Annotated in this window: 49 protein-coding genes (2 of these 49 running past the window's edge); 27 read left to right on the top strand and 22 right to left on the bottom strand. The window is 71.9% G+C overall.

Annotated features, from left to right (window positions below):
• Positions 1-241, top strand: partial view of a hypothetical protein gene (locus ACFY12_RS18730; protein WP_390716916.1) — the end only. Its footprint begins 404 nt before the window's first position; 241 of the gene's 645 nt are visible here — the last part of the coding sequence; the start codon falls outside the window, past its left edge; the stop codon is at positions 239-241.
• 117 nt (positions 242-358) lie between these two features.
• Positions 359-892 (top strand): NUDIX domain-containing protein, encoded by a 534-nt coding sequence (locus tag ACFY12_RS18725; protein WP_390716915.1) that lies wholly within the window; start codon positions 359-361, stop codon positions 890-892.
• Positions 893-968: 76 nt separating this feature from the next.
• Here ACFY12_RS18725 and ACFY12_RS18720 read toward each other — a convergent pair whose 3' ends face one another.
• The gene (locus ACFY12_RS18720) at positions 969-1,511 is read right to left on the bottom strand and encodes a hypothetical protein (protein ID WP_390716914.1); all 543 of its coding nucleotides are present in this window, start codon (positions 1,509-1,511) and stop codon (positions 969-971) included.
• 427 nt (positions 1,512-1,938) lie between these two features.
• Here ACFY12_RS18720 and ACFY12_RS18715 point away from each other — a divergent pair, with 427 nt between their 5' ends.
• Positions 1,939-2,016, top strand: coding sequence for a 50S ribosomal protein bL37 (locus ACFY12_RS18715; protein WP_370594982.1), 78 nt, complete (start codon positions 1,939-1,941; stop codon positions 2,014-2,016).
• Positions 2,017-2,179: 163 nt separating this feature from the next.
• Positions 2,180-2,503, top strand: a complete 324-nt coding sequence (locus ACFY12_RS18710) for a putative quinol monooxygenase (RefSeq protein WP_390716913.1) — start codon at positions 2,180-2,182, stop codon at positions 2,501-2,503.
• A 137-nt stretch (positions 2,504-2,640) separates the two neighbouring features.
• Here the strand turns inward: ACFY12_RS18710 and ACFY12_RS18705 are convergent, their stop codons facing one another.
• Complete coding sequence (locus ACFY12_RS18705; protein WP_390716912.1) at positions 2,641-4,023, bottom strand: phosphoribosyltransferase family protein; 1,383 nt, start codon at positions 4,021-4,023, stop codon at positions 2,641-2,643.
• 158 nt (positions 4,024-4,181) lie between these two features.
• Here ACFY12_RS18705 and ACFY12_RS18700 point away from each other — a divergent pair, with 158 nt between their 5' ends.
• On the top strand, positions 4,182-5,036 hold the full coding sequence (locus tag ACFY12_RS18700) for an HAD-IIA family hydrolase (RefSeq protein ID WP_390716911.1): 855 nt from the start codon (positions 4,182-4,184) through the stop codon (positions 5,034-5,036).
• An 89-nt stretch (positions 5,037-5,125) separates the two neighbouring features.
• Here ACFY12_RS18700 and ACFY12_RS18695 read toward each other — a convergent pair whose 3' ends face one another.
• Positions 5,126-5,845, bottom strand: a complete 720-nt coding sequence (locus ACFY12_RS18695; protein ID WP_390716910.1) for a histone deacetylase — start codon at positions 5,843-5,845, stop codon at positions 5,126-5,128.
• Between the two features lie 184 nt (positions 5,846-6,029).
• Here ACFY12_RS18695 and ACFY12_RS18690 point away from each other — a divergent pair, with 184 nt between their 5' ends.
• The 3 genes from ACFY12_RS18690 (at position 6,030) to ACFY12_RS18680 (ending at position 8,715) form a co-directional block, all read left to right on the top strand.
• Entirely contained in the window at positions 6,030-7,718 is a 1,689-nt protein-coding gene (locus ACFY12_RS18690) for an ATP-dependent DNA ligase (protein ID WP_390716909.1), read from the top strand.
• Positions 7,719-7,720: 2 nt separating this feature from the next.
• Positions 7,721-8,194 (top strand): NUDIX domain-containing protein, encoded by a 474-nt coding sequence (locus ACFY12_RS18685; protein ID WP_390716908.1) that lies wholly within the window; start codon positions 7,721-7,723, stop codon positions 8,192-8,194.
• A 113-nt stretch (positions 8,195-8,307) separates the two neighbouring features.
• Entirely contained in the window at positions 8,308-8,715 is a 408-nt protein-coding gene (locus ACFY12_RS18680) for an STAS domain-containing protein (protein ID WP_390716907.1), read from the top strand.
• 170 nt (positions 8,716-8,885) lie between these two features.
• On the opposite strand, the gene ACFY12_RS18675 is transcribed toward ACFY12_RS18680, so the two are convergent.
• Complete coding sequence (locus tag ACFY12_RS18675) at positions 8,886-9,638, bottom strand: hypothetical protein (RefSeq protein ID WP_390716906.1); 753 nt, start codon at positions 9,636-9,638, stop codon at positions 8,886-8,888.
• Between the two features lie 2 nt (positions 9,639-9,640).
• Positions 9,641-10,354, bottom strand: coding sequence for an RNA polymerase sigma factor (locus tag ACFY12_RS18670; protein ID WP_390716905.1), 714 nt, complete (start codon positions 10,352-10,354; stop codon positions 9,641-9,643).
• Between the two features lie 462 nt (positions 10,355-10,816).
• Between ACFY12_RS18670 and ACFY12_RS18665 the strand changes: the two genes are divergently transcribed.
• Positions 10,817-11,794, top strand: a complete 978-nt coding sequence (locus tag ACFY12_RS18665) for an SAM-dependent methyltransferase (protein ID WP_390716904.1) — start codon at positions 10,817-10,819, stop codon at positions 11,792-11,794.
• Between the two features lie 94 nt (positions 11,795-11,888).
• Here ACFY12_RS18665 and ACFY12_RS18660 read toward each other — a convergent pair whose 3' ends face one another.
• The 7 genes from ACFY12_RS18660 to ACFY12_RS18630 form a co-directional block, all read right to left on the bottom strand.
• Positions 11,889-12,305 carry a PTS-dependent dihydroxyacetone kinase phosphotransferase subunit DhaM gene (locus tag ACFY12_RS18660; protein WP_390717306.1) on the bottom strand — a complete coding sequence of 139 codons (417 nt, stop codon included), beginning with the start codon at positions 12,303-12,305 and terminating at the stop codon, positions 11,889-11,891.
• A 26-nt stretch (positions 12,306-12,331) separates the two neighbouring features.
• Positions 12,332-12,928, bottom strand: a complete 597-nt coding sequence (gene dhaL, locus ACFY12_RS18655; protein WP_390717305.1) for a dihydroxyacetone kinase subunit DhaL — start codon at positions 12,926-12,928, stop codon at positions 12,332-12,334.
• 125 nt (positions 12,929-13,053) lie between these two features.
• Positions 13,054-14,046, bottom strand: a complete 993-nt coding sequence (dhaK, locus tag ACFY12_RS18650; RefSeq protein WP_390716903.1) for a dihydroxyacetone kinase subunit DhaK — start codon at positions 14,044-14,046, stop codon at positions 13,054-13,056.
• Positions 13,973-14,338, bottom strand: a complete 366-nt coding sequence (locus ACFY12_RS18645; RefSeq protein WP_390716902.1) for a hypothetical protein — start codon at positions 14,336-14,338, stop codon at positions 13,973-13,975. Before ACFY12_RS18645 ends, dhaK begins: the two co-directional genes overlap by 74 nt.
• A 390-nt stretch (positions 14,339-14,728) precedes the next feature.
• The gene (locus ACFY12_RS18640; RefSeq protein ID WP_390716901.1) at positions 14,729-15,775 is read right to left on the bottom strand and encodes a hypothetical protein; all 1,047 of its coding nucleotides are present in this window, start codon (positions 15,773-15,775) and stop codon (positions 14,729-14,731) included.
• A 109-nt stretch (positions 15,776-15,884) separates the two neighbouring features.
• Positions 15,885-17,687 carry a M48 family metallopeptidase gene (locus ACFY12_RS18635; protein ID WP_390716900.1) on the bottom strand — a complete coding sequence of 601 codons (1,803 nt, stop codon included), beginning with the start codon at positions 17,685-17,687 and terminating at the stop codon, positions 15,885-15,887.
• Positions 17,688-17,815: 128 nt separating this feature from the next.
• Entirely contained in the window at positions 17,816-19,045 is a 1,230-nt protein-coding gene (locus ACFY12_RS18630) for an MFS transporter (protein ID WP_390716899.1), read from the bottom strand.
• A gap of 270 nt (positions 19,046-19,315) precedes the next feature.
• Between ACFY12_RS18630 and ACFY12_RS18625 the strand changes: the two genes are divergently transcribed.
• A complete protein-coding gene (locus tag ACFY12_RS18625; protein WP_390716898.1) occupies positions 19,316-20,122 on the top strand; it encodes a DeoR/GlpR family DNA-binding transcription regulator in 807 nt (268 codons plus the stop codon).
• A gap of 74 nt (positions 20,123-20,196) precedes the next feature.
• On the opposite strand, the gene ACFY12_RS18620 is transcribed toward ACFY12_RS18625, so the two are convergent.
• On the bottom strand, positions 20,197-20,421 hold the full coding sequence (locus ACFY12_RS18620) for a hypothetical protein (RefSeq protein ID WP_390716897.1): 225 nt from the start codon (positions 20,419-20,421) through the stop codon (positions 20,197-20,199).
• Positions 20,422-20,592: 171 nt separating this feature from the next.
• Here ACFY12_RS18620 and ACFY12_RS18615 point away from each other — a divergent pair, with 171 nt between their 5' ends.
• Both ACFY12_RS18615 and ACFY12_RS18610 read left to right on the top strand, forming a co-directional pair.
• Positions 20,593-20,841 carry a hypothetical protein gene (locus ACFY12_RS18615; RefSeq protein WP_390716896.1) on the top strand — a complete coding sequence of 83 codons (249 nt, stop codon included), beginning with the start codon at positions 20,593-20,595 and terminating at the stop codon, positions 20,839-20,841.
• 134 nt (positions 20,842-20,975) lie between these two features.
• Entirely contained in the window at positions 20,976-22,430 is a 1,455-nt protein-coding gene (locus ACFY12_RS18610; RefSeq protein ID WP_390716895.1) for a glyceraldehyde-3-phosphate dehydrogenase, read from the top strand.
• Positions 22,431-22,491: 61 nt separating this feature from the next.
• Here ACFY12_RS18610 and kdpB read toward each other — a convergent pair whose 3' ends face one another.
• From kdpB to ACFY12_RS18595, 3 genes are all read right to left on the bottom strand, one after another.
• Positions 22,492-24,675, bottom strand: coding sequence for a potassium-transporting ATPase subunit KdpB (gene kdpB / locus ACFY12_RS18605; RefSeq protein ID WP_390716894.1), 2,184 nt, complete (start codon positions 24,673-24,675; stop codon positions 22,492-22,494).
• A gap of 436 nt (positions 24,676-25,111) precedes the next feature.
• Positions 25,112-26,461 (bottom strand): hypothetical protein, encoded by a 1,350-nt coding sequence (locus ACFY12_RS18600; protein WP_390716893.1) that lies wholly within the window; start codon positions 26,459-26,461, stop codon positions 25,112-25,114.
• Positions 26,462-26,710: 249 nt separating this feature from the next.
• On the bottom strand, positions 26,711-28,834 hold the full coding sequence (locus ACFY12_RS18595; RefSeq protein ID WP_390716892.1) for a SpoIIE family protein phosphatase: 2,124 nt from the start codon (positions 28,832-28,834) through the stop codon (positions 26,711-26,713).
• A gap of 398 nt (positions 28,835-29,232) precedes the next feature.
• On the opposite strand from ACFY12_RS18595, the gene ACFY12_RS18590 reads away from it, so the two are divergent.
• Both ACFY12_RS18590 and ACFY12_RS18585 read left to right on the top strand, forming a co-directional pair.
• Complete coding sequence (locus ACFY12_RS18590; RefSeq protein ID WP_390716891.1) at positions 29,233-29,406, top strand: CsbD family protein; 174 nt, start codon at positions 29,233-29,235, stop codon at positions 29,404-29,406.
• Between the two features lie 292 nt (positions 29,407-29,698).
• Positions 29,699-31,303 carry an alpha/beta hydrolase gene (locus ACFY12_RS18585; protein ID WP_390716890.1) on the top strand — a complete coding sequence of 535 codons (1,605 nt, stop codon included), beginning with the start codon at positions 29,699-29,701 and terminating at the stop codon, positions 31,301-31,303.
• Positions 31,304-31,408: 105 nt separating this feature from the next.
• Here the strand turns inward: ACFY12_RS18585 and ACFY12_RS18580 are convergent, their stop codons facing one another.
• Positions 31,409-32,398, bottom strand: coding sequence for a Ku protein (locus tag ACFY12_RS18580; protein WP_390717304.1), 990 nt, complete (start codon positions 32,396-32,398; stop codon positions 31,409-31,411).
• A gap of 253 nt (positions 32,399-32,651) precedes the next feature.
• Here ACFY12_RS18580 and ACFY12_RS18575 point away from each other — a divergent pair, with 253 nt between their 5' ends.
• Complete coding sequence (locus ACFY12_RS18575; protein ID WP_390716889.1) at positions 32,652-33,320, top strand: endonuclease; 669 nt, start codon at positions 32,652-32,654, stop codon at positions 33,318-33,320.
• Positions 33,321-33,407: 87 nt separating this feature from the next.
• On the opposite strand, the gene ACFY12_RS18570 is transcribed toward ACFY12_RS18575, so the two are convergent.
• Positions 33,408-37,847, bottom strand: a complete 4,440-nt coding sequence (locus ACFY12_RS18570) for a molybdopterin-dependent oxidoreductase (RefSeq protein ID WP_390716888.1) — start codon at positions 37,845-37,847, stop codon at positions 33,408-33,410.
• 313 nt (positions 37,848-38,160) lie between these two features.
• On the opposite strand from ACFY12_RS18570, the gene ACFY12_RS18565 reads away from it, so the two are divergent.
• The 6 genes from ACFY12_RS18565 (at position 38,161) to ACFY12_RS18540 (ending at position 44,988) form a co-directional block, all read left to right on the top strand.
• Positions 38,161-39,318 carry an FAD-dependent oxidoreductase gene (locus ACFY12_RS18565; protein ID WP_390716887.1) on the top strand — a complete coding sequence of 386 codons (1,158 nt, stop codon included), beginning with the start codon at positions 38,161-38,163 and terminating at the stop codon, positions 39,316-39,318.
• Positions 39,315-39,905, top strand: a complete 591-nt coding sequence (locus tag ACFY12_RS18560; RefSeq protein ID WP_390716886.1) for a TetR/AcrR family transcriptional regulator — start codon at positions 39,315-39,317, stop codon at positions 39,903-39,905. Before ACFY12_RS18565 ends, ACFY12_RS18560 begins: the two co-directional genes overlap by 4 nt.
• A gap of 179 nt (positions 39,906-40,084) precedes the next feature.
• Complete coding sequence (locus ACFY12_RS18555; RefSeq protein ID WP_390716885.1) at positions 40,085-40,849, top strand: VOC family protein; 765 nt, start codon at positions 40,085-40,087, stop codon at positions 40,847-40,849.
• Between the two features lie 143 nt (positions 40,850-40,992).
• Complete coding sequence (locus tag ACFY12_RS18550; RefSeq protein ID WP_390716884.1) at positions 40,993-41,442, top strand: SH3 domain-containing protein; 450 nt, start codon at positions 40,993-40,995, stop codon at positions 41,440-41,442.
• A gap of 237 nt (positions 41,443-41,679) precedes the next feature.
• Entirely contained in the window at positions 41,680-42,897 is a 1,218-nt protein-coding gene (locus ACFY12_RS18545; protein ID WP_390716883.1) for an acyl-CoA dehydrogenase family protein, read from the top strand.
• Positions 42,898-43,020: 123 nt separating this feature from the next.
• Positions 43,021-44,988, top strand: a complete 1,968-nt coding sequence (locus ACFY12_RS18540) for a tetratricopeptide repeat protein (protein ID WP_390716882.1) — start codon at positions 43,021-43,023, stop codon at positions 44,986-44,988.
• Between the two features lie 86 nt (positions 44,989-45,074).
• Here ACFY12_RS18540 and ACFY12_RS18535 read toward each other — a convergent pair whose 3' ends face one another.
• Positions 45,075-46,364: a glycoside hydrolase family 27 protein gene (locus tag ACFY12_RS18535; protein ID WP_390716881.1), complete on the bottom strand. Its 1,290-nt coding sequence runs from the start codon at positions 46,362-46,364 to the stop codon at positions 45,075-45,077.
• 207 nt (positions 46,365-46,571) lie between these two features.
• On the opposite strand from ACFY12_RS18535, the gene ACFY12_RS18530 reads away from it, so the two are divergent.
• The 5 genes from ACFY12_RS18530 (at position 46,572) to ACFY12_RS18510 (ending at position 53,526) form a co-directional block, all read left to right on the top strand.
• Positions 46,572-48,143 carry a phytoene desaturase family protein gene (locus ACFY12_RS18530; protein ID WP_390716880.1) on the top strand — a complete coding sequence of 524 codons (1,572 nt, stop codon included), beginning with the start codon at positions 46,572-46,574 and terminating at the stop codon, positions 48,141-48,143.
• Positions 48,144-48,213: 70 nt separating this feature from the next.
• Positions 48,214-49,338, top strand: a complete 1,125-nt coding sequence (locus tag ACFY12_RS18525; RefSeq protein ID WP_390716879.1) for a nitronate monooxygenase — start codon at positions 48,214-48,216, stop codon at positions 49,336-49,338.
• A gap of 20 nt (positions 49,339-49,358) precedes the next feature.
• On the top strand, positions 49,359-50,909 hold the full coding sequence (locus ACFY12_RS18520) for an acyl-CoA synthetase (RefSeq protein ID WP_390717303.1): 1,551 nt from the start codon (positions 49,359-49,361) through the stop codon (positions 50,907-50,909).
• Between the two features lie 138 nt (positions 50,910-51,047).
• A complete protein-coding gene (locus tag ACFY12_RS18515; protein ID WP_390716878.1) occupies positions 51,048-52,628 on the top strand; it encodes an acyl-CoA synthetase in 1,581 nt (526 codons plus the stop codon).
• Positions 52,629-52,725: 97 nt separating this feature from the next.
• A complete protein-coding gene (locus tag ACFY12_RS18510; RefSeq protein WP_390716877.1) occupies positions 52,726-53,526 on the top strand; it encodes a VOC family protein in 801 nt (266 codons plus the stop codon).
• A 74-nt stretch (positions 53,527-53,600) separates the two neighbouring features.
• Here ACFY12_RS18510 and paaK read toward each other — a convergent pair whose 3' ends face one another.
• The 3 genes from paaK to ACFY12_RS18495 form a co-directional block, all read right to left on the bottom strand.
• On the bottom strand, positions 53,601-54,959 hold the full coding sequence (gene paaK / locus ACFY12_RS18505; RefSeq protein WP_390716876.1) for a phenylacetate--CoA ligase PaaK: 1,359 nt from the start codon (positions 54,957-54,959) through the stop codon (positions 53,601-53,603).
• A gap of 157 nt (positions 54,960-55,116) precedes the next feature.
• Positions 55,117-55,998 carry a hypothetical protein gene (locus ACFY12_RS18500; protein ID WP_390716875.1) on the bottom strand — a complete coding sequence of 294 codons (882 nt, stop codon included), beginning with the start codon at positions 55,996-55,998 and terminating at the stop codon, positions 55,117-55,119.
• A 90-nt stretch (positions 55,999-56,088) separates the two neighbouring features.
• Complete coding sequence (locus ACFY12_RS18495) at positions 56,089-56,529, bottom strand: hypothetical protein (RefSeq protein WP_390716874.1); 441 nt, start codon at positions 56,527-56,529, stop codon at positions 56,089-56,091.
• A 310-nt stretch (positions 56,530-56,839) separates the two neighbouring features.
• On the opposite strand from ACFY12_RS18495, the gene ACFY12_RS18490 reads away from it, so the two are divergent.
• Positions 56,840-56,913, top strand: partial view of a chorismate mutase gene (locus ACFY12_RS18490; RefSeq protein WP_390716873.1) — the 5' portion only. Its footprint extends 589 nt past the window's final position; 74 of the gene's 663 nt are visible here — the first part of the coding sequence; its start codon is at positions 56,840-56,842; its stop codon lies beyond the right edge, outside the window.

Raw genomic sequence — 56,913 nt, 5'->3', positions numbered from 1 at the left:
CCTGGACAACGTCATCGGCGCCGATGTCGCGCCCCAGGTCACGCCGCGCAACTGGGGCGGCTGGGGCTACCGCTGGCGCCCCGAGCAGGGCACGGCCGTGATCGTCCGGCGGGGTGAGGGCCTGGTGCTGAGGCTCGGCGACGGGCGGACGTTCACCATCACCGTCGATGACGCCGAGGGCGCCGTCCACGCCATCCGCCGCCGGCTCGCGGGGAACAAGGGGACCCCGGCGGGCGCCTGAGCGGCGGGGGCGGGCGCGGGGGTGAAACGGGGCGTGGGTGTGAATCAGGGTGCGCGCACGGGGGCGCCGTCGCACCGTTGTCCGGGGTATTTCCGGGAGGTCCCGTAGGGTCGGGGCATGGGAACCCCCGACTTCATCCGGGATCTCCGGAGCTCCATCGGCCGGCAGCTGCTGTGGCTCCCCGGGGTGACCGCGGTGGTCTTCGACGACCAGGGCCGGATCCTGCTGGGCAGGCGGACCGACACCGGTGGCTGGGCGGTGATCGGTGGGATCCCCGAGCCCGGTGAACAGCCGGCCGAGACCGCGGTCCGTGAGGTCTTCGAGGAGACCGCGGTACGGGTGGTGCCCGAGCGGGTGGTCCTCGTGGAGACCACGCCGCCCATCCACTACCCCAACGGTGATGCCTGCCAGTTCATGGATGTGACACTGCGCTGCCGGGCGGTCGGCGGCGAGGCGCGGGTCAACGATGACGAGTCCCTGGACGTGGGCTGGTTCTCCCTCGACGCGCTGCCGCAGCTGGACGAGCATGCGCTGACCCGCATCAAGCGGGCGCTGGACGCCGGGCCGACGTGGTTCCGTGGGATGGACAAGTCACCGGCCGGGGACCCCGCGGTCGCACGGCAGGGGGCAACCGAGGGGGCACCCGGCTGAGGGCTCCCAGCCAGAGCCCGTACCGCCAAAGCGCTCACAGCCCTTTGCTCACGGCCAAGCCCTCACGGCCAAGCCCTCACAGTTCCTCCGTCGACGGCTCGTCCATCGGGACGGACGGCTCGCCGGGCAGCGTCGGCAGCTGGGACCCGGGCCCGCCTGGGACGTCCGGTCCGGCCGGCTGCTCCGTGTGCATCTCGCGCCGGCCCGCGCGGCAGGCGGTGATCCAGGTCCCGGTGGGTCCGCTGTCGTACCGGCAGAGCCAGCCGCGCACGGAGAGCGCCCCCGGGGCGCCGGCGGAGTCGGGCGGCGCCCGCAGGAAGAACTCCGTCATCACCTCGCGCGCCTCCGGGCATTCGACCGTACCGTCGGCGCCCGGGTCCGCGTACAGCGAGACATCGCCGGCCGCGCCGAGTGCGCCCTTGATCTCGCCGCAGCTCACCGGCTGACCGGGGATGGCCGGTGAGCCGTCGGTTCCGGGGTCCGAGCTGTGCGGGTCCGGCACCGTACCGCTGCCGCCGGACGGCGCCCCGGAGGCCGGAGCCTCACCCTCCCCCGGCGCGCCGCACGCCGCGGAGGCCAGGCCGAGCAGCACGGTCGGCACGACGATGAGCCTGCGCATGTCGGTCTCCCTCGGGCGCTTGTGGCGGCGGCGCGCCGACGGCACGCTGCGTCGTACGACGCTAGGAGTCTCGCGGGGCGGTGGCGATCCGGGGCGGCTGTTCAGGTGAACGGACCCCGCTCCAGGTGCGGGGCGTGCCCGGCTGCGGCAACGTGGTCCCACGCCCGACCGGCGCTCGACTGGCGCCCGGTGGAGGCACGGTGGGCCCGCTTGCCCGTCTCTCAGAGCGTCGTCCACGGCCCGCCGTGCCCCCACCGGACACCAGGTTCTGCCGGACGCCCTCAAGGGGCCGGGCCTTCTCCGGACGACTACGCGGTCAGCACCGCCTCTCACCATCGCTTGTCACCACCGCCTCTTCCGGCGCTCCGCGAAGTGGTAGAACATCCGCGAACGCACCGTCGCAGCAGAGCGGAGAAGGGAGACCGCGATGTCCTCGAAGCGCCGTCGCAAGAAGAAGTCCCGTCGCAAGAACGGGGCCAACCACGGGAAGCGCCCCCAGTCCTGAGCCGAATCCGGCGACTGGTCCGGGACCGGTCCACGACCGGTTCTCCGCCGGGGTCACCTGTGGGGGTGGCCCCGGTCCGCTGAGGCCCCGGTCCGTGACGGCGACGGAAGCCGGAGAATGCCCCGCTTCACGGCAAATTTCCACGGTCAACTATCATCGACGGATGATCTTTATCGTCGTCAAGTTTCCCGTAAAGCCCGAGTACGTCGAAGAGTGGCCCCAGCACGTCGAGGCCTTCACCCAGGCCACCCGCGCCGAACCCGGCAACCTGTGGTACGAGTGGTCCCGCAGCCTTGAGGACCCCCACACCTACGTCCTCGTCGAGGCCTTCCGGGACGGCACCGGCGAGGCGCACGTCAACTCCGACCACTTCCGTGCCGGCATCGAAGCCATGCGCCCCCTGCTGCGCCGCACCCCCGAGATCGTGAGCACTACCATCGAGGGAGCGGACGGCTGGAGCGCGATGGGCGAGCTCACCATCGACTGACGAACCGGCTGATAGCCGGACGACAACCGGCGGCGCCAGGGCGCTTCTGACGGATCACAGATCACCGATCACAGATCACCGATCACGGATTACAGATCACGGATCACAGATCACGGGTCACGGATCTCCTCGGCGCCCTAGCCGACCAGATGCCCGAGGAACCAGTCCCTGGCCAGGTCGGCCACCTGGGCGAGGGCCCCGTGTTCCTCGAAGAGGTGGGTGGCGCCGGGAATGATTTCGAGCTGCGTCTCGCAGCGCAGCGCCTCCTTGGCCTCGCGGTTGAGGTCGAGGACCAAGGGGTCGTTGCCGCCGACGATGAGCAGCGTCGGCGCGCGCACACCGGGCAGCAGTGGGCCGGCGAGGTCGGGGCGGCCGCCGCGTGAGACCACGGCGCCGATGTCCGCGTTGGGCGCCGCGGCGGCCCGGAGCGCCGCCGCGGCCCCGGTGCTCGCGCCGAAGTAACCGATCGGGACGGAGACCCGGCCGCGCAACCATGTGGTGGCGTCGGTCAGCCGTCCGGCGAGCGTTTCGATGTCGAAGACGTTCGCCCGGTTGGCCTCCTCCGCCGGGGTGAGCAGATCGAAGAGCAGCGTGCCCAGCCCCGCCCGGTTCAGGGCGGCGGCCACCAGCCGGTTCCGCGGACTGCGGCGGCTGCTGCCGGAGCCGTGCGCGAACATCACCACGGCCTTGGCGCCGGACGGCAGCTCGAGGTCCCCGATGAGCCGGACCCCGGCGGCGTCGATCGCCACTTCTTCCGTCACGTCTTCCGTCATGCCTTCCGCCATGCCCTCCGTCGTGTCGGCATCGGCCGCATCCGTATGCGGAGCAGCGGGAGCAAGCGGACCCGTGAGCGTGTCCGTGTCCGTGTCCGTTCCGGTGTCCGTCCCGCTCGCGGCCCGCTCCAGCAGGGAGATGACCTCGTCGTCGGGGGTCTGGGAGAAGTCCCGGTACCACTCGCCCACGGCGGAGAACCCGAACGGCGTGGAGAGGCAGACGAATTCATCGGCCTGGGCGCGGAGCCGTTCGGCCGCATCCGGTGGCGCCACCGGCACGGCCAGCACCACTCGGGCCGCGCCCTGCGCCCGTACCACCTCGCACGCGGCGGCCGCGGTGGCGCCGGTGGCGATCCCGTCGTCCACCACGATCGCGGTCCGTCCGGTGAGGGGCAGTCGGGTCCGCCCGGCGCGGAACCGGTGGGCCTGACGGGCGAGTTCGGCCGCCTCGGCCTGCTCCACGGAGTCCAGATCGTCCTGGTCGAGTCGGCCACGACGGACGATGTCGTCGCTGATCACCCGTACGCCGCCCTCGCCGATGGCGCCGAACCCCAGCTCGCGCTGGTAGGGGACCCCCAGTTTGCGGACCACGATCACATCGAGCGGTGCGTGGAGTGCGCGGGCCACTTGGAAGGCCACCGGGACCCCGCCCCGGGGCAGGCCCAGAACGACCGGATTCTCCCCCTCCAGGTGCCGGAGCGCTTCGGCGAGGCGCTGCCCCGCATCAACGCGGTCGGTGAACAGCACAGTACGCACCCCCTACCCAGGGGAGACGGTAGCCACGTCCACACCTCACTTCGACGAAACCCCAGATGCCCACGGTCCGCAAGTCGGGCCGCGGGCGGCGGTGCCGGGGACGGGAGCGCGGATCGCACGGCCGGCGGGTCGGTGGTTACCGTCGGCGTATGGAAGGAATCGGAGCGGTGCTGATCGATATCGACGGTGTGCTCACGGTGTCCTGGAAGGCGCTGCCCGGCACGGTCGAGGCCATGCGACGGCTGCGTGCCGCGGGTCTCCCCTTGGCGCTGGTCACCAACACCACCTCGCGGACCCGCGCGGTGATCGCCGGTCGACTGGCCGGCGAGGGGTTTCCGGTCGGCCCCGACGACATTCTCACCGCCCCCGCCGTCACCGCGGCCTACCTGCGGGAACACCATCCGGACGCATGCTGTCTGCTGATCAGCAGCGGTGATGTCCGTGACGATCTGGAGGGTGTGCGGATCGTGGGCACCGCGGACGCCACCGATCCCACGGAAACCGCCGGTGCGGGGGCGGGCGGGGACGGGGGCGGGGACGGGGACGCGAAACAGGCGGCGCCGGACGTGGTGGTCCTCGGCGGCGCGGGCGAAGAGTTCGGCTACCCCGCGCTCAACGCCGCCTTCCGGCATCTGCAGCGCGGTGCCCGGCTGATCGCCATGCACCGGAACCTGTACTGGCGCACCGCGGGCGGGCTCGACCTCGACACCGGCGCGTTCCTGCTCGGGCTGGAGCGGGCGGCCCGGGTCGAGGCGGTGGTCACCGGCAAACCCGCCGCGACGTTCTTCGCCACCGCGCTGGCCCACCTCGGCGCCGATCCCTCGGAGACGCTGATGGTGGGTGACGACATCGAGTCCGACGTACTGGCGGCCCAGCGGTGCGGGATCACGGGGGTGCTCGTCAAGACCGGCAAGTATCTGCCGGAGACGCACCGGGCGGCCGACGGCACCCCGGACCACGTCCTCGACTCCTTCGCCGATCTGCCCGCCCTGCTCGCACGGTGATCCCGCACCGCGCTCACGTCCGAGGCCGAAGTCTGTATCGGGAGTGAGGCCTGTATCGGAAGTCCCGCCGTCCGCCCGGAGTGCGGTGTTCAGGCCTCACCCGCGGTACCGACCAGCGCCGCGATCCGCGCCGCCGTCCAGTGGCCACGGGCTCCCGGGCAGTCCGCCAGGTACGCGGCGGCCCGGTGCGGGCTCCATCCGTGCGCCGCGACGATGCCGGCCGCGATGTGCCGCAGGTAGGCCGCGGCGGGCGGATTGAGGCCCACGGTGCCGTCCGTGCTGCTCCAGGGGGCCGTGAAGGTCAGCACCGGGTGGCCGTCCAGCAGCCCGGTGCACACCAGGGTTTCGTAACAGCCCGGGCCGAGCCGGGCCCGGCCGTGCGCGAGGACCTCCGCGAGGTCGAGGTCCTCGCCCGGGGCGCGGTACATCTCCTGGGCCGCGATGTCGGAGAACTGAGAGAGCGTCAGGAGGTAGGCGTGGGCCGGGATTTCGCACGGCTCCGTGGCGCCGGGCCGCCCGCGGCCGGGGTCGTAGAAGGCCCGGCCGCCGGTCCAGATCTGCGACTCGGTGGCGAAGTAGAGCAGCCCGGGCAGCATGACCGGGACGGTATGGGCCGGGGGACTGGCGTCCCGGCAGCCGGGGCAGTCGCGTCGCCCGCCGCCGGGCCGCCCGCCGGCGAGGTAGCAGGCCAGCCGGTCCGGATCCATGTTGGAGCCGTACGCGGCGTACCAGAGCCGGCCGGTGCGGCCGGGCCCATGGGCGGCTTCGGGAGAGCCGGGCAGCGCTTCGAGGCGTCGGGGCCTGGTCACATGCCCACGTTACGCGGCGGGAGGCCTGGTCACATGCCCACGTTGCGCAGCAGGAGGCCCTGGTGGGTGACCCCACATGCCCACGTTGCGCAGCAGGAGGCCCTGGTGGGTGACCCCACATGCCCACGTCGCGCGGCGGCCGGGCGCGGCTGCGACGGCGCCGCCACGGGGGCACCATGGCACTGTGCTGCTGGCCGATCTCGCACACGTCTCGGGCGCGGTCGCCGCGACGCCGTCGCGTTCGCGGAAGATCGCGCTGCTGGCCGGCCTGTTCCGGGCCGCCACGCCCGAGGACGCCCCCGTGGTCATCCCGTATCTGGCCGGGCGGCTGCCCCAGGGACGGATCGGGGTCGGCTGGAGCGTGCTGCGCGAGCCGGTGCCGGCGGCGGACCGCGCCACCCTGACCGTAGGCGACGTGGATGCCGCGCTGACCGGCCTGGCGCGGGTCTCGGGGGCCGGGGCGCAGGGGGAGCGGCGTCGGCGGGTGCGGGAACTGCTGGCCGCGGCGACCGGGGAGGAGCAGCGGTTCCTGGCCGGACTGCTGACCGGTGAGGTGCGGCAGGGCGCGCTGGACGCCCTCGCCGTCGAGGGGCTCGCCGCGGCGGCCGAGGTGCCCGCCGCGGACATCCGGCGGGCGGTGATGCTGGCGGGATCGCTCCAGGACGTGGCACGGGCGCTGCTCGCCGACGGCCCGCCGGCGCTCGCGGAGTTCCGGCTCACCGTCGGCCGGCCCGTCGGGCCGATGCTGGCGCACACCGCCGCCTCGGTGGCCGAGGCCATCGACAAGCTGGGCGCGTGCGTGGTGGAGGAGAAGCTCGACGGCATCCGCATCCAGGTGCACCGCGACGGCGCGGACGTACGGATCCACACCCGGACGCTGGACGAGGTCACCAGCCGGCTCCCCGAGGTGACCGCGCTCGCCCGGGACCTGCCGGCGGCCCGCTTCATCCTGGACGGTGAGGTGATCGCCCTGGACGACGCGGGCCGGCCGGCGCCGTTCCAGCGGGTCGCGGGCCGCTTCGGCTCACGGGTCGACGTCTCCGCCGCGCGGGCCGCGCTGCCGCTGTCCCCGGTCTTCTTCGACGCGCTCTACGTCGACGGCCGCGAGCTGCTGGAACTGCCCGGTGCGGAGCGGCACTTGGAGCTGGTGCGGCTGGTCCCGGAGCATCTGCGGGTGCGCCGCTGCGTGGTCGGGGATCCGGCGGACGCCGGTGCCCGCGCGGCCGCCGAGGAGTTCTGGCAGCGGACCCTGCGCCGGGGCCACGAGGGTGTGGTGATCAAGGCACTGGACGCCCCGTACAGCGCGGGCCGCCGGGGCGCCGCATGGCTGAAGGTGAAGCCGGTGCACACGCTCGACCTGGTGGTGCTCGCGGCCGAGTGGGGGCACGGCCGGCGCACCGGGAAGCTGTCCAACCTCCACCTGGGCGCGCGGGGGCCGGACGGCGGATTCGTCATGCTGGGCAAGACCTTCAAGGGGCTCACCGACGCCACTCTCGGCTGGCAGACCGCGCGGCTCCAGCAGCTCGCGGTGGTGGACGACGGCCATGTGGTGACGGTGCGTCCGGAACTCGTCGTGGAGATCGCCTACGACGGACTGCAGACCTCGTCGCGCTATCCGGCGGGGGTGACCCTGCGCTTCGCCCGCGTGGTCCGCTACCGGGAGGACAAGACGGCGGCGGAGGCGGATTCGGTGGAGACGGTGCTTGCCGCGCACGATGTGGGCGGGGAAGCGCACGGGTCCGGGGGAGCGGCCCGGCGGACGGGTGGGGGAAAGACTGGGCGGACGGGTGGGGGAAAGACCGGGCGGACGGGTGGGGGAGAGACCGGGCGGACGGGTGGGGGAGAGACCGGGCGGACGGGTGCGGGAGCGTAGCCATGGCGGGCAGGCGCAGTGCCGGGCTGTTGCTGTACCGGCGCGGCGCGCACGGCGTCGAAGTGCTGCTTGCCCACATGGGCGGGCCGCTGTGGGCCGGGCGGGACACGGCTGCCTGGTCCGTGCCCAAGGGCGAGTACGTACCGCCGGAGGAGGCGTGGGACGCGGCGCTGCGGGAGTTCGAGGAGGAGCTGGGCCTCCCGCCGCCCGAGGGGCCGTACCTGCCCCTGGGGGAGGCCCGTCAGCCGAGCCGCAAGGTGGTGACGGTCTGGGCGGTGGAGAGCGATCTCGATCCGGAGCGGATCGTGCCCGGCGGGTTCGAGATGGAGTGGCCCCGGGGGTCGGGCGAGATCCGCAGCTTCCCCGAGGTGGACCGGGTGGCGTGGTTCTCGCCGGAGGAGGCCGGGGAGCGCCTGGTCCGGGGGCAGCGGGTCTTCCTGGAGCGGCTGGCGGACCGGCTCCCGTCCCAGGGCTGAGGCGGCGAGGCGGCGGTCATGGGCGGTTACGGACAGTTACGGGCGAGCCGTCGTCCCGCGGTGAGCGGCCGCCCTCGGTGATGCTCACAGCCGTGGCGCTTAGGCTGGACGCCATGAGCTCGGACAAGCGGTCGTTGGCCGTCACTGCGATCGCGGAGGCGGAGGAGTGCGCGGTACTGCGCGTCAGCGGGGAACTGGACCTCCGTACCGAGCAGGCCTTCCTCGCCGAGGCCCGGTCGGTGGTCTCGGCCGGCCACCGCTTCCTCGTGCTCGATCTGACCGCCCTGCGCTTCTGTGACTCCCGGGGGCTGAGCTGCCTGCTCGCCCTGGAGTGGCTGTGCCGTCGGCTGGAGGGCCGCCTGCTGCTGGCGTCGCTCGGCGTACGGATGCTGCGACTGCTCGTCGGCACCCAGTCCCTCGGCGTCTTCTCCTGCTTCCCGACGGTCGGCCATGCACTGGCCGCCGTCCCGGACGGCAGCCGCCCGGCGTGGCCGCCCACGTCAGAGGGCACGTCCGTGTGAACACGACGCCGCATCCGGCCGACGGCCGCTGACGGCTACGAGCCGGACGGCCGCCGACGGCCAGGAGGCCTATGGGGGCCACGAGAGCTACGAGAGCCGGGACGGCCGCACCTCACCGTCACCACATCCGCGACCCCCGGTACGCGCGCGTCAACGGCCCGTCGGACGCCTCAGGTGGCCCGGCCCAGGTCCTGGACGAGGGTCGGGGACGGGTGGGGGATCTCGCCGAAATCCTCGTCGTCGCCGTCCACGACGAGCTGGTTGATCACCTTCTCCAGGGCGGTCGGCAGGGTCGGCGCGAGCCCGCTGTGCCACTGGACGAGCAGATTGTGCCGGGCCGCGTCCGGCAGCAGGTGCTTGTCGTCGAAGGCCGCCGCGGCCGGGCGCTCCTCGTCGGGCGCGTGCGCGGCCTGCCGGCGCCAGTAGGCCGCGTCGCGGTACTCGCCGTCGCGGCGGTGGGAGAGGTAGAGGCAGTACGCGGCCGTACGGCTGCCCGCGCCGGCGCCGAAGTGCCACCAGAACTGTGCCGCGTCACCGCGCCCCGCGATATGCAGCAGACAGGCGAAGACCAGCGCGCCCTCGGGGTCGATGTGGTGGTCGTTGACCAGCCGCTCGAGGCTGGACGCGGCCGCCGCGGCGTTGACGACCAGCGCACAGGCCAGCTGGAGTTCGTGGGTGGCCTCGTCCCGGGCGCTGGGATAGGCGCTGGGAGCGCCGAGGCCGGCATGGGCCGGCAGCACCGCCGTCCGGGGACCGTCCCCGGCCTTCGCCCCCGGCCGGCCGGGGACGCCGAGGGCGCCGAGCGCCCCGGCGTCGTCGAGGTCACGGAAGTCGGCCAGACCGCCGATCCCGGACACCGCGGCGGCCGCGCTCAGCAGTGTCTCGACGGTCTCCCGGCGGTCGGCCGGACGGTGCTGCGACATGGTCAGTTCCCCCTGGTGTTGCCCTGATCGCCGGTGTTTCCCTGATGGACATCGCTGGCGTTTCCCTGGTCGATTCCGAGCGCCGCGGCGAGCTTGCGCTTGCCGCGGCTCGCATAGGAGCGGACGGTGACCTCGTCCACGCCGAGCAGCGCCCCGATCTGCGCGTCGCTGTAGCCGATGACATGCCGCAGCACGATCACATCGCACTGCCGCTCCGGCAGCCGGGCGATGGCCGCGTAAAGCCCCAACTGGCTCTCCAGCATGGCGAATTGCTGCTGGCACTCGCGCAGCAGGGCGTGGGTGACGACGGCGAACGCGGCGGTCTCGGTGAGCGCGGTGGGCTTCTGGTGGTCGTAGAGCCACTCGACGACACTCTCCTTGAGGACCGACCAGGCGTACGCGTCCACCGACGCCTGCCGCAGAGCATGGGACCACAGCCGGCCGAGCCGCTCGTAGGCGCCCAGCGTGACCTCACGGGCCGCGGGCTCGCTCCCCGTGTGCAGATAGGCGTACGTCAGCCACTTGCGGGCGTGGGTCGCCAGGAACGCCTCGAAGGTGAGGGACAGCTGTCGGTCGGAGGGGACCGGCGCGAGAACCGGTGGTGGGCTGGGGCCACCTCCCAGGGGCAGTGGGGGCAGGGCGAGCGCGGCTAACTCCGCGGTGCGGACGTGCGCGGGGGCGCACGCCGGTAGCAGTCGGTCGTGGTCTGCGCTCACGAGCCGTCCTCGTTCCGTTCGACGTGCACCGCTGGCGGGGCGCCGGCGCGCCGGCGGCAGCGGGAGGACGGTTTGCCCTCACTATCCAATGAACAGGAAAACGGAGCCGTATGTGGCACGGGGGGCGCAAAAATCTTTCGCTGCGTATTCATACGACTACCTGTGATAATGGCATGTGACGAACCGTGACATCTTCCCGGTCCGCTGTCACGCCCCTTGTCGGCCATGCGCCCGGCGCGATCCGAGGCCTACCGGCCAGTGGGCGAGCGGCCCGGTACCGGGAGGCGTGTGGTGGGCGCAAGGGGGCGCACGCTATTGAGGGTGCGCCCCCTTTCTTCTGCCGGATTACACCAGGGCGGGGCAGGCATGCCTTACTGGGGGAGTGGCGCGCGGTACCGGGAAGCGGAGTGCCGTACGTCCCGTACCGAGGCGTGCCGTACGTACCGGGGGAGGCAGCGGACGATGAGCGAGGACGAGCTCACGCACGAGGACGAGCTCACGCACGAGGACGAGCTCACGCACGAGGACGAGCTCACGCACGAGGACGTGCACGGGCGCGAGGACGACGTGCACAAGCGCGAGGAGGTGCACGGGCGCGACGACGGGTACCCGGGCGAGGACGGATACCCGTGTGCGCCCGTGGTGGACCTACAGCTGGACCGGGCCCACTCGTCCCGGATCTACGACTACTTCCTGGGCGGCAAGACCAACTTCCTCGCCGACCGGGTGGCCGCCGCCGGCGTGCAGCGTGTCTTCCCCGCCGCACAGGTCGCCGCCCGCATCAACCGCGCGTTCATGCACCGCGCCACCCGATTCCTCGCCGAGGCCGGCCTGCGGCAGTTCCTCGACATCGGCACCGGCATCCCCACCCAGCCGAACCTCCACGACATCGCCCAGGGCATCACCCCCGATGCCCGGGTCGTCTACACCGACAACGACCCGATCGTCCTCGCGCACGCCGCCGCCCTCCTGCGCGGCACCCCCGAGGGCCGTACCGCCTACGTCCAGGCCGACGTCACCGAACCCGAGGGCATCCTCACCGCGCCCCAGCTCCTCGACACCCTCGACCTGAGCCGTCCGGTCGCCCTCAGCCTCAACGCCCTGATGCACTTCGTCACCGACGACGGCGAGGACCGCGCCCACGCGATCGTCGAGATCCTCAAGGCCGCTCTCCCCAGTGGTTCCACCCTGGCCATGACCCATGCGACAGCGGATTTCGCCCCCGTGGCGATGCGGCAGATCAGCCGGATCTACGCCGACGCCGGTACCGTGCTCCAATTCCGCCCCCGTGCCGCGTTTCTTCGCTTCTTCGACGGCTGGGAACTGCTCGAACCCGGCGTCACCCTCTCCCACCAGTGGCGCCCCGACCGTCCCGAGGACGCCACCCACGTCGTCGACGCGGAGGCCTCCTGCTACGCGGCGGTCGCACGCAAGCCCTGAGCGGGGCCCGGCGGCCCGGGGGGAGGGCCCGCCACACCACCGGGCCACCAGGAGGTCACTCCTCGCGCCAGAGGCCGCTTCCTCCGGCGGAAGGTCACTCCTTCCGGTAGCCGTACGCCTCCCCGGCCGCCGCCGCGACCGCGTCCAGGTCCGCCCCCGCCGAGGCGGTGACCACCGCGGCCACCGCGCCCTCCACGAACGGCGCGTCCACCAGCCGTGCACCCTCGGGGAGTTCATCCCCCTCCGCGATCAGGGCCTTCACGGTCAGCACCGCGCTGCCCAGATCGACGAGGACCGCCACCCCCGCGCCCCGGTCCACGCTCCGCGCCGCCTCGATGATCAGTTCCGCGCTCGTGCCGAGCCCGCCGTCCTGCGTACCACCCGCGGCAGCCACCGGTGCCTCGGCGCCGCCCCCGGCCAGCCCGACGGCCAGCGCCGCCACGGACTCGGCGACCGGCCCGCTGTGCGACACCAGCACCACCCCCACCGGCCCTCGCTCGCTCCCCGTCATCTCCGCCCTCTCCGGCATCCCCGCACTCACGCGGCCACCTCCGCGAGCGTCGCGAACAGCAGCGCCGACGACGTCGCCCCCGGATCCTGGTGGCCGATGCTGCGCTCACCCAGGTAACTCGCCCTGCCCTTCCTGGCCTGCATCGGTACGGTCGCCAGCGCGCCCTCTCCGGCCGCCTCGGCCGCCGCCGCGAAGGACGTCTCCAGCGCCGCCACCCCCGGCACCAGCGCATCGAGCATCGTCTTGTCGCCCGGCGCCGACCCGCCGAGCTGCGCCACCGCGTCCACCCCGGCGCCCAGCCCCGTCCGCAGCTCCGCCACGGACACCTGCGGCGCTTCGCCCAGCGCCTTGCCGGCCCGGCGCAGCAGCGTCCCGTACAGCGGACCGGACGCGCCGCCCACACTGGAGATCAACTGCCGCCCCGCCGCCACCAGTACGGCACCCGGCGTGGCCGGCGGTTCCGCCTCCAGCATCTTCCGCACGGCCGTGAAACCGCGCTGCATGTTCCTGCCGTGATCGGCGTCCCCGATGGGGGAGTCCAGCTCGGTGAGCCGGTCGGCCTCCCGGTCGATGACGGTGGCGGCCGCCGCCATCCACCGCACGAAGAACGCGGCATCCAGCACTGCTTCGGACACGGACTTACTCCCCTTCAGTTCCTTCGGTGACTCGTGACGTTCGTTCGGTGACTCGTGGCGTTCGTTCGATGATTCCTGGTGTTCGTTCGGCGCCGGGTGTGCTGGTGCGCCGCTCACCGTCCCCAGCGGAGCGCCGGCGTCTGCACCGGCGCGTCCCAGAGCCGCAGCAGCTCCCCGTCGACCTGACACAGCGTCACCGAGCAGCCCGCCATGTCCAGTGACGTCACATAGTTCCCGACGAGCGTACGGGCCACGTCCACCCCGCGCTCGTCCAGCATCCGGCGCACCTCGGCGTTGAACCCGTACAGCTCCAGCAGCGGAGTGGCCCCCATACCGTTGACCAGCACCAGGACCGGCAGCTGTGGCCGCAGATCCTCCAGAATCGCGTCCACCGCGAAGTCCGCGATCTCGTGCGAGGTCATCATCGCGCGCCGCTCCCGCCCCGGCTCGCCGTGGATCCCCACACCCAACTCCAGCTCACCCGGCGGCAGATCGAACGTCGGGCTGCCCTTTGCCGGCGTGGTGCAGGCGCCCAGCGCCACCCCGAAGCTCCGCGAGGAGTCGACGACCTGCCGGGCCACCGCCGCCACCCGGTCCAGCGGCATCCCCTCCTCCGCCGCCGCCCCGGCGATCTTCTCCACGAACAGCGTCGCCCCAGTGCCGCGCCGCCCTGCCGTGAACGTCGAGTCGGTCACCGCCACATCATCATTGACCAGCACGCTGGCGACCTGCACTCCTTCGTCCTCCGCCAGCTCCGCCGCCATCTGGAAATTGAGCACGTCCCCCGTGTAGTTCTTCACCACGAACAACACGCCGCCACCGCTGTCCACGGCCGCCGCCGCCCGCACCATCTGATCCGGCACCGGCGAGGTGAACACCTCCCCGGGACACGCCGCATCCAGCATCCCCGGCCCGACGAACCCCCCGTGCAGCGGCTCATGCCCACTTCCGCCCCCGGACACCAGCGCCACCTTGTCCGCCACCGGCGCGTCCCGCCGTACGATCACCCGGTTCTCGGCATCCACCACCAACTCAGGGTGTGCCGCGGCCATCCCCCGCAGCGCGTCCCCGACGACCGTCTCGGCGACGTTGATCAGCATCTTCACGGGTACCTCCTGGGGCGGGTGAACCGGGGCTTCTTGCACCGGTCAGTTCGTCGGCCGCCAACGCCACCCACAAGGACAGGCCCGCGAGGGGAAGTTCGATGACGAAGGCGGTGATCAAGGCGACGAGAATGCCTCCGGCTTCTCCGCCGGGTGTGGTCATCACGTCGAACCAGGCGTCGACCACCAGCATGGTCGTGACCGCCACCGCCGCGAGGTTCACATGCCGGTGACGGCGGTGGGCGAGCACCGCGGTGAGGAGAATGAGCGCTGACAGGGCGATGTCGAAGCCCACCCACGGCGCGTCGTACGTAGCCAAGGTGGCTCGCCGGGGCAGCGTCACGGCTAGGTACAGAGTCCAGGGGATGAGCGCCAGGCCGAGGGCGGTGAAGAGGGGAACGACCCACCGTGGTGTGGGGCGGATCCGCCGTACCCCTCTCACCTCGGATTTCCTCACCTCGGATTTCCGAACCGCTCTCACACGCGCACCTTCGCACTTCCCTGTACCGCTGTACCCCTGTAGCGCAGTACCGCTGTACCCCTGTACCGTTTTCAGGCGCCGCCGGCAGCGGCAAACCGGTAGGAGCGTCAGGCTCGCCGGTCCGCTGCGCGTCGACGACCCTCGTCGCTGCCCCACAGCTTAGGTCTTATGACGCCTTGGGCCGATGCAAGGTTGCTGGTTCCGTCAGCCGGCGCGCAGGGCACCCTTGAGGGCGTTGTCCCGGACGTGGCAGTAGAACTTCGCCGGGTGGTTGTAGTAGCGCCACGGCACGGCATTCACCGAGCCGTCCACCTGCCGGAACTGCTCCATGGCCTCCTGGTAGCGCTCCGCCTTGGTCAGGCAGTACGCCAGCAGGTGCCTGACCTCCGGCAGCCTCGGATGGTCCGGCCGCGCCGCCGCGACATCCGCCAGCGCGGCGTCGATCAGTCCGGTCATCTCGGGCCAGCCGTACGCCGCCTCCGGCGCCTCGTCGTCGTTCTCCTCGTACCAGTTGAGCAGCGGAAACATCGTCAGCAGGTTGCCGAGCGGGGCCGTCGTCGCGGCCTGCAGGGCGAAGTCGCGGGCGAGCTCGGTGGATCCGCGCCACTTCGGCAGCCAGTACTGGAGCGCGTACCAGTGAGCCTCGTAGTGGTACGGAGCGCGGGCGGTGACCTCGGCCCACAGCTCGTGCAGCGCCTCGTGAGACGAGCCCAGGCCCATGTACAGAGGGATCTGCAGGAGGTACGGGGTCGGGTCACCCGGAAGTGCCAGGGCCTGGGCCCGGGCGAAGTCCTCCCGGGCCTCGTTCAGTACGCGGTGGAAGCCCGCGAACTGCTCGGCGGTGGTGTCCTTGGCCCAGCCCCCGCCACGGATCTCCCAGGCCAGCGATACTTTCGCGTCCGCCTGGACCACGGCCGCGTCCGGGTCGTCAGGGTGTGCGGCCTGCCAGGCGCGCAGCCAGGTGTCGTCGTCGGCCGCCCGGCTCGACACGATGCCGACGAGGTAGGAGCGGCGCTCCCAGTCCGTGCCCGCGGCGGCGAGGGCCTGTGCGGCAGGCTCCCACTCGCCTCGGGCGAGCGCCGCCGACACGGCTTCCGCCTCGGGGTCCGGGAAGGCCCGGTCCGCGTTCTGCCGCTCCGGCGGCAGCAGGTCCGCACCGGCTTCGGCGGCGAGCTTCGCCGTACGCCTTCTGGAGCGCAGCCAGAAGATGACGGTGATGGCGAGGATGGTCAGGGGGAGGATTCCGTGCACGGGTTTCTGTGATCCCATCAGGTCTGTGGGGGTTCTCGGGGTTCTCGGGGGTCTTGCGGTTCTTGGGTGTCTTGCGGTTCTCGGGATTCCTGGGCTCGGTGCCGCGGGGTCAGACGGGGTGCCGGTCCGGGAACGCGGTGGCATGGGGCGGGTGGGCGAGAAGCGTGCGGAGCGGGCCCGTGTCCGGTTCGGCCGCGGTAGTCGCCCGGACCGCCGCCGTCACCGCCTCCTCGACGTCTTCGGCCCCCGGCAGCAGCAGTCGCGCCCGCTCGGACCAGGACAGCGCCCAGCGCGCCCCGGCCCTCTCCACCAGCGCCAGCTCCGCCAGCCGGTCCATCCCCGACTCCAGCGCCGGCCGCAGGAACTCCCGGGCCGCCCGGCCGCTCGCCCGCGCCGCCTCCAGCGACTTGGGCAGATGGTCCGCGATCAGCCACAGCCGCCCCTCGTCGGCGGCGTCCAGCAGGGCCGTCAGGTCCGCCGAAGCGCTGGACGGAGCGCCGGCAGCAGCGCCGACAGCAGCGCCGGGCGAAGCGCTGGATGGCGACGCCCCTGCAGCCGTACCCGCCGGTGTCCCCGCCGGTGTCCCCGCCGGTGTCTCCGTCGGTATCCCCGCCGGAATCCGCGCCGGAATCCGCGCCGAAGTGCCTGCCGACGCCAGCGCCGTCCGCAGTGGCTCCGCGGCCGACTCCGCCAGCGCGTGCATCGCCCGGTGCGTCAGCTCCGGCCAGTCCACCCGTTCCCAGTCCCGTGCCTCCGGTGTGAGGACGGCGGCCTCCAGCTCCGTCAGCACCTGCTCGGCGTCGCACAGCAGCACCAGCGCCGGCCGCGACGAGGGCGCCGCGAGGCCGTCGTCCGGCAGTGCCTCGACCAGCCGGACCCGCTCGGCCACCGGAGGGTGCGAGTCGTACGGGGATGCCTCGCCCGGCGGCAGCTCGTCGCGCATCTCCGCCAGGCCGGAGCGCCGCTCCGGGTCGGTGAGCAGATGCCGTAGCCCGCCGAAGAGCTCGCCGCGCGGCGGGAGGAGGCCGACCTGGACGCCCAGCATGGCGTATCGGGCCAGGTAGAAGTCGTGTGCGGCGTCGAGGACCGCGGTCTCCCGCAGGGCCGAAGCGGTGGCGTCCCGGCCCGCGACGGCGGCCGCCACCCGGTCGGCGGCGAGTTCCTGCTGTCGGCCCACACTGTGCGTGGCCCGCAGATAGAACCGCGCGTACGCCTGGAACGGCTTGCCCATCACCCGGTAACCGAACCCGGCACCACGGGTGTTCACCTTCCTGCTCCTGGGCCGCTTCCCCTTGCCCACCGCCTTCGCGGCCGCCTTCTCCTGCCGGGACCGCGCCTTGTCGATCCGGTGCCGCTCCCGCTCCCGGAACGCCTCCACGGTCCGTATCACACAGTCGCGGCCGCGCAGAGTGATACCGGCGAGGCGGGTATCGGCGTTGCCGTAGTGGCCGAGCTCATGGACGATGACGGACCGCAGCTGAGGTTCGGTCAGGCCGATCAGCAGCGGCACACCGAGGTACAGGCGGCGCCTGCCGGGCAACAGGCCCAGCAGGCGGGAGTCCTCGGAAACGGCCGCGTTCACCTCGCCGATCAGGACGATCTCGTCGGGGGCCCGGGTGCCGGACCGCTCGGCCAGCGAGCGAACGGTGCGCCACAGTTCGGGCTGCTCGTCCTCGGTGACCGGTAGTCCCGCCGCCCCACCCCGCTCGGATGCGCCGAGCGTGCAGACGCCTCGCAGGAGAGGGAAGCCCAGCAGGGCGACGACCACGCTCACCTTGAGTGCGACCGCGAGCGACGCCCAGACCCAGGCCGCGACGGCAGCGCCGACAAGGACGCCGAGCACGGTGAGGACGAGCAGATAGAAGCCGGCCAGCAGGACCAGTGCGCGCAGCGCGCGCAGAGATGTGCCCACAGGGCAGAGTCCCCCCACATACAGGAAAAAATCGTGCAGGGGGATCATATGTGCGACTCGGGCGATGGTCAGGGCTATTTTCGCCGGAGGCTGAGCATGGTGAAGGGAACAGCGATCAGGTGCTCACCTCACCTCGCCTCACCGTCAGCGGACGGCGCTTCGGCCGGTGGCGACGCGGGAACGGCGGAGTCGGCATCCGAGGTACTTCTGCTGAGCCACAGGCTCAGCAGTACGCAGATCATCGCCAGGCCGAACAGCAGAAGGGGAACCGACTGGACGCCGAAGCTCTCGATGGCGGTACCGAGCGGCGGTGGGAAGGCGACCCCGCCGATCATCGAAGCGGCGATCACATAGGCACCGGCTCCCGAAAGGGTGGGGACGGCGCGGTTGAGCCACGGCAGGCAGGTGGGGAAGATCGGAGCGATGGCCAGGCCCACGCCGAGGTACGCGTACGGGGCCGCCGCCGGCACCGTGGCCAGCAGGAGGGAAGCCGCCATGCCCAGGCAGCAGACGATGACGATCGCCGGTGCCGGAAAGCGCAGGGTCAGTGGAACGGCGAGGAACCGGCCCACGGTCATCGCCAGCCAGTAGGCGGAGGTCGCGGTGGCCGCGGCCGTGGCCCCGTAGCCGAAAGTTTCCAGGTGAGTGGGTTCCCACCCGCCCACGCCGGTCTCGATCGCGACGTGGAACACGTAGATGCCGATGAACGCCGCGACGACGGGCAGGACTTGGGACCGTCCAGGAGACCGGTCCGCCTGCTTTTCGGGGCTCGGCTCCTTCTGCGCCACACCGCCCAGTGTCACCAGCAGGAGGACCGAGATGACGGCCGTGATGCCGAAGATCCAGGGGTAGTTCTCGGCACCGAGCCGGCCCGCCAGCGCGGGTCCGGCCACTGCTCCGATGCCGAAGTGAGCGTGCAACAGGTTCAGCATCGCGGTACTGCGGTGCCCGAAGCCCACGGAGAAGAGCTGGTTGAGCCCGTAGTCGATGCCTCCGAATCCGAGGCCGATGACGAACGCCGCAGCGAGGGACAGCGGCCATGCCGGCGACAGGGCGAAGCCCAGGGCGCCGAGCGCCATGAGGACGTAGGAGCCACCGAGCAACTGCCGGTTCCCCGCCGTGCCGCGTAACCGGTGGAAGAGCAGGACGCCCAGCAGTGCTCCGGCGAAGTGGGCGCTGAGCCCCAGCCCCGCCACGGCCGGGGTGATCCCGAACTCGGTACGCAGAGCCGGAATCGCCGGCCCGTACAGCGCCTGAAGAGCGCCGATCACCACGAATCCCGCGCAGGACGCGACCACGGCGGGGCGCGTGAACATCGCTGGTGTGCTGGTTTGTGGCGGGAGGGTTTTGGCGGACATGGCCATCGATGTCCTCCTGAGGAGACATGAGGGGATGGGGCATAAGGGGACGCGGGAAAAGGGGATGAGGGAGATGGGGATGAGGGAAATGGGGGGGGGAAGCAGGGGTTGGTTGACGTAGGGCGGGGGATGCGCACGGCGCGCGTGAGTCGGCGTCAGCGAGCAACCCGCCCATCGGTGAAGTGCACATCATGTGCGTGCGATTACACACTCAAGATGGGAGATTGTCTATCGGGATTGCCGAGGGGTGGCCGTGAAACCCCATGAGCCATGGAGGCGGAACTCGCAGTCGTGGTGTTTGTGTGCTACATCAGCGGGATGAACGTTGCCGAGCGTCACCGATTCATCCTGTCCCTCCTCGCGGAGCGCAACCGGGCCTCAGTGGCCGAACTCGCCCGCTCCACAAAGGCGTCGGAGATGACGATCCGTCGGGACCTGGAGCTGCTGGAGTCGAGGGGGGCGCTGCGGCGTGTGCACGGCGGGGCGGTCAGCGCGCTGCTCAGCGGTGTGGAGCCGCCGTACGCCGTGCGGGCCATGGTCGGCGGTGAGGGCAAGGCAAAGCTGGCCGACGTGGTGGTGGGGCTGCTCAGTGACGGGGAGACCGTGGCCCTGGACACGGGGACGACCGCGGTGGCCATCGCCAAGGCGATGACGGGCCGCCGGCTGACGGTCACTCCGCTGTCGCTGCACGCGACGATCCCGTTGGCCGACAGTGAAGGGATCCGACTGCTCCTCCCGGGCGGGCAAGTCCGGCCGGGCGAGCTGTCGTTCTACGGCCAGACAGCGCTCCGCACCTTCGAGGATCTGCGCTACGACACCTTCATCCTCGGGTGCTGCGGTATCGACGCGGCGAACGGGGCCACCGCGTACAACCTCGATGACGTTCATGTGAAGCGGGTGGCCGCACAGTCGGCACGTCGCATCATCCTGGTGGCGACCGCCGAGAAGCTGGGGCGGGTGGCGCTCGGCCGGATCTGTTCCGTCGACCAGCTCGACCTGGTGGTGACGGATGCGCGGCAGGGCACTCCGGCGGTCGAGGAGCTGCGCGCCGCGGGCGTGGACATCATCCATGCCTGATCATCCATGCCTGATGATCGATGACGCCCGCCTACCGCCTACGCCCTACCCCCACCGCCGGCCGCTCTTCCCCCTCACCCCTCCGGCGGTATTCGCCGTGGGTCCTCCGCATCGGGGCACTCGGTGTTCGGGCAGTGGCCGGCGATGATCACCATGGGTGTCGTGCCGGTGCCCGGGCGTTCCCGTCCGGTGAACAACAGGGGCGTACCGCAGCGATCACAGGTGACGGGCTTGCCGTCGCGCCGCTTGGTCGCAGCCGTGAGGATCCGGTTGACGTGATCACCGTCATGACTGCTCATGTGCTCACCGTAGCCGGGTTCGGGTGACGGCGGGGCCTCCTTGGCCCGTCAGCGGCGGGCGAAGGAGGCCTGGGATCCAGGGTGGTGCGGGCGCGGACCGCCCAACTCCAGGTCGGCGCGCGCACTGTGGAGATCGCGCGCACCATGGAGGGGAGGGGAGGGAGAGCCGAGATGAGTGCCGAGCCGATCCCCGACGTGTCGATCCCCGACGTGTCGATCCCCGATGCGTCGATCCCCGACGGGCCGGGGCACGTACCCAGCGAGCCGGAACCCGTGCCGCGCGATCCCGGTCCGATCGTGCCGGCCCCGGAGGAGCCCGGGCCGCTGGAGCCACCGGGGCCGGCGGAACCCCCGGGACCCCGGGAGCCGCCGGATACGGAGCCGGAAGAGCCCCCGGTGCCGGAGGAGCCACCTGACTGACCTCCCTGACCTCGACCGACCGACCGACCGGCCGCGGCGCAGGCTCCGCGTCCTCGTCGATGACACCGTCCGAGGGAGCGAAAACGTGGCGGGTTAGCATGTGAGCGCTGCCTAGCTCGAAAGAGAAGAAGCCTGTGACTGTCAACGAGGACACGTTCGCCAATTGGAAGAACCGCGAGGAGATCGCGGAATCGATGATCCCGATCATCGGGAAGCTGCACCGTGAGCGGGACGTGACCGTCCTGCTGCACAGCCGCTCCTTGGTGAACAAGTCGGTGGTCAGCATCCTGAAGACCCACCGGTTCGCCCGGCAGATCGCCGGGGAGGAGCTCTCGGTCACCGAGACGCTGCCCTTCCTGCAGGCGCTGACCACGCTCGACCTCGGTCCTTCCCAGATCGACATCGGCATGCTCGCCGCGACGTACAAGGCCGATGACCGCGGTCTGCCGGTGGCGGAGTTCACCGCCGAGGCCGTCGCCGGCGCGACGGGTGCCAACAAGATCGAGTGCCGTGCGTCCCGTGACGTCGTCCTCTACGGGTTCGGCCGCATCGGCCGCCTCGTCGCCCGCCTGCTCATAGAGAAGGCCGGCTCCGGCAACGGCCTGCGGCTGCGCGCCATCGTCGTGCGCGGGGGCGGCGGCCGGGCTGCCGAGGATCTCGTCAAGCGCGCCTCGTTGCTGCGCCGTGACTCCATCCACGGCCAGTTCCAGGGCACGATCACCGTCGACGAGGCGAACAGCGCGATCATCGCCAACGGCAACGAGATCAAGGTGATCTACGCCAACGACCCGGCGGAGGTCGATTACACGGCGTACGGGATCAAGGACGCCATCCTCATCGACAACACCGGCAAGTGGCGCGACCGCGAGGGCCTGTCGCAGCACCTGCGGCCCGGTATCGACAAGGTTGTCCTGACCGCGCCCGGTAAGGGCGATGTGCCCAACATCGTCCACGGCGTCAACCACGACATGCTCAAGCCGGACGAGCAGATCCTGTCCTGTGCGTCCTGCACCACCAACGCGATCGTCCCGCCGCTGAAGGCGATGGCGGACGAGTACGGGGTCCTGCGCGGCCACGTGGAGACGGTCCACTCGTTCACCAACGACCAGAACCTGCTGGACAATTACCACAAGTCCGACCGCCGTGGCCGCTCGGCGCCGCTCAACATGGTCATCACCGAGACCGGTGCCGCCTCCGCCGTCGCGAAGGCGCTCCCCGACCTCAAGGCGAAGATCACCGGAAGTTCGATCCGCGTCCCGGTGCCGGACGTCTCGATCGCGATCCTCAACCTGCAGCTCGCGCGCGAGACCACCCGCGAGGAGGTCGTCGAGTACCTCCGTGACGTGTCGCTGACCTCGCCGCTCAGGCGCCAGATCGACTTCACCAGCGCCCCCGACGCGGTCTCGAACGACTTCATCGGCTCGCGCCACGCCTCGATCGTCGACGCCGGCGCCACCAAGGTGGAGGGCGACAACGCCATCCTCTACCTCTGGTACGACAACGAGTTCGGCTACTCCTGCCAGGTCATCCGCGTCGTCCAGTACGTCTCCGGGGTGGAGTACCCGACCTACCCGGCCCCGGCGGTCTGACGGCCGATCGCCCGCCCGAACCGGCCGACCGCCCGGCGCAGCACGCCGGGCGGTCGGCCGTTCAGCCGAGGCCCGGGATCTGGGAGACCAGCAGGTCGATGAGTTTGATGCCGACGAAGGGGGCGATCAGGCCGCCGAGGCCGTAGCGGGTGAGGTTGCGGCGGAGGAGATCGTGGGCGGAGGACGGGGTGTAGCGGACACCGCGGAGGGCCAGCGGGATCAGCGCGACGATGATGAGCGCGTTGAAGATGATCGCGGAGGTGATGGCGGAGGTCGGGCTGTGCAAGCCCATGATGTTCAGGGCCGCCAGGCCGGGATAGGCGCCGGCGAACATCGCCGGGATGATGGCGAAGTACTTGGCGACGTCGTTGGTGATGGAGAACGTCGTCAACGCGCCCCGGGTGATGAGGAGTTGCTTGCCGATCTCCACGATCTCGATGAGTTTGGTGGGGTTGGAGTCGAGGTCGACCATGTTCCCGGCCTCCTTTGCGGCGGAGGTGCCGGTGTTCATGGCGACGCCGACGTCCGCCTGGGCGAGGGCGGGGGCGTCGTTGGTGCCGTCACCGGTCATCGCGACGAGCTTGCCGCCCTCCTGTTCCTGGGCGATCAGGGCGAGTTTGTCCTCGGGAGTGGCCTCGGCGAGGTAGTCGTCCACACCGGCTTCCTGGGCGATGGCCTTGGCCGTGAGCGGGTTGTCACCCGTGATCATGACGGTTCTGATGCCCATCCGGCGCAGCTCGGCGAAGCGTTCACGGATACCGTCCTTGACGATGTCCTTGAGGTGGATGACGCCCAGCACCCGTGGCCCGTACCGGTCGTGCACCGCGACCAGCAGCGGGGTCCCGCCGGAGGCCGCGATCGTGTCGGTGAACATCCGGGCCTCGGGCGGTACGTGGCCGCCGCGGCCGGCCACCCACTCGATGACCTGCGCCGCCGCGCCCTTGCGGATCGCGCACCCGGTGTTGTCCGCCCAGTGCAGATCGACGCCGCTCATCCGGGACTGCGCGCTGAAGTCGACGTACTCGGCGTGCCGCAGCTCCCCTTCGGCGGGTGCGCGCAGCCCGAATGTCTGCTTGGCCAGGACGACGACGGAACGGCCCTCGGGCGTCTCGTCGGCGAGTGAGGAGAGCTGGGCGGCGTCCGCGAGCTGTAGTTCGTCGATGCCGGGCATCGGGACGAAGGCGACCGCCGCACGGTTGCCGAGGGTGATGGTGCCGGTCTTGTCGAGCAGGAGGGTGTTGATGTCGCCGGCGGCCTCGACCGCGCGGCCCGACATGGCCAGGACGTTGCGCTGGACCAGGCGGTCCATCCCCGCGATGCCGATCGCCGAGAGCAGCGCGCCGATCGTGGTGGGGATGAGCGTGACGAGGAGAGCGACCAGGACCGCCGTCTGCTGGGCGGCGCCGGCGTACGAGGCCATCGGCTGCACGGTGATGACGACCAGGACGAAGACGATGGTGAGCGCGGCGAGCAGGATGTGCAGCGCGATCTCGTTCGGGGTCCGCTGCCGGGTCGCGCCCTCGACCAGGGCGATCATCCGGTCCAGGAAGGACTGCCCGGGACGCGAGGTGATCCGGACGACCAGGCGGTCCGACAGCACCGTGGTGCCGCCGGTGACGCCGGAGCGGTCGCCGCCCGATTCGCGGATGACGGGCGCGGACTCACCGGTGACGGCCGATTCGTCGACCGCCGCCACCCCCTCGACCACTTCGCCGTCCGCGGGGATCACCTCGCCGGCCTCGACCACCACGAAGTCGAACACCTGAAGGTCGGCGGCGGCGACGGTCTCGGTGCGGGCGCCGGTGAGGTCGAGGCCGACCCGCCAGTTGTCCCGCAGCCGACGTGCGGTGATGTCCGTACGGGCCTTGCGCAGCGATGCGGCCTGGGCCTTGCCGCGGCCCTCGGCGACCGCCTCGGCGAGGTTGGCGAAGATCACCGTCAGCCAGAGCCAGCCGCTGATCACCCAGGTGAACACGGACGGGTTGAGCAGTGCGGAGAGCGTGGTGAGCAGCGATCCGCAGGCCACGACGAACAGCACCGGGTTGGTGGCCAGCGCCCGCGGGTGCAGTTTGCGCAGCGCCTCGGGGAGCGACGTGAGCAGCACTTTCGGGTCGAAGAGCCCGCTCGGCTTCCGCCGTCGCCGGTCACCGGGTGCCGGGCCGCCAGGGGGAGCGGCGGCAGTCGGCCCGGTCACCGGTGTCGCCGGTGTCGTCGTTGCCGTCGGGGCGTGGGGGGCGGGAGCCATGCGGAGACCTTCTGCGAGACCTTCTGGGCGTGCGGCCTGCTGCCTGCGGCGGACGGCCGGGTGACCTTGGGGGTGAGGGACGAAGAATGAGGGACGGGAATGGGGGATGGGACGGCGATGAGGGGAGGGGGAGGGACAGGGGACATGAGGACAGGGGACGAGGCCACCATCGAAATACCGTCGCGTACCGCCATCGCGACTGGTTGGCGCTTCCCTGACGCGGGGAGCCCGGACCCTGACGGCTTCCTGACGTCTTCCCTATGGCTTCACGTACGGGTGAAGCCGGTGGCGAGGCGGGTGCGTGGGAGGTTGGACCGCGGCGCCCGAACACACCTATAGAGCTGTGACAGACCCTTTCGACGTGGCGATGCTGGTGCTCGACGTGGCGATGCTGGTGCGTGCCCGTTCCGGTCCCGATCCGGTGCCACCGGGGCGTTCAGCGGGGCATCGCCCGCAGCCGCTCCCGGAACTCCCTGACCCGGGGAGTCCTCTCGTAGGGAGCGAGCCGCTGGACCAAGCGGGGGAGGACGCCGTGCACGGAGCCCGTGGCGAGCTGCTGGCAGTGCCGGAGGGCGTGGAAGCAGTGATCGACCGCCGCCTCCACCTCGTTCCCGGCCAGTAGGGCGTGGGCGAGCCGGGCGTGCAGCAGCGCGTGGGCCTTGTGGTGGGTGACGGGCCGGACGGCCAGGGAGTGCCGCAGCTCGGCCACCGCACCCCGGTGGTCGCCCAGGCGTGCCAGTGCCTCCGCCCGCTGGTAGCGCAGCGCGGTCTGCGGATAGCTGGTGAAGGGGCCGTCCGGTCCGGTCGCCCGGGCGAGGTGGTGCTCGGCCGCCACCAGGTCGTGCGCGCACTGCCGGTTCCGGCCGGAGCCGGCCAGGGCGACGGCCCGGCCCGCGTGCAGAAAGGCGCGCGTGGCGGGCGGAACGGCCGAACCGGCGACGGCCAGCGCCGCCTCGCCGAGCGCGAGGGCCTGACGGGGTTCGCCCAGCCGGAGCGCCTGGGTGCTCAGGCAGCGCAGGGTGATGGCGTAGGAGCCGCGGTCTCCTGCCGCGTGGGCGAGCCCGAGGGCCACGGTGTAGTAGTGCTGGGCGAGGGCGGCATGGCCGACATCGGACGTCTTGGCGGCGAGCAGGAGCGTCAGATGGGCGGCACCGGTGAGCAGCGCCCGCCGCACCGGCGGTGGGGCCGGGGCGACGATCAGCGGCATCACCTCCTCGGACAGGTAGAGGGCCAGCGCCGGCCGCCCGTGGGCGCCGCCGTACTTCTCGCCCATCACGGCGCTGTACGAGGCCATGGTCTCCAGCCGTGCCGCGTCCGTGAGGGACGTCGGCCGCCCGGTACCGGGGGAGTGCGGTATGGCCGGGGGCGGCGTCTCCCAGCGGCTGAGCACAGGAGGCGGGGCGGAGACGACCGAACGGGCCAGGCGGGCCCGTCGGGTGGGGTCGGCGTCCGCCCGGCAGAGGGTGGTGAGCCGCCGCACCGGATCATCGCTCAGCAGCACCGCGGCCACCGCGTCGGTGGATTCGCCCGGCTCGCCGAGCCCGGTGTCCGCGGGCGTCAGCGGACGGCCGAGCCGGCGGCCCAGCGCCCGCGCCACCAGCTCGGCGACCGGTCCGCGGGGGCGGGATCCCCGGAGCCAGTGGGCCACGGAGGTCCGGTCGTAGCGCAGCCGCATTCCCTGGGCCGTACCCAGGGCGTTGACGGCGCGGGCGAGTTCGCCGGCGGACCAGTCGGCTTCGGCCAGCAGGGCGGCGAGTACACGATTGGGGGGACGCCTACGCTTCATGATCCATCAGGCCTTCCCGGGGCAGAGCCGGATCTTCCTGGAGATGAGCGGGAGTTGAGGGGCTGTCAGGGCGTCAGGATTCATGGTTCCGTCAAGCGGCGGACGCGGCTATGCCGCCGCGGATCCCAGGGAGGTTTTCGGCCATCGTCATCCGCCGCATCGTCATTCGCCGCGTTGCCGTCCGTCGCATCGTCATCCGCCGCATTGCCGTCCGGTCATCGCCGTCCGGCCCGTCAAGCCGTCGATGCGTCAGGAGTGGACAGGGCGGGCCGGGTGGGCGGTCAGGAGCATGAGGGCCACGTCGTCCTGGCGGTCCATGTCGGCGTGGCGGTTCTTGAGGAGGATGTCGGCGACACGGTCGGGGCTCCGGTGCGGTGCGGCGCACAGCCTGCGGGCGAGGTCGGCGACGGAGTGTTCCAGGTCGACGCCGGGGGTTTCGACCAGGCCGTCGGTGTAGAGGACGAGCATGGACTCCGGCGGCAGCGCGATCTCCGTGGCCTCGTACCGGGCTTCGGGGTCGATGCCCAGGAGGAGACCAGGGGGTACGTCCAGGACGGTGGTGGGACCGTCGCGGAGGCGCAGGATCGGGGGCGGGTGGCCGGCGCTGGCCAGACACGCCCGCCAGGTGCGCAGGTCGATGTGCACATAGAGACAGCTGGTGAAGAGGTCCGGGTCCAGGTCGGTCAGCAGCCGGTTGGTGCGGGCCAGCACCTCGCCCGGCGCGGCGCCCGCGGTCGCGTGGGCGTGCACGGCGGTACGGGCCTGGCCCATGAGGGCGGCGGCCCGCGCGTTGTGGCCCTGGACGTCGCCGATGACGGCGGCGACGCTCTGCTCGTCGAGGCGGATCAGATCGTAGAAGTCGCCGCCGATGTCCATCTCGCGGGCCGACGGCAGGTAGCGGGCGGCGACGGCGAGACCGGGTACCGAGGGCAGGCTGTGCGGCAGCAGCCCTTCCTGGAGGTCGTGGGCGAGCTGCTGCTTGGCGTCGAAGAGGCGGGCCCGGTCCAGGGCCTGGGCGATCAGTCCGGCCAGTGAGGTGAGGACCTGGCGTTCCTCCCGGCTGAAGGTGCGGGGCCGGGTGTACGACAGGATGCAGCAGCCGACCGGGCGGCCGGAGACGATCAACGGCAGTACGGCCCGCGCCGCCTTGCCGGTCATCCGCGGCAGGCCGGGGTAGTCGGTCTCCATCTCCTCGGGCGAGGAGTAGAAGCTGGGCTCGCCGGTGCCGAGGGCGCGCACGGCCGGGCTGTTGGCGGTGCTGAGGGCGGTGCCTTCGAAGTGTGCGACAACGTTCTCGGAGTAGCCGCGGTAGCCGATGGTCCGCAGCCGGCCGCCCTCCGCCGCGTACATGATCATGCCCTGGGCGCCGAAGGCCGGCACGATCTGGTCGGCGACGAGATGGACGATGTCCCGGGTGTCCACGGCCTCGGTGAGTGTGGCGGCCAGGTGCAGTACGTGGTAGATCTGCCCGGCCCGCATGGGCGAGGCCTCGCCCTCGGTGGGGTCGGGCACCATCGGGCCGTAATCCTTGTCCGTCGGGCTGATCCACACGCTCAGGCCGCGGCCGTCCGGGAACAGCCGGAAGGCGAGCCACTGGTTCGGTGCGCGGCAGGCGGTGACCGCCACCGGGCGGCGGCTGATCACCGCGGCGCGGTAGCGGTCCTCGAAGACCGGACCGCGCAGCCACGGCAGGACGTCCCAGGGCCGGGAGCCGATCAGCCGGTCCGCCGGCTCGCCGAGCAGCTCCACCGCACCGGTCGTGACCAGGGTGATCCGGCCGTCCAGAGCCAGCGCGCAGCAGCCGCCCGGCAGTCGTTCCAGACAGTCGACCGCGGTCAGCGCCTCCTCGGGGCCCGGGATCCGCACCGGCGGCTGCGTCAGGATGCGCGGGCCCTCGTCGGGCGGGGCGTGGCCGTCCGGCAGCGGGCTCCGGGCCAGCGCGGCCGCCAGGTCCCGGCAGGCGGTGTGCACCGCCGCCCGTTCGTCCGCCGACAGCTGTGGTGCGTGGTCGGCGGGCCACAGCAGCAGGAGGGCGCCCCGGCTGCCGGTGCCGTCCGTGATCGGCGCCGCGGCCAGCGAGAAGTCGTAGGGGGCCGCCACCGCCGTACGGGGGAAGTCACGGGCCATCTGCTGGTGGCCGGCCGCCCACACCAGCTGCTGCCGGCGCGTCGCGACCGCGACCGGGGCCGGGGCCGCCAGCGCGACCCGGTTCCAAGGGGTCAGGAACGGGGCCGGCAGGCCACTCATGACGGTCAGCTGCAGCACCGGCTCGTCGGGCGCCAGCACGTACAGCCCGGCGGCGGACGCCCCGGTCTCCCGGATCGCCGCGAGCAGTGCGCGGTCCACGGCGCGGGAGCCGGCCTCGCCGCTCATGGCGCACCTGAGCACCGATGTCGTCGTGCGCACCGCTGTCCTCGTGCACACCGCCGTCGTTGTGCCCACCGCTGTCGTCGTGACATCTGTCGTCGTGCCATCGAGACCACTCCGGCCCGTCGGCCCTCCCGCGGGTAGTGCCGACGTTACGCCGCTCGCTGGGCCGTGGCATGCGGCGGGTGCCCGGGGCGTCCTGGTGGGCCGGACATCGAGGTGGCCCGAATTGCCCAGGTATATTCATTACGCGGGATATTTATGCGGAATACGATGTAGATATCTGTGATGTGGGTGTGCTTGACGTGGCGCAATGCATGTCGTTTCCGCATCGTTTCTGCGCCACGGGAGCAGGGGCAGGAGTGGAGTAGAAGCGGGAGCGGGAGCAGGAGCAGGAGCAGGACATGAGATTCGGGAAGAAGGCCAAGGGCCTCGGTGAGACGGCCGCGGAGAAGGTCAAGGAGACCACCGGTAAGACGCTCGGTGAGGCCGGCCACGAGTGGAAGGGCAGGGCCGAACAGGCCAGGGAGCGAGTGAAGCAGGCGGTGGAGCGGGGCAAGCGCTCACTGAAGCACTGACCGCGTGTCTGCGGAAGCACTGACCGCGTGTCCGCTGAAGCGCTGACCGAGCGTCCGTGGAAGAGCCGATCGCGCGTTCGCGGAAGAGCCGATCGCGCGCTCGCGGAAGCGCTGACCGTGCGGTGACCATCACGGCCCGGATTTGATGCGGTGACCGTCGCGGCCCGGACTTGATGACGGCTCACGGAGTGCGGCGGCACCGGGGCCGTCCTAGGCTCGAGACATGCCGCGAACACGCCGTGCGCCGTCTCGTGTGGGAGCAGGGGGAATACGGCGTGTTCGCCGGCGTGGGGTGGCACCGGCGCTGATGGTCGTGGCGGCGCTGGCGCCGGCGGTGCCGCTCGGCGTCGGCGGGGGAATCGGCGTCGACGCCGGAACTCCGGTCGCCTCGGGCGTCGATGACCCCGGTCTGGCCCGTTTCTACCAGCAGCGGCTCCCCTGGAAGCCGTGCGGCCAGGATCTGCGGAGCCGTGCGGACGTCGAGGCGCGGAGCACCCAGGGTGCCAGGGAGCCGCCCACCGGTCCGCAGCGGACGGAGTGCGCCCGGATGGAGGTGCCACGCGCCTACTCCCATCCCGGGCGCGGTGCGATAAAGGTCCAGCTGATCCGGCTGCGCGCGACCGGCCCCGGTGAGCGGCTCGGTTCGCTGGTGCTCAATCCGGGAGGGCCGGGCGCTTCCGGAGTGAACTACCTGATCGACAACGCCAGTGCGTTCGCCCGGCTGGGGCAGCGCTACGACCTCATCGGCTTCGACCCGCGCGGCACCGGCCGTACCGCACCCGTCTCCTGCGGCAGCACGCTCCCCCCGCCTCCCGGGGGTGCGGCGGACGACACCCTCGCCGCGAAGGAGAAGCGCCTCAACGAGGCCTGCGGGCGGTACTCCGGCGGGCTGCTGCCATGGGTCGGAACCCCCGATGTCGCACGGGACATGGACGTGCTGCGCGCCGCGGTCCACGACCGCGCACTCAACTACCTGGGATTCTCGTACGGCACCAAGCTCGGCGCGGTCTACGCCCACCAATTCCCCGGCAGGACCGGCCGGATGGTGCTGGACGGTGTCGAGGATCCGACCAAGAACACCTGGCAGACCGCGCTGGCCCAGGCCCGGGGCTTCCAGCGGGCGCTGAACGACTTCGCCGCCGACTGCGTCCGGGAGAAGGGCTGCCCGCTGGGCACGGACGCGAAGCGGGCCCAGGCCCAACTACTCGCCTGGTACCGGAAGTTGGGCGATGCGCCGATGAAGGTGGCGGGGGAGACCCTCGATCAGGCGACCTATGTCTACGCCCTGCGCGAGGCCCTGTACCGCAGGAGCGACTGGCCGGTGCTGCGGCAGGCACTGGCACGGCTGCGCAGTGGCGACGGTACCGGGATCCTCCGGCTCGGCAAGGGCGGCGATGCCGGCGATGCCGATCAGGCCGGCCACGACGCCTTCCGCGAAGCCACGCGGGGGCAGTCGGCGCCGCAGGACGAGCTGCCGCCCCAGGACCAGCTGGCGCTGCGGGCGATCTCCTGCCGGGACACCTCGGAACGGTACGACGCCGACGACTACCCCAAGGCCCGGCGCGAACTCACCCGGGCCTCCCCGCTGTTCGGACCGGACATCGCCCCGACCCTGCTGGACTGCCACGGCTGGCCCGTCGCGGGCGACGACACCTCCCGTGACGTCTCGGCGCCGCACGCACCGCCCTTGCTGCTGGTCGCGACCACCCGCGACCCGGCGACGCCGTACCAGGGCGCCTTCCATATGGCCCGGGAACTGGGCAACTCCAGCGTTGTCCTGACCTACCGTGGTGAGGGGCATGCCGCGTACACCACGGGCGACTTCTGTGTCCAGGGGTATGTGAACGGCTTCCTCCTGGACGGCAGGATGCCGGAGAAGGGGACCTCCTGCGGCTGAGTGTGCGAAGAAGCAGACGAGGCGTGTGGCTGATGTATGCGGCCGAAGTGTGTGGTTACGTGTTGGCTACGTGTGTGGCTGACGTGTGTGGTGGGGCCCCTGGTCTCAGCCGGCCCGTCGCCCGCCCCTGCTCGCGGTCCGCTTCGTGGCCGGTTTCTCCGCGGTGGTCTTCCCGGCGGCCGTCTTCGTCGCCGCGGTGGCCTTCTTCCGCGTGCGGGTGCCTTTCTTCTCCGACGCCCGGGCCCGCCCGGCCCCGTCGTCTCCCTTGCCCTCCTTGCCCTCCTTGCGCCCCTTGCCTTCCTCGTCCTCGCCACGGGACCGCCTGGCCGCGCGGACGCTGTCCTGCAGGGCTGCCATCAGGTCCATCACCTCACCGGCGGGCCGCTCCGCGCCGGCCGCGAACTCCGGCTCGCGGTGCGCCAGCTTCGCCGCCACCAGCTCCTCGACCGCCTCGCGGTAGTGATCGTGCACATCGTCCTCGGACAGTTCACCGAAGGAGTCCATCAGTGCCTCGGCGGCCGCCACCTCCTTGTCGGCGACCTCTACCTCCCGCTCGGGCAGCACCCCGTCCATCGGACGGATCTGGTGCGGCCAGAGCAGCACCTGCATCACCAGCGCGCCCTCCATCGGGCGGATCATGGCCAGCGTCTCCCGCCCGTGCAGCGCGATCTTCCCGAGCCCGACGCGCTGATGCCGCTCCATGGCATCACGCAGCAGCACATACGGCTTGAGCGCGGCGGGGGTGTCGACGCCCAGGTAGTACCCCTTGCCCATCTGCAGGGGGTCGATGTCCCCGCCTGCCACGAAGGCCAGGATCGTCAGTGTTTTGGCGGTCGGCAGCGGCAGTGCTTCCAGGTCCTCGTCGGTCAGCGGGACGACGGTGTCGCCGTCGCCGGGCCGGTAGCCGCGGCCGATCTCGTCCGGAGGGATCTCGGTGCCGTCCAGTGAGCACACGGGCTGGTTACGGACCCGACCGCCGTCCGCGGTATGGATCCGTACGAAGCTGACCGCCGCGGAGCTGTCGGTGGCGTTGTACGCGGCGACCGGGATCGTGACCAGGCCGAAGCTGATCGAGAACTTCGCCGTGGGGCGCATGGGTGCCGCCTTCATCGGTGCCATTCGGCTCCATGCTAGGCGGGGCGGGCATACCGTACATCCCGGGATAAGAGCGGCACATTCCGTGGTAAGCCGGACAAGGCGCGGAAGAGAAGAGACGACCGGAAGAACGAGAACGAAGAACGAAGAACGAAAAACGAAGGACCGGAGGACACGGCATGGCAGGGAAGGTCCCCCACGCTCTCCCCAACGCTCTCGTCAGCGCTGTCGGACGCCCGTACGGAGGCACCGCGTGAGCCCCGGCGGCGGAGGCGGCGGACAGCGGGCCGTCGCCCACAGACTCCTGGACCGGCATGGCACGACCTATGCCGCGCAGGCCGGAATCCGTCTCGGGAACACCCCGCAACCCCTCTACCAAGTGCTGGTCCTGGCCGGTCTGCTCAGCGCGCGCATCCGCGCCTCGGTGGCGGTGGCGGCGGCACAGGCGCTCTTCGACGCGGGGATGCGCACCCCGCAGCGGATGGCGGAGGCGAGCTGGCAGCAGCGGGTCCACGCCCTGGGAGAGGGCGGCTACCGGCGCTATGACGAGCGGACCGCCACCCAGCTCGGTGACGGTGCGCGACTCCTGCTGGACCGGTACGGCGGCGATCTGCGGCGGATGCGGGACGCGGCCGGCGGGGATGTCGCCGCACTGCGTGCCGCCCTGCGCGAGGTGCCGGGCATCGGGCCCACCGGTGCGCACATCTTTCTCCGCGAGGTGCAGGGCGTATGGACCGAACTCGCCCCGTACCTCGACGCCAAGGCCGTCCAGGGAGCCGAGCGGCTGGGCCTGCCGACGGAGGCCGGGCGGCTGGCGCGGCTGGTCGGCGAGGACGACCTGGCGGCCTTCGCCTCGGGGCTGGTGCGCGCGGCGCTGGAGCGGTCCGTCGTGGACGATGTCCTGGAGGCGGCGCACGCCTGAGCCCGCCGCTGCCGGGGCGCCCCCCCACGTCACCTCCACACACATCTCAGTTCAGCGCACACCTCGGTACGCATCTCAGTACACGGATCAATACACATCACGGACGTACCTCTTGTCGGCCGCGAGCTGCTTGACGTAGCCGGCGGCCGTGTCCTCCGTCAGCCCGCCGTGTGCGACCGCGATCTCGCGCAGCGCACGGTCGACGTCCTTGGCCATCCGGGACGCGTCGCCGCACACATAGAAGTGGGCACCGTCCCGCAGCCAGGACCACAGCTGTGCGCCGTGCTCCCGCATCCGGTCCTGTACATAGACCTTGGCGCGCTGATCGCGGGAGAACGCCGTGTCCAGCCGGGTGAGCAGACCGTCCCGGCGGAACCGGCCGAGTTCGTCCTCGTAGTAGAAGTCCGTGGCGCGGCGCTGCTCGCCGAAGAAGAGCCAGTTGGGGGCGTGGTGGCCGCGGGCGCGCCGTTCGTCGAGGAACCCGAGGAAGGGGGCGATGCCGGTGCCGGGCCCCACCATCACCATCGGGGTGGCCGGGTCGGCCGGCGGCCGGAAGTGGGCGGCGCGCTGCACGAAGACCGGCACCGGGCTGCCGGACTCGGCGTCGGCCAGGAAGGCGGAGGCCACCCCCTTGCGCGGCCGGCCGAACCGGTTCTCGTACCGGACGACCGAGACCGTCAGGGTGATCTGCCCCGGGTCGGTCAGCGGGCTCGACGATATGGAGTACAGCCGTGGCCGCAGCCGGGGGAGGGCTTCGGCCCACTCCGCGGCCTCGGCCCGTACCGGGTGCTCGGCGAGTACGTCGACCGCCTGGCGGCCCCAGGCCCACTGCGCGAACTCGCCCTTGTTGTCGGGCCGCAGCAGTTTCCTGAGGACACGGTCACCGGTGTGTTCGGCGACCATCCGGAGCAGACCCGGTGTGATCCGGGTGATGTCGAGATGGCGGCGCAGCGCCGTACCGAGCGCCACCTCGCCCAGGTCGGCGAGATCGATGGTGGCGGCCGGGTCGAGGCCGGTGACGGCCAGCCACTCCGCCACCAGTTCCGGGCAGTTCCGTGGTCGTACGCCGAGCGCGTCACCCGCCTCATAGGCCAGGGGGGTGCCCGTGGCGTCACGGGTGTCGAAGGTGAACCGGCGCACCTCTTTGGTGGCACCGGGACGGCTCAGCAGCTGATTGCCGATGAGCCGGGCGGTGGCCGGGGCGGCCTTCGACGGGCGCGCCGGAGCGGCCGGAGCGGGCGCTTCGGCCGCCGCACCCGTACCCGTATCCGTATCCGTATCCGCGGAGCCGTCGGGACCCTTACCAGCCGGCTCCTCACTAGCTGATTCCTCACCGCTGAGCCCCGTACCGGCCTCCTCCAGAGCCCTCAGCACCCGCTCCAGCCACTGCCCCGCCGGCTGCTCGTAGTCCGGCTCACAGTCCGTACGCGGCACCAGCCGCACCGCGCCCAGCTCGGCGAGCCGGGCGTCGAGCCGCCGGCCATGGCCGCAGAAGTCGTCGTACGAGGAGTCGCCCAGCGCCAGGACGGAGTAGCGCACACCCTCCAGCCGCGGGGTGTCCGGTGCGTTGAGCGTCTCCCAGAACTCCGATCCGTTGTCGGGGGCGTCGCCGTCGCCGAAGGTGCTGGTGACGATCAGCAGGTCGGCGGTGCGCGGCAGGGTGGCGGGCGCGCTGTCCATGCTGAGCAGCCGCGCGTCCCGCCCGCTGCCCTCCAGCCGCCGGGCCGCGTCGGCGGCGACCTCCTCCGCGTTGCCGGTCTGCGAGGCCCACAGCACGAGGACCGTACGGGCACCGGCGCCGCCGCGCGCTTCGGCGACGGGGCCCGCCGGGCGCTCCTCGGTCCGGCGCTCCTCGGTCCGGCACCCCTCGGTCCGGCACCCCTCGGTCCGGCACTCCTCGGTCACGGAAGGGGCATCCGTGCTCCGTGAGAACATCCCGGCCAGCACCCCGTTCACCCACAGCGCGCTCTCCGGACGGAACGGCGCGTGCGTGGGCAGGACGGGGGTGCCGACGGGGGTGCCGACGGCGGTACCGGAACGCAGCCCGGCGAGGAAGCCGGACAGATAGCGGTGCTCGGGACCGGTCAGCGCCGGCGGTGCGGTGTCGGGTATGCCGAACACCTCGGCGAGCAGCGCCACCACGCCGTTCGCGCCGCCGTTCCCGCCGCCGTGCCCCGTACCGGTTCCGTGCCCCGTACCGGTTCCGTCCCCCGTACCGGTTCCGTCCCCTGTACCGGTTCCGTCCCCCGTACCGGTCCCGGCCGCCTCGCCGAGGCACGCCGCCTCGCCGGTGTACGCCGCCGCCGAGCCGCCCCCGCTCCCCGTGACGTCCCCCGCGACCCGGGCCAGCGTGACCGCGCACGCCTTGAACTCGGGCTGGAAGGAGACCGGATCGACCGCGTCATGGGTCACCGCGTTGACGCTGAGGTACTCGCCGAACAGGTCGTTCCAGTGGAACGGGGCGAAGCAGTCGCCCGGCCGTACCCGGTCGGTGAGCACGGCGGGCAGCACGGCCCGTCCGCGCCGCGAGGCGACCTCCACCGCATCGCCTGCCGCGATGCCCAGCGCCTCCGCGTCCCGCGGATGGATCTCCACGAACGGCTCCGGGTCGAGCCTGCCCAGCTTGGCGATCTTGCCGGTCTTGGTCAGGGTGTGCCACTGGTGCGGCAGCCGCCCGGTGTTGAGCAGGTACGGGAAGTCGTCGTCCGGCATCTCGGCCGGGGGGAGGTGCGGCCGGGCGAAGAACGTGGCGCGACCGCTCGGGGTGGGGAAGGAGAGCCGGGGCCGGGAGCCGTCCGCCCGCACCGCCGGCTCCTGGCTGACGCCGTCGTTCAGATACCGCACCGGGTTGCGGTCCGGTCCGTCGACGGCCGCGCTGGGCCACTGGACCGGAGTGCTCCGCAGCCGTTCATAGGTCACCCCGCGCAGGTCGTATCCCGTCTTCGGGTTCCAGGCGCGCTTGATCTCCTCGAAGATCTCCTCCGCGCTCGTGTAGCCGAAGGCGTCCTCGTACCCCATCTCGCAGGCGATCCGCGCGATGATCCGCCAGTCCGGCCAGGCCTCACCGGGCGGATCGGCGGCCTGCCTTACCAGGGTGAGATTGCGCTCCGAGTTGACCATCACGCCCTCGGACTCGGCCCACATGGCGGCCGGCAGCACCACATCCGCATAGGCGTTGGTCTCGGTCTCGGTGAAGATGTCCTGGGCCACGACGAACTCCGCGGCCTCCAGGCCCTCGATGACCGTCCGGCGGTTGGCGACCGAGGCGACGGGGTTGGTGCAGATGATCCAGCACGCCTTGATGTCCCCGTCCGCCATGCGGCGGAACACCTCGACGGTGCCCTGGCCGCCGTCGTCCGCCCGCAGCGTCCCGGCCGGCAGCCCCCACAGCTTCTCGGTGAACGCCCGGTCCCCGGCCACCAGCGCCGACCGCTGACCGGGCAGGCCCGGCCCCATGTAGCCCATCTCGCGCCCGCCCATCGCGTTGGGCTGGCCGGTGAGGGAGAACGGGCCGCTGCCCGGGCGGCAGATCGCGCCGGTCGCCAGGTGCAGGTTGATCAGCGCGTTGGTGTTCCAGGTGCCGTGGGTGCTCTGGTTCAGCCCCATCGTCCAGCAGCTCATCCAGGAGTCCGCCGTACCGATCCACTCGGCCGCTCGGCGCAGCTCCGCCTCCGGGATCCCGGTGATCCGCGAGACCGTGTCCGGCGGATAGTCCGCGAGGAACTCCGGCATCGCCTCCCACCCCTCGGTGAATTCGGCGATGAACTCCGCGTCGGTCCGGCCGTCGTCGGCCAGCAGCCGCAGCAGTCCGTTCAGCAGCGCCAGGTCCGTCCCCGGCGCGATCTGGAGGAAGAGGTCGGCTTTGGCCGCGGTGGCGGTGCGCCGCGGATCGACCACGATCAGCTTGGCGCCGGCCTTCACCCGCTCCATCATCCGCAGGAAGAGGATCGGGTGGCAGTCGGCCATGTTGGAGCCGATGACGAGGAACACGTCGGCGTGCTCGAAGTCCTGGTACGAGCCGGGCGGGCCGTCGGCGCCCAGCGACAGCTTGTAGCCGCTGCCCGCGCTGGCCATGCAGAGCCGGGAGTTGGACTCGATGTGCCGGGTGCGCACAAAGCCCTTGGCGAGCTTGTTGGCCAGGTACTGGGCCTCCAGCGTCATCTGCCCGGAGACGTACAGGGCGAGGGCGTCCGGTCCGTGCTCGTCGACGATCTCCCGCAGCCGCGCGGCGGTCTCCTTGACCGCCGTCTCCATCGCGGTGGCCGCCGGCTCGTCGCCGCGGTCCGCGCGCACGAGGGCACGCGTCAGCCGTCCCGGTGCGGTGAACAGCTTGGCACTGGTCGCGCCCTTGGTGCACAGCCGGCCGCGGTTCGCCGGGTGCGCCTTGTCCCCGGTGGCCTTACGGACGGTGCGCCGCCCCTGGCCGTCCGTCGTGATGTCGAGGACCATCCCGCAGCCGACACCGCAGTACGAGCACGCCGTCCGTACCTGCGTGGTGCGCTCTGCCGGGGCTTCCGGTGCGGTCACGGGCGGGCCCTTTCGTGGTCGGTCGGGTGCTCGGTCCGACCTTATGAATGGCCCGTTAACCAGGTGTCACATCAAGCGATCAGGGGGCGTTACGGCGGCCACACAGTGCCCGTCGGCGTCCCGTGAGAACCGTCCGCACGGGCGCGTGGGGAGGGGAGGGACGGCGATGTCCCAGGTCCGACCGGTGGAACGCCCGGCTGAACGCCCGGCTGAACACTCGGGCTAACCCGGACGAACCCAGACGAACTCCCGATTGAGCGACTCAAAAAGTGTAGTCATTGCACTTCCTTAGTCGCTATGCTTTTCTGGGAGTATGAACCCCACACCACCCCGCATCGCGATCATCGGTGCCGGCCCCGGAGGCCTGACCTGTGCCCGGGTGCTCCAGCGGAACGGCGTACCGGTCACCGTTTTCGACCAGGAGGCCTCCGCCGACGCCCGTCCGCAAGGCGGCACGCTCGACCTGCACCTGACGACCGGCCAGGCGGCCCTGGAAGCGGCCGGTCTGCGCGAGGCGTTCACCGCCCTCGCCCGGCCCGAAGGGCAGGAGACGCGGCTGCTCGACCACACCGCCGCGGTGCTCTTCCGGCACACCCCCGCCGACGGCGAGACCGGCCGTCCCGAGATCGACCGGGGGCAGCTGCGCCATCTGCTGCTGCACTCGCTCGCCCCCGCGACGGTCCGCTGGGGCCACTTCCTGCGCACCCTGCACCCGCTCGGCGACGGCCGGCACCGGGCCGAGTTCGACGACGGCCACACCGAGACGTTCGACCTGGTCATCGGGGCCGACGGCGCCTGGTCCCGGGTGCGCCCGCTGCTCTCCGACGCCACCCCGCACCACACCGGCGTCACCTTCGTCGAGTGCGGCTTCGACGACGCGGACGCCCGTCATCCGGACCTCGCCCGCCTCGTCGGCGACGGCACCATGATGGCGGCCTTCGCCGACCGGGCGCTGATCGCCCAGCGCAACAGCCACGGCCATATCCGCGCCTATGCCGCGTTCCGGGGCTCACCGGACTGGGCGCTGGAGGCCGGGGTGCGTATGGACGACACCGAGGCGGTGCGGGCCACCCTGCTCGACAGGTTCGCCGGGTGGGACGACCGGCTGCTGGCGCTGCTGCGGGAGAACGACGGCGGGTTCGTCGACCGGCCGCTGTTCGCGCTGCCCGTGCCGCACACCTGGACCCACACCCCCGGCCTGACCCTGCTCGGCGACGCCGCGCACCTGATGAGTCCGTTCTCCGGTATGGGCGCCAACCTCGCCATGCTCGACGGCGCCGAACTCGCCCAGGCCCTCGCCGGGCACGACGACCCGGACGAGGCGGTGCGGGCGCACGAAGCGGTGATGCTGCCCCGCTCCGCCGAGGCGGCCGGGGGTGCCGCCCGCGCTCTGGCGACCGCCCTCGCCCCCGACGCCCCGCAGGGCGCCCTGCGCCATATGCGCCTGATGTACGGACAGGACGGGACATGACCACCGCGAACGGGCCGGCGCCCGGCCGCCGGGAACGCAAGAAGGCGCAGACCCGCAAGGCGCTGGCCGATGCCGCCCTCCGGCTGTTCCTGGAGCGCGGCTACGACCGGGTGAGCGTCAAGGACGTGGCCGAGGCCGCGGACGTCTCGGTGACCACGCTGTTCAAGCACTTCTCCGGCAAGGAGGCCCTGGTGTTCGACCGGGACGCCGAGCTGGGCGCCGCGCTCGTCGCCGCCGTCCGCGACCGGGAAGCGGGCCGGACGGTCCTGGACGCGCTGCACGAGCACCTCCGTGAGGTGCTGCTCTCGGCCCGTCGGGCACCGGAGTTCCGCGGGTTCCGGGAGCTGGTCGAGACCACCCCGGCGCTCGTCGAGTACGCCCACCGGATGTGGCTGCGCCATGAGGAGGCCCTGGCCGGTGCGATCGCCGAGGCGGCCGGCGGCGCGCCGGACGCGGTGCCGGTGCGCGCGCTCGCCCACTATGTGCTGACCGCCCCGAGGCTTGCCGGCGGCTCCCGCGATCCCGGCCGCGCGCTGGACGAGATCTTCGCGCACCTGCGGAACGGCTGGTCCGGTCTGGGCCTGTGAGCCGGATCCGGGCCTGTGAACCGGATCCGGGCCGGTGAGCTGTGTCCGGGCCGGGGACACCCTCCGGTTGCGGGCCCCCTGCCCCCGTCGCACGATCGGCAGCGTACGGACAGCGAGCGGCGGCGTACGGGCCCGGCCGCGGCCCGGCCCCCGCCCGGCGCAGAGGGGCGGACGGCACTGTGAAGATCACCGAGCCCACCCCCGGCGCGCCCTGCTGGGTGGAGCTGGCCACCGAGGACATCGAGGCCGCCGCGGTCTACTACCGGGAGGTCTTCGGCTGGCGCGCCGAGACCGACCCGCGCACCGAGGCCGGCGGCTACACCGTGCTGTACCTGGGCGCCGCCCCGGTCGCCGCGGTGACCCCGCCGTACGTCCCGGGGCAGCCGGCCGCCTGGACCGTCTCGTTCGCGACGCGGGACGCCGATGCGCTGGCGGCGGCGGTCACCGCGGCCGGCGGACGGGAGCTGACGGCGCCGCGGGAGGTCTTCGGCCTGGGCCGGTTCGCCGTGCTGGCCGACCCCGAGGGCGCCGTGTTCTCCGTGTGGCAGGCCCGCTCCTTCGACGGGGCCGCGGTGCTCAACGCCCCGGGCTCGCTCGGCTGGGTCGAGCTGGCCACCCGTGACGAGGAGGCCGCCAAGGCCTTCTACACCCGGGTCTTCGGCTGGACCGTGGGCACGCACGAGGACTATCCCCAATGGGGCGTCGACGGGGCCGACTTCGGCGGGATGAGCGCACTGGACGAGTTCTACCCGGACGACGTCGGGGCGTACTGGCTGCCCTACTTCGCGGTGGCCGATGTCCACGGGACGGCCGCCCGGGCAACGGAGTCCGGGGGCACGCTGCTGGTGCCGCCCACGGACGTTCCGCACGGGCCGCGGATCGCCGTGATCCGGGACCCGCGAGGGGCTTCGTTCGGGATCCATCGCGTGGGCACCGAGGGCTGATCGCCGAGCCCTTCCGGGGTGCGGTCTTTTTGTCACACGATCGGCTGCCTGTACGTCGTTGCACCGCATTCCGGGCGTGTTTTGCGCGTAATGTCCACTCCGCGCCAATGGGTGGCATTGCGCGTCAAGAACAGGAGACCCCTATGTCCACGACCGACATCCTCGTGGCCCGAGGCAAGAAGCTCGCAGCCGGCGCGGGCGCACTGACCGCGGCGGTCGCCCTCGGTGCGACGCTGTCCATTGCGTCCCCCGCCCAGGCGACGCCCGGGCCCCCCACCACCACCATGAAGCCGTTCGGGACCGTCACCAGCAAGAAGGGCCTGAGCGCGCGTCAGTACCCCAGCACCGACTCCTCCGTGAAGGGCTACTTCCACCGCGGTATGCAGGTCGGCCTGGTGTGCAAGGTCCGTACCCAGCCCGTCGGCGGCAACACCGTCTGGTACCTCACCCGGGAGGAGCGGGCGGCCTGGGTCGCGGCGAAGTACGTGACCAACAACGGTCACGTCAAGTACTGCAAGGACGTGCTGCGCGGCGGCATCCACCCCGGCAGCGACCACTACAACCGCGAGCTCGCGGGGCACGCCGTGGGGTGAACCGTCGGGTGAGAGGCCGGGGCAGTGGCCCGGTCCGGTGCGCCGTGGGCGCCGGACCGGGCCTTCGTGTGCCTCCTGCCCGCCCCGGACGGCCGTCCACGGGGCCGGGAGGGGCTCTTCCGTATTACTGAAACGCGTTCTACTGTGCCCCTCGACCGGATCCGACGGGCCGTCAGGACCGCGTGCACGGCCCCCCACGGACCGGACCACCGGACCGGACGAACGGGAGGGTCTGCCGTGCACCTCGACTACACCCCCGAACAGCTGCGGTTGCGCACCGAACTGCGCGCCTACTTCGCCGAGCTGACGCCGGCCGGCGCCGCCGCGCCCGCCCGGGAAGGCGCCTCCGCCACCGGCCCCACGGCTCACCGGCGCTTCTACCGCGAGACGGTACGCCGCCTCGGCGCCGACGGCTGGCTCGGGGTCGGCTGGCCGAAGGAGTACGGCGGGCGCGGGATGACCCCGATGGAACAGTTCATCTTCTTCGACGAGGCCGCCCAGGCGGGCGTACCGCTGCCCCTGATGGCGCTGAACACCGTCGGCCCCACGCTCATGCGGTACGGCACCGAGGAGCAGAAGGCCCACTTCCTGCCCAGGATCCTCACCGGCGAGATCGACTTCGCCATCGGCTACAGCGAACCGGACGCCGGCACCGACCTGGCCGCCCTCAAGACCCGCGCGGTGCGCGAGGGCGACGAGGAGACCGGCCGCTACGTCGTCGACGGACAGAAGATCTGGACCACCAACGGGGACACCGCAGACTGGGTCTGGCTCGCCGTGCGCACCGCCCCCGTGGAAGAGGGGGTCCCGCCCCACAAGGGCATCACCGTGCTCCTGGTCCCCACCAGCGACCCCGGCTACTCCTGCACGGTCATCAACACCCTTGCCTCGCACGCCACCACCGCCAGCTACTACGAGAACATCACCGTCCCGGCCACCCACCGCGTCGGCCGGGAGAACCAGGGCTGGCGGATCATCACCAACCAGCTCAACCACGAACGCGTCACCCTCGCCGCCCACGGCACCATGGCCGTCCGCGCGCTGCGGGACGTCCAGCGCTGGGCGGCCGGCACCAAGCTCGCCGACGGCCGCCGGGTCATCGACCTGGGCTGGGTACGCGGACGGCTGGCCCGTACCCACACCCGACTGGACGCCATGCGGCTGCTGAACTGGCAGATGGTCGACGCGCTCCAGCAGGGCACGCTCACCCCGCAGGACGCCTCCGCGGTCAAGGTCTACGGCTCCGAGGCCCGCCGGGACGCCTATGCCTGGCTGATGGAGATCGTCGGTGCCGCGGGCCCCCTCAAGGAGGGCTCGGCCGGCGCGGTGCTCCACGGCGAACTGGAGCGCGGCTACCGCTCCGCCGTGATCTTCACCTTCGGCGGTGGCAACAATGAGATCCAGCGCGAGATCATCTCGTGGATCGGCCTCGGGATGCCCCGCGTACGACGCTGACCGGCCGGATCCGCCCAGCGGCCTACAAGCTCCACCGTTCCCCGGCCATACTGGGCGGACAGCAGGACGCGCGGGGGGAGCCGCGCGGCCGACTGGAGACGGGGACGGGGGCGGCGATCGGCGATGGTGGAAAGCAGACTGATCCACGGGCGGTACCGGCTGTGCGACACCATCGGGCGTGGCGGTATGGGCGAGGTCTGGCGGGCCCACGACGAATCCCTGGAGCGGCAGGTCGCCGTCAAATGCCTCAAGCCGCTCGGTCCCCGGCACGAACCGTCGTTCCTCCAGGTGCTGCGTGAACGCTTCCGCCGCGAGGCCCGGGTCGCGGCCTCCCTCCAGCACCGCGGTATCACCGTCGTCCATGACTTCGGCGAGGACGACGGCACTCTCTTCATCGTCATGGAACTGCTCACCGGCCGTAACCTCAGCCAGCTCCTGGACGACAACCGGCGCCAGCCGCTGCCCGTCCCGGACATCATCGACATCGCCGAACAGGTCGCCGCCGCGCTCGCCTACACTCACGAACAGGCCATCGTCCACCGCGATCTGAAACCGGCGAACATCGTCCGCACCACCGACGGCACGGTCAAGATCTGTGACTTCGGCATCGCCCGGCTCAACCACGACATCGGCTTCACCGCCCGCCTCACCGGCACCGGTATGGCCATGGGCAGTCCGCACTACATGTCGCCCGAGCAGATCGGCGCCCACCCCGTCGACCACCGCAGCGACCTCTACTCCCTCGGCTGTGTCCTCTACGAGCTGACCACCGGGGTCCCGCCGTTCGACCTCGGCGACGCCTGGGCGGTGCTCGTCGGGCACCGCGACACCGCCCCGACCCCGCCGCGTACGCTCCGCCCCGACCTGCCCGAGGCGTACGAGCGGATCGTGCTGGACCTGCTCGCCAAAGAGCCCGACGACCGGCCCGCCGACGCCGACGAACTGGTCAAACGCCTCGCCGGTGCCCGTCATCCGCACTCCGGCGGGGGTGCCGGGGACGTCACCGTCGCGGTCCCGCGGCTGCCTCCCTGGACCCGGGGCATCACCGCCGGCTCCCCGGCGGGCACCGCCCGGCACCCACGGCCCGGGCCGTCGGACCGGGCCCTCGCGGCCCTCACCGGCGCCTGGACACACGGTGGCCCCTCCCGGCCCGGCGACGCCCCCCGGGGCACCGCGATCGCCAGCCCGGCGCCCCGGGCCGGCCGGCGGGCCGCCCTCGCCGCCCGGCTGGAGACCGCCCATGAGCAGGGCCGCCAGGGCCGCTACTTCGAGGCGCACCAGATCTACGCCGAGGTGCTGACCGGCCAGGAACGCGCACTGGGCCCCGACCACCCGGACACCCTGAGCTGCCGTCACCACCTCGCGTTCAACCTCGGCCGGCTGGGCCGGCTGGCGGACTGCCGCGCCCTGGCCCAGGACGTCGCCGAGGCGCGCGCCCGGGTGCTCGGCGCACACCACCCCGACACCCTCACCACCCGCCACGAACTCGCCGATGTCCTCGGCAAGTTGGGCAACTGGTCGGCCGCGCTGCGGACCTACCAGGAGGTCGCCGCGGCCCGGGCGGCCTCGCTCGGCCCGGACCACCCCGACACCCTCGCCACCCGCTACGAGGTCGGCATCGGCCTCGGCCGGCTGGGCCGGAGCGCGGAGGCGCTCACGCTCTACCGCGACCTGGTCGCCGCCCGCACCCGCGCCCAGGGCGCCGACGACCCGGACACCCTCCGTGCCCGGCACGGCCTGGGCGTCAACCTGGGCCGGCTGAACCGCTGGCAGGAGGCGCTGGCGGAGGCCCGCGAGGTGGCCACGGCGCGCGAACGGGCACTCGGCCCCGACCACCCGGACACCCTGGTCAGCCGCCGGGAGACCGCCGTCGCGCTGGGCTGGCTCGGCCGTTGGGGCGACGCACTGGACACCTACCGGCAGGTCGCCGCGGCCCGCGAACGGGTCCTGGGCGCCGCCCACCCCGACACCCTGGCCAGCCAGAGCGACCTCGCCGAGTGCCTGGAACAGCTGTCCCGTCCGGACGAGGCGGCCGCCCTGCACCGCCGCGTCGCAGCCCTCCGCCGGGAGAGCGCCGCGCGGCCGCGGTAGTGCCCCGGACAGGCCCTGGGGATCGGCATCCACCACGGCTGAGGCCCCGGCGCCGGGCTCCCGCCCCGGCCCGGAGCCCGGCGGCGTCAGCCCGGGGTGACGCGGTAGAGGACCGTGCCGTGCGCCGGCACCTGCCGTGCCACGATGTCGCCCTCGCTGCGCAGGCGGCGGCCGGTGACCAGATCGCGCAGCGCGTAGGACCCGGCCTCCGGCAGCCCCGCCGCGCCCGCCGTGATGGACAGGGTGTGCGGCGCGTCCCCCTCGTTGAACAGCGCGATCGCCCAGTCACCGTTCTCCAGCGGCTTGGCCAGCACCGTGGAGTCCCGGCCCTGTTGCACGATCCGGCCCTGGACGCCGAGCGGATCCTGGTCGACGGCGATGATCTGCTCGTTGCCCAGGATCTCGCGCGCCGCCCCGGACAGTTTGCCGACATCCGTGCTGGCGATCAGCGGCGCCGCCATCATCGCCCACAGCGACATCTGGCTCTGCATCTCATGCGGTGTCAGATCGGGGTCGCCGACCAGCAGAAGGTCCGGGTCGTTCCAACGACCGGGCCGCTGGAGTTCCGCCAGGTTCGCGTTGTAGCGGAAGTTGTAGAGAATCGAGGCCCACTTCTTGGCCGGTGCGCTCTTCCGCAGCGCCACGTCCCGGCCGCCCCGCCACAGGTTGCCGAGCTCGGACGACCAGCCGATGACCTTGTGCCAGACCCCGTCGCCGTCGAACTGGAAGTAGGCGGGCGCCGAGACGGAGAAGGTGATCGGCCGGCCGGTACTCCGGAGCGCGCCGCTCAGCTGCCCGTACAGGTCGCGGTAGGTCTCCTCCTTGCCGTGCCCCCGGGGAACCGGCACATTGCAGCCGTCCGCCTTGACGTAATCCACCTTCCAGCGGGCGAACAGCTGGGCGTCCGCGCGGAAGTGGCCCAGGCTGCCCGGGTACTTCTCGCAGGTCAGCGAGCCGACGTCGGTATAGATGCCGAATCTCAGGCCCATCCGGTGCAGCTGCTGTCCGACGTACGCCATGCCGTGCGGGAACTTCACCGGGTCCGGTACCAGTTCGTCCCGGGGGCCGCGCCGCCTGGTCGTCCAGCAGTCGTCGACCGTGACGGTGTCGTAGCCCCGCCGCGCCAGCCCGGTCCGGACCAGCGCCCGGGCGTTGTCGAGGACCACCTTCTCGTTGATCTGGCAGGCGTAGTACGACCAGTTGTTCCAGCCCATCGGGGGAGCCGGGGCCAGATTCGGGTACGGCCCGCCGGTGTCCCGCGCGCCGGGGGCGGCGGAGGCCGGTGCGGGTGCCACGAGCAGCCCGGCCGAGCAGACGGCGGCGGTGCCGAGGCCGGCGACGGTGCGGCCGAAACGGGGTACCGAGGGGTGGGACACGGGTCACCTCATGGGTGTGCGGGCGGCCTGGGGCGCTTCTGACGGATCTCAGGAAGCGGGGGAGCGGGAGAGCGGGAGAGCGGCGCCGGGCGAGCACGGCCGGACGTTAGAAGCGGCCCGACGGCCGGTCAAGAAGCCGCACCGGGCGTACCGGAGGATTCAGCCGCGTGCGCTGGCGACCGGGAGCCCCGCGTGTTAGCAAGAGGCATGCCGGAACGGACTTCCTATGACGCGGTCATCGTCGGCGGCGGGCACAACGGGCTGGTCGCCGCCGGATATCTCGCCCGCGCCGGGCGCAGCGTGCTGGTGCTGGAGCGGCTGGACCACACGGGTGGCGCCGCGGTGTCGGCCCAGGCGTTCCCCGGCGTCGACGCCCGGCTCTCCCGCTACTCCTACCTCGTCAGCCTGCTGCCGCCGAAGATCGTGCGGGACCTCGGGCTGCGCTTCGCGGTCCGACGCCGCCCGGTCTCGTCCTACACCCCCGCGGTACGCGCCGGCCGCCCCACCGGTCTCCTGGTCGGCGGCGATGAGGCCCGCACCCGTGCCTCCTTCACCCGACTCACGGGTACGGACCGGGAGTTCGATGCCTGGCAGCGCTTCTACGGCACCACCCGACGGCTCGCCGAACGGGTCTTTCCGACGCTCACCGAACCCCTCCCCACCCGCGACGCGTTGCGCGCCGCCGTCGACGACGACACCACCTGGCACGCCTTGTTCGAACGGCCCCTGGGCGAGCTGGTCGAGGAGACCTTCTCCGACGACCTGGTCCGCGGTGTGGTCCTCACCGATGGCCTCATCGGCACCTTCACCACCGCCCACGACCCGTCACTGCGCCAGAACCGCTGCTTCCTCTACCACGTCATCGGCGGCGGCACCGGCGACTGGGACGTCCCCCTGGGCGGTATGGGCGCCCTCACCGACGCGCTCGCCGACGCCGCCCGCCGGGCCGGGGCCGAGATTGTCACCGGCTGCGCGGTGACCGCCCTCGCGACGGACGGCCGTACCGCGGAGGTGACCTGTGACCGGGGCACGATCGGCGCCCGCCGGGTCCTGGTCAACGCCTCCCCGAGGGAACTGGCCCGCCTCCTGGGCGAGGACCCGCCACCCGCGGCCGAAGGCGCCCAGCTCAAGGTGAACATGCTGCTCACCCGGCTGCCGCGGCTGCGCGACACCGAGGTGGACCCCCGCGAGGCCTTCTCCGGCACCTTCCACATCGCCGAGGGCTACGCCGGGCTGGAGCGCTCCTACCGTGAGGCCGCGGCCGGCGAACCGCCCTCCTCCCCGCCGTCGGAGATCTACTGCCACTCGCTCACCGATCCCTCGATCCTCGGCGCGGACCTGGTCCGCCGGGGCTACCAGACGCTCACCCTCTTCGGCCTGCACGCCCCGGCACGGCTGTTCACCGCCGATGACGCCGACCACGCGGCCACCCGTGACCGCCTGCTGGCGGCCACCCTCGCCGAGCTGGAGCGCCACCTCGCCGAGCCGCTCGCCGACTGCCTGGCCCACGACGCCGACGGCCGCCCGTGCGTCGAGGCCAAGTCCCCGCTCGACCTGGAACGTGAACTCGGCCTGCCGGGCGGCCATATCTTCCACCGCGACCTGGCCTTCCCGTGCGCGGATCCGCGGGACGAGCAGCCGGCCGGCGCGCCGGGGCGCTGGGGCGTGGGCACCGCCCACCCCAACGTCCTGCTGTGCGGGGCGGGCGCGGTGCGCGGCGGCGGGGTGAGCGGCATTCCGGGGCACAACGCGGCGATGGCGGTGCTGGAGGAGAGCTGAGACAGCCAGTTTTCTGACTACGTGTCAGAAAGCCCTTCCGTCGTCCCGGGGACTGCGGCATCCTGCGCCCATGCAGACGGAGCTGAGCGAGAAACTGGGAGTCGAGCACGCCCTGTTCGGCTTCACGCCGTTCCCCGCCGTCGCCGCGGCCATCAGCCGGGCCGGCGGCTTCGGAGTGCTCGGCGCGGTCCGCTACACGGCCCCCGACGACCTCATGCGCGACCTGGACTGGATCGAGTCGCATGTGGCGGGCAGGCCCTACGGCTTGGACGTCGTCATGCCCGCGAAGAAGGTGGAGGCCCCGAAAGATCACACACTGACCGAGGCCGACATCGAGGCGATGATCCCGGAAGGGCACCGGCAGTTCGTCCAGGACACCCTCGCCACGTACGGCGTGCCCGAGCTCGCCGAGGGCGAGGCGTCCGGCTGGCGCATCACCGGGTGGCTGGAGCAGGTCGCCCGCACCCAGCTCGACGTCGCCTTCGACTACCCGATCAAGCTGCTGGCCAACGCCCTGGGCCCGCCGCCCGCGGATGTCGTGGAGTGCGCCCACGACCGGGGCGTGCTCGTCGCCGCGCTCGCGGGCAGCGCCCGGCACGCCGTCAAGCACAAGGAGCGCGGCATCGACATTGTCGTCGCCCAGGGCTACGAGGCGGGCGGCCACACCGGCGAGATCGCCTCCATGGTGCTCACACCGGAGGTCGTGGAGGCGGTCGACCCGCTGCCCGTGCTGGCGGCCGGGGGCATCGGAAGCGGCCAACAGGTGGCTGCCGCACTCGCCCTCGGCGCCCAGGGTGTGTGGCTGGGTTCCCTCTGGCTGACCACCACAGAGGCCGATCTCCACTCGCCCGCCCTGACCCGCAAACTGCTCGCCGCCGGTTCCGGCGACACGGTGCGCTCCCGCGCCCTGACCGGCAAGCCCGCACGCCAGCTGCGCACCGCGTGGACCGACGCCTGGGACGACACGGACGGACCCGGCACCCTGCCCATGCCCCTGCAGGGCCTGCTGGTCGCCGAGGCCGTCTCCCGGATCCAGAAGTACGAGGTCGAGCCGCTGCTCGGCACCCCCGTCGGCCAGATCGTGGGCCGGATGAACAGCGAACGCAGCGTCCAGGCGGTCTTCGACGACCTCACCCGCGGCTTCGAGCGGGCCGTCGACCGCCTCCACCGCATCGCCGGAAGGAGCGGCCGGTGACGAGCACACCGCCGGACGATGTGCGCACGCCCCCCGCAGGCTTCTGGGCCCAGGCCGCGGCCGACCCCCACCGCACGGTCCTCGTCGCCCCCGACGGCGAGGAGTGGACCGCCGGCCGGCTGCACGCCGCCGCCAACCGCCTGGTCCACGGTCTGCGCGCGGCCGGTATGGAACGCGGTGACGCCTTCGCCGTCGTCCTGCCCAACGGCGTCGAGTTCTTCACCGCGTACCTCGCCGCCACCCAGGCCGGCTTCTACCTGGTCCCCGTCAATCACCACTTCGTCGGCCCCGAGACCGCCTGGATCGTGGCCGACTCCGGCGCCAAGGTGCTCCTCGCCCACGAACGCTTCGCCGCCCCCGCCCGCCAGGCCGCCGACGAGGCAGGCCTGCCCGTCACCCACCGGTACGCGGTCGGCACGGTCGAGGGCTTCCGGCCGTACGCCGAACTCCTCGACGGGCAACCGGAGTCGGCGCCCGTCGACCGCACCCTCGGCTGGGTCATGAACTACACCTCCGGCACCACCGGCCGCCCGCGCGGCATCCGCCGCCCCCTGCCCGGAAAGCCGCCCGAGGAGGCCTACCTGGGCGGCTTCCTCGGCATCTTCGGCATCCGCCCGTTCGGCGACAACGTGCACCTCGTCTGCTCACCGCTCTACCACACGGCCGTCCTCCAGTTCGCGGGCGCGTCCCTGCACATCGGCCACCGCCTCGTGCTGATGGACAAGTGGACGCCCGAGGAGATGCTCCGGCTGATCGACCGTGAGAAGTGCACCCATACGCACATGGTTCCGACCCAGTTCCACCGGCTGCTGGCGCTCCCGGGCGATGTACGGGCCCGCTACGACGTGTCCTCCATGCGGCACGCCCTCCACGGCGCCGCGCCCTGCCCGGACCACGTGAAGCGGGCGATGCTCGACTGGTGGGGCCCGTGCGTGGAGGAGTACTACGCGGCGAGCGAGGGCGGCGGGGCCTTCGCGACCGCCGAGGACTGGCTCAAGAAGCCCGGTACGGTCGGCAAGGCCTGGCCGATCAGCGAACTCGCCGTCTTCGACGACCACGGCAACCGGCTCCCGCCCGGCCAACTCGGCACCGTCTACCTGAAGATGAGCACCGGCGGCTTCCGCTACCACAAGGACGAGGGCAAGACGCGGAAGAACCGGATCGGGGACTTCTTCACCGTCGGCGACCTCGGCTACCTGGACGAGGACGGCTACCTCTTCCTCCGCGACCGCAAGATCGACATGATCATCTCCGGCGGGGTCAACATCTACCCCGCCGAGATCGAATCGGTCCTGCTGAGCCACCCGGCGGTCGCCGACGCCGCGGTCTTCGGCATCCCGCACGACGACTGGGGAGAGGAGGTCAAGGCCGTCGTGGAACCCGCGGAAGGACACCGCCCCGGCCCCGCCCTGGCCGCCGGCATCCTGGCCCACTGCGCCCGCCGGCTGGCCGGCTACAAACGCCCCAGGTCCGTCGACTTCCGCGCCGCTCTGCCCCGCGACCCCAATGGCAAGCTCTACAAACGGCGGCTGCGCGACCCGTATTGGGAGGGGCGCGAGCGGGCCGTGTAGGCGACAGGCCGCCGCGAGGGGACGGGACGGGGGCGCGGCGTGGACGACGGTGCTCCGCCCCGCCCGGCCGGTGTCCCGACCCCGCCCGGCCCGGCCCGGTGCCTTGACCCCGCGCGGGGCGCGCCCGAGGATCGCGCCATGACGCCAGCGCGGAGCAACACGGTCGACGGAATCCTGCGACGCAGCGCCCGCCGGGTGCCCGGGCGGACCGCGGTGCGGTACGGGGAGCGGGCCTGGACGTACCGGGAGCTCGACGGCGCGGTGACCGCCGCGGCCCGGGTGCTGCTGGCGGAGGGCCTGCGGCCCGGCGACCGGGTCGCGTCCTACGGGCACAACTCCGACGCGTATCTGATCGGCTTTCTCGCGTGCGCCCGCGCCGGCCTGGTGCACGTCCCGGTCAACCACGGCCTCACCGGCGAGGACCTGCGCTACGTCCTGGAGCAGTCGGGCAGCGCCCTGGTCCTCACCGATGCCGCACTGGCGTCCCGGCTGCCGGACGCGGTACGCGCCCTGCCGCTCCACGGCGCGCCCGACGGGCTGCTGGAGCGGGCGGCGGCGTACCGGGCCGCGGACGGGGACGGCGACGGCGACAGGAACGGCGACGGGGACGGTGCGATGGGCCCGCTGCCCGAGGTGTCCGACGACGACCTGGTCCAGCTTCTCTACACCTCGGGGACCACCGCCCTGCCCAAGGGCGCGATGATGACGCACCGGGCGCTGGTGCACGAGTACACCAGCGCGGTCCTCGCCCTCGGCCTCACGGAGACGGACCGGCCGCTGCACTCGCTGCCGCTTTACCACTCCGCGCAGATGCACGTCTTCCTGCTGCCCTACCTGGCGGTGGGCGCGGAGAACACCATCCTGGACGGACCCGACCCGGACCGGATCTTCGCGCTGGTGGAGGCCGGCCGGGCGGACAGCCTGTTCGCCCCGCCGACGGTGTGGATCACGCTGTCCCGACACCCCGGCTTCACCACCGGTGAGCGGGAGTTGAGCGGGCTGCGCAAGGCGTACTACGGCGCGTCGATCATGCCGGTGCCCGTGCTGGAACGGCTGCGCGCCCGGCTGCCCGGGCTCGCCTTCTACAACTGCTTCGGGCAGAGCGAGATCGGGCCGCTGGCCACCGTACTCGGCCCGGACGAGCACGAGGGGCGAATGGCCTCCTGCGGGCGGCCGGTGCTGTTCGTCGAGGCGCGGGTGGTGGACGAGGAGGGACGGGAGGTTCCGGACGGCACTCGGGGCGAGGTCGTCTACCGGTCCCCGCAACTGTGCACCGGCTACTGGGACAAGCCGGAGGAGACCGCCGAGGCGTTCCGGGACGGCTGGTTCCACTCCGGCGACCTGGCCGTACGCGATGCGGAGGGCTACTTCACGGTGGTCGACCGGGTGAAGGACGTCATCAACTCCGGTGGGGTGCTGGTCGCCTCGCGCCAGGTGGAGGAGGTGCTCTACGAACACCCCCAGGTGGCCGAGGTCGCGGTCATCGGGCTGCCGGACGAGCGATGGATCGAGGCGGTGACCGCGGTGGTGGTACGGCGCGCGGACGGTGGCGGAAACGGCGCCCCGGCGGTGGGGGAGCGGGAGCTGATCGAGGCGGCACGGGCCCGCCTGGCGCCGTTCAAGGCGCCCAAAAGGGTGGTGTTCGTGGACGCGCTGCCGCGCAACGCCAGCGGAAAGGTCCTCAAGCGCGCGCTGCGCGAACGGTTCGGCACGCCCTGAGCGGCGGCGGAGAGCCACTGTCAGTGCCCCCTGCCATGCTGAGGAACGGCGGGACAATCCCCGCGCAGACCTCGATCCGTACGACGGAGGAGCACCCATGCTGACCACCGACTACGTCCCCGGGACACCGAACTGGATCGACCTCGGCGCCCCCGACGTCGACGCCGCGGCCGCCTTCTACTCCGCCGTGTTCGGCTGGAGTTTCCAGTCGGCCGGTCCGGAGGCCGGCGGGTACGGCTTCTTCCAGCTCGACGGCGAGACGGTCGGCGCTGTCGGTCCGTGCCAGGAGGAGGGCGCGAGCCCCGCCTGGACCGCGTACTTCCACACCGCCGACGCGGACGCCACGGCCAAGTCGGTGGAGCGGGCCGGCGGCAAGGTGCGGGTCGCGCCGATGGACGTCTTCACCGCGGGCCGGCTGGCCCAGTTCACCGACCCCACCGGTGCCGACTTCGCCGTATGGCAGCCGGGCGACGTCCCGGGCCTGGAGAAGGTCATGGAGCCGAACACCCTCTGCTGGACGGAGCTGTACACCACCGACGCGCCAGCGGCGAAGGACTTCTACCGCTCGGTCTTCCTGTGGAGCTATCAGGACATGCCGATGGGCGGCGACATGGTCTACTCGGTCGTCTCCGCGCCCCGCGGCGGCACACCGGAGGACACCGGGCAGGGCGGCATCTTCCAGTTGCCGAAGGAGAATCTGGCGGCCGGTTCGACGTCCGAGTGGCACCCGTACTTCGGCGTGACCGACTGCGATGTGACCTTCGCCGCCGCCACCGCCAACGGCGCCACGGTCCTGATCCCGCCGTCCAACGCCCCGGGCGTCGGCCGGATCGCCATGGTCACGGACCCGTTCGGGGCCCCGTTCGCGCTGATCAAGGGGGACCCGAGCACGACCTGAGCGCCTCCCGGGCGGGGACCGGCTGCCTTGCCGCTCCGCGGGCCTTCGAGGTTTTTCCAGGCCTTCTCAGGTCTTCAGGTCCTGTCGCGGGGCCGGGCATCCACGATGCGCTTGATCTTGCCCACCGAGCGCTCCAGGGTCTCCGGCTCGACGATCTCCACGGCGACCGCGACCCCGATGCCGTCCTTGACGCCGCGTGCGATCAGCCCGGCGGCCGCGGTGCGCTGGTCGGGGGTGGCGCCGGGGCGCGCCTCGGCACGTACGGTCAGCCGGTCCAGCCGGCCCTCGCGGGTCAGCCTCAGCTGGAAGTGCGGGGCGACACCGGGAGTACGCAGCACGATCTCCTCGACCTGTGCGGGGAAGAGATTGACCCCGCGCAGGATGATCATGTCGTCGCAGCGCCCGGTGATCCGCTCCATCCGGCGGAAGGCGGGCCGCGCGGTGCCGGGCAGCAGACGGGTCAGATCACGGGTGCGGTAGCGGATGACCGGCATCGCTTCCTTGGTGAGGGAGGTGAACACCAGCTCGCCGTGTTCGCCGTCCGGCAGTACCTCCCCGGTGACCGGATCGACCACCTCCGGGTAGAAGTGGTCCTCCCAGATGTGTGGCCCGTCCTTGGTCTCCACGCACTCCTGGGCGACACCGGGACCCATCACCTCCGACAGGCCGTAGATGTCCACCGCGTCGATCGCGAACCGTTCCTCGATCTCGCGGCGCATCTCCCGCGTCCACGGCTCGGCGCCGAAGACGCCCACCTTCAGCGAGGTGGTGCGCGGATCGACGCCCTGCCGCTCGAACTCGTCCAGCAGGGTGAGCATGTATGACGGCGTCACCATGATGACGTCGGGGCGGAAGTCCTGGATGATCCGCACCTGCCTGGCGGTCATCCCGCCGGACGCCGGTACGACCGTGCAGCCGAGCCGCTCCGCGCCGTAGTGGGCGCCCAGCCCGCCGGTGAACAGCCCGTATCCGTAGGCGATATGGACAGTGTGGCCGGGCCGGCCGCCGGCTGCGTACAGGGAGCGGGCGACGACATCCGCCCAGAGGGAGAGATCGCGCTCGGTGTAGCCGACGACCGTCGGCAGGCCCGTGGTGCCGCTGGAGGCGTGGAGGCGGCGCACCCGCTCCTTGGGGACGGCGAGCATCCCGAAGGGGTACTGGGCGCGCAGATCGTCCTTCACGGTGAACGGGAAGCGGGCGAGGTCGCCGAGCGAACGGCAGTCGTGCGGATGCACCCCGGCCCGGTCGAAGGCCTCCCGGTAGACCGGGACGTGGTCATAGGCGTGCTGCAACGAGGCGCGCAGCCGGGTCAGTTGACACGCCCGCAAGGCGTCCGGGGAGAGCCGCTCCGCCTCGTCGAACGTCACCCCACCGATCGCCGTCTCGCCGGGCGCCGCACCGTCCGGAGCCCTGCCGGTATCCGCTTCCCGCATGGAATGCCACCGCCTCATCTGCCTACCGATCATTCGGTAGCTGAACGCGGGTCCAAGTAATCAGCGCGCGGCGATCACGTCAAGGGTGGTGACGCGGGTGGCCCATCGGTGGACAGGCAGGCCCCGGTCGCGGCGGCCAGGACGGGGTGGGCCCTGTTCATCCGCGGTCGAGGACCCGGCGGGCGGCCTCGGTCCACTGGTCCTTCTCGGCCTTGAGCACCCGGAACTCCTTCGCGTGGCGCCGAATGACGTCGTTCTGCGTCCGGGTCTCCACACCGGACCAGACCGAGACGAGATCCGTCTCCGCCTTGCACCGGATATCCGCCTGCGCCACGGCGATCTCCCGCCGGGTGGGCCGTGCGGACTTCCCCCACTCGGCATCACCCGTGACCTTGAGAGGTGAGGAGTAGCGAAAGCCCTTCTCCGCCATGCACGCACTCCACTCGCGGATGACGCGCACCACTTCCCGGTCGTTCCTGGAGGCGTTGAACTCCTCACCGATGCGCCGGTTGAACAGCGACTGATCGGCGGGGGTGATCCCGCGGAGCAGGCTGTCGTGCGCCTTCTTCCAGCATCCGCCCCCGCCCTTCCGGCCGAAGGCGGCCAACTGCTCCCGGTCCGGCAGGTTCTTCCGTTCGTTCCAGGCCGCCTCGCGGCGGGTCAGCTCCCCTGGCTCCGGTGGCAGGTGGTAGCCGAAGCGGGCGGCGATATCCGCTTCGATGAGGCCGTAACGCCGCCGATTCGGCGGGTCCTGGTCGACACCGCTCGGCCGGGGCAGCGCCTTCCAGGCCATTCCCTGAGCGCGCATGCAGCCGCGGATCAGGACGTCCTCGGCGGACTCGACGGCGTGGATCGCGGGAGTGGACATCGCATACGCGTCGAACGGCAGGACCAGACGTCGCGCCTCCCCGCCGACGGCGGGAGCGGCCGGAACGTCCGCCTCCTTCTCCTTCCGTGACGGCTGCCCCGCGGTCGCCGACGCACACCCGGTGACCAGGACGAGGAGAGCCAGGACGGCACGCGCGGAACGGGACGACATGGTGAACCTCTGACGGTGATGAGGAGGCGGGCGGGCATGAGCCGGGGGCGGGGCGCCGGCGAGAACCGGTGCCCCGCCCCCACCGCGCGCTTACCGGAACCGGACGCAGCTGGCCTTGTTGTCGAACCCGTTGTTCGTCAGGTCGGAGTCCACACTGTGCGGACGGGCGGAGTACCTGGCGCCGCCGCAGCCGTGGCCGTCGTCGGCGTCGGCGTACAGGTCGATCCAGCGGTCCGTGGTGTTCTTCATCGAGCTGGTGCCGTTGTTGATCGTCCTGCCGTTGTGCTCGCCCCCGATCCACTTGTTGTTCGCGAAGTTGCCGTCGGACGTGGCGAAGGGGTAGTACCCGTTCTTGAAGTTGTCGTCCTTGAAGACGTAGAACTTACCGGCGTTCAGGCCGATCGCGGTGGCAGCCGCGGCCGGCGCGGACTTCTTGGCGGGCGCGGCTCCGGCGGTCGCCGTACCCATACCGAGCAGGGTCACCGCGCCCAGCGACGCGGCGCCGAGTGCCAGGACGAGCTTGCGCTTCATGATGTCATCTCCCCCAGATTTCATGGTCGGTCGATGCGGCGGTGGGCGGAAGCCCGGCCCCCGTGGTCCGAGGGGCACCGCTGTGTGGCAGGGACGATTCAAATGCCGGGCGGGCGGCAAGTACAGGTGATTCGAGGAGGCTCGAATGAGGATCTCGGCCCGCCTGAGCCTTGGACTGCCGAGACCTCGGACTGCCGAGACCTTGGTCCGTGGAGCCTCGGTCTGCTGAGGCCTCGGTCCGCGCCGTACGCTGTCCCCGCACTCCGCGGGGAACTCCCCGGCCAAGCCCGAGGTTCGAGAGAGGCCGACCGTGCAGCTGACCACCCCGATGCGCCGTGCGCTGATCGCCGGCGCCGCCGTGACCGCCCTGTTCACCGGAGCCGG

This window comes from Streptomyces sp. NPDC001339 (assembly GCF_042895955.1).
Classification (GTDB): Bacteria; Actinomycetota; Actinomycetes; order Streptomycetales; family Streptomycetaceae; genus Streptomyces.
Note: the sequence above shows the minus strand (reverse complement) of the source record. Positions and strands in the feature narration are given on the sequence as shown.

What these genes read in the sequence shown, in the direction of transcription:
- ACFY12_RS18560 (WP_390716886.1), top strand. Translation starts at nt 39,315, where the DNA reads ATGACCACCGCGAACGGGCCGGCGCCCGGCCGCCGGGAACGCAAGAAG.
- paaK (WP_390716876.1), bottom strand. Translation starts at nt 54,959, where the DNA reads ATGCGGGAAGCGGATACCGGCAGGGCTCCGGACGGTGCGGCGCCCGGC.
- ACFY12_RS18680 (WP_390716907.1), top strand. Translation starts at nt 8,308, where the DNA reads ATGAGCTCGGACAAGCGGTCGTTGGCCGTCACTGCGATCGCGGAGGCG.
- ACFY12_RS18620 (WP_390716897.1), bottom strand. Translation starts at nt 20,421, where the DNA reads ATGAGCAGTCATGACGGTGATCACGTCAACCGGATCCTCACGGCTGCG.
- ACFY12_RS18715 (WP_370594982.1), top strand. Translation starts at nt 1,939, where the DNA reads ATGTCCTCGAAGCGCCGTCGCAAGAAGAAGTCCCGTCGCAAGAACGGG.
- ACFY12_RS18720 (WP_390716914.1), bottom strand. Translation starts at nt 1,511, where the DNA reads ATGCGCAGGCTCATCGTCGTGCCGACCGTGCTGCTCGGCCTGGCCTCC.
- ACFY12_RS18540 (WP_390716882.1), top strand. Translation starts at nt 43,021, where the DNA reads ATGGTGGAAAGCAGACTGATCCACGGGCGGTACCGGCTGTGCGACACC.
- ACFY12_RS18525 (WP_390716879.1), top strand. Translation starts at nt 48,214, where the DNA reads ATGCAGACGGAGCTGAGCGAGAAACTGGGAGTCGAGCACGCCCTGTTC.
- ACFY12_RS18665 (WP_390716904.1), top strand. Translation starts at nt 10,817, where the DNA reads ATGAGCGAGGACGAGCTCACGCACGAGGACGAGCTCACGCACGAGGAC.
- kdpB (WP_390716894.1), bottom strand. Translation starts at nt 24,675, where the DNA reads ATGGCTCCCGCCCCCCACGCCCCGACGGCAACGACGACACCGGCGACA.
- ACFY12_RS18630 (WP_390716899.1), bottom strand. Translation starts at nt 19,045, where the DNA reads ATGTCCGCCAAAACCCTCCCGCCACAAACCAGCACACCAGCGATGTTC.
- ACFY12_RS18675 (WP_390716906.1), bottom strand. Translation starts at nt 9,638, where the DNA reads ATGTCGCAGCACCGTCCGGCCGACCGCCGGGAGACCGTCGAGACACTG.
- ACFY12_RS18580 (WP_390717304.1), bottom strand. Translation starts at nt 32,398, where the DNA reads ATGCGCCCCACGGCGAAGTTCTCGATCAGCTTCGGCCTGGTCACGATC.
- ACFY12_RS18595 (WP_390716892.1), bottom strand. Translation starts at nt 28,834, where the DNA reads ATGAGCGGCGAGGCCGGCTCCCGCGCCGTGGACCGCGCACTGCTCGCG.
- ACFY12_RS18625 (WP_390716898.1), top strand. Translation starts at nt 19,316, where the DNA reads ATGGAGGCGGAACTCGCAGTCGTGGTGTTTGTGTGCTACATCAGCGGG.
- ACFY12_RS18660 (WP_390717306.1), bottom strand. Translation starts at nt 12,305, where the DNA reads ATGACGGGGAGCGAGCGAGGGCCGGTGGGGGTGGTGCTGGTGTCGCAC.
- ACFY12_RS18550 (WP_390716884.1), top strand. Translation starts at nt 40,993, where the DNA reads ATGTCCACGACCGACATCCTCGTGGCCCGAGGCAAGAAGCTCGCAGCC.
- ACFY12_RS18515 (WP_390716878.1), top strand. Translation starts at nt 51,048, where the DNA reads ATGACGCCAGCGCGGAGCAACACGGTCGACGGAATCCTGCGACGCAGC.
- ACFY12_RS18685 (WP_390716908.1), top strand. Translation starts at nt 7,721, where the DNA reads ATGGCGGGCAGGCGCAGTGCCGGGCTGTTGCTGTACCGGCGCGGCGCG.
- ACFY12_RS18725 (WP_390716915.1), top strand. Translation starts at nt 359, where the DNA reads ATGGGAACCCCCGACTTCATCCGGGATCTCCGGAGCTCCATCGGCCGG.
- ACFY12_RS18565 (WP_390716887.1), top strand. Translation starts at nt 38,161, where the DNA reads ATGAACCCCACACCACCCCGCATCGCGATCATCGGTGCCGGCCCCGGA.
- ACFY12_RS18500 (WP_390716875.1), bottom strand. Translation starts at nt 55,998, where the DNA reads ATGTCGTCCCGTTCCGCGCGTGCCGTCCTGGCTCTCCTCGTCCTGGTC.
- ACFY12_RS18530 (WP_390716880.1), top strand. Translation starts at nt 46,572, where the DNA reads ATGCCGGAACGGACTTCCTATGACGCGGTCATCGTCGGCGGCGGGCAC.
- ACFY12_RS18600 (WP_390716893.1), bottom strand. Translation starts at nt 26,461, where the DNA reads ATGAAGCGTAGGCGTCCCCCCAATCGTGTACTCGCCGCCCTGCTGGCC.
- ACFY12_RS18590 (WP_390716891.1), top strand. Translation starts at nt 29,233, where the DNA reads ATGAGATTCGGGAAGAAGGCCAAGGGCCTCGGTGAGACGGCCGCGGAG.
- ACFY12_RS18710 (WP_390716913.1), top strand. Translation starts at nt 2,180, where the DNA reads ATGATCTTTATCGTCGTCAAGTTTCCCGTAAAGCCCGAGTACGTCGAA.
- ACFY12_RS18510 (WP_390716877.1), top strand. Translation starts at nt 52,726, where the DNA reads ATGCTGACCACCGACTACGTCCCCGGGACACCGAACTGGATCGACCTC.
- ACFY12_RS18615 (WP_390716896.1), top strand. Translation starts at nt 20,593, where the DNA reads ATGAGTGCCGAGCCGATCCCCGACGTGTCGATCCCCGACGTGTCGATC.
- ACFY12_RS18700 (WP_390716911.1), top strand. Translation starts at nt 4,182, where the DNA reads ATGGAAGGAATCGGAGCGGTGCTGATCGATATCGACGGTGTGCTCACG.
- ACFY12_RS18495 (WP_390716874.1), bottom strand. Translation starts at nt 56,529, where the DNA reads ATGAAGCGCAAGCTCGTCCTGGCACTCGGCGCCGCGTCGCTGGGCGCG.